This is a genomic window from Spirosoma validum, assembly GCF_014699035.1.
Classification (GTDB): domain Bacteria; phylum Bacteroidota; class Bacteroidia; order Cytophagales; family Spirosomataceae; genus Spirosoma; species Spirosoma validum.
In genome coordinates, this window is record NZ_JACXAA010000023.1 from 1 (window position 1) to 57,671 (window position 57,671).

Sequence of the window (57,671 nt, forward strand, 5' to 3'; positions counted from 1 at the left end):
GCTGTTGTGCGTCGGGGCGAGAAATATGATAAATTTTATACCCCTTCGTTTGTTTAATCCATAGAAATCGGTGCGGTCCAGTCCGACACAATAGCGTAGCAATGGCATAAAAAAGGGGATAAAGAATGAATACGTTGGTTGACCTACGATCTTCTCCCGCTGTTGCACATGGATGCCAGATCGTAACCTCTGGTTACGTCTATGGGTACTGTTGGAGCTACAGGGAAAAGACAAGCTAGCCAGAGCAATCGCTCCGGCGCCCCGGCAGCGGTGCAGTATCGTTGGGACGTACTATCGGCGGAACTCAGGGTGCTGGCTAGCCTTGTCAGACCTTACTCAAAATTGTATTTTTTCTGATAAGATCAACCTAAAACAAAGATATGAACGGCGGACCGTGAGATTTGTAATCTATAATTAATGAATCCTCGTCTCATTTTGGAGCGTTTTCGTAAGACCATTGTAAACTACAGAGCTAGCGATTGGTGGCGAGGAAACCTAGAACTGACGACAGGGCAGCTAATGCAATACGTACAGTATGGAGCATCAGCCATAAATCACGTTTGGCAGTCACTTGGTCTAAGGGTAGGGATTTGGCCGCAAACTGAGCGTTCGTGGGACCAAACCACACCGACGTAAAAATAAGCAACACCGCTAGGCTGGCAGACGCTAGCAACCAAAGTGTGCGAGCCTCTTTCTCGCCCCAGCTTAGCCAGACGGAACCAGTCAAGCCCAAGATGGCAACCACGCCAACAACCCCAATCGCACGGGGGATTAAGGGCAGATAGACAATAAAAGAATCCAGAAAAGCCTCTGCCGAAAGGCTTTTCCAATGACCGCCCAGCAGCACACCAATGGCCAGCAGGACACCGGCAAACAGGGCCGAACCGGAGATAGCGAGTATGTTAAGGAAAAGTTTCATCTTGTTTGATGGATGAGTTCATCGCTTTTAAATGGAGGTCTGGGAACCTACGCCAAGTGGCTTCATTCGTTTGAATCGTCCCGATAATTGAACGCCACTTCTGGAGTTCAATCCAAGCAAAACCAGGTTGGTCAAACCCAAGCCAAACTCGGCGATCTGAGTGATAAAGAAAATACCGTCGATGGCTTGATAATGCGAACGGTAGTACAGGAAAAAGGCTAACCCGATTAAGCATAGACCATTGAGCGTGATGAACCTCATTCGCTTCTGCTTGGCTAGTACGATTGGATGATTGGACTTGCCCGCTAATTTGTTGCCCGAAAGTGCAACTGCTGGCATGGCGACCAACAGTAGGGGCAGCGCGAAGAGAATCGCTTCTTTTATGTTCTTGATTACGGTTTCACTACCGCTCAACTCGGCTACCAGGGAGGCTGTCAAGAAACTGCCAATCGTCAGGATGGCCACTAGGGTGGCGGCAATGTGAATCTTAATCAGTGTTTTTCGTTTCATGGCTTTTTGCTTTTTTCAAGCAAAGAAACGACAGGCAGATGGGCTAAAATTGTAAAAATCGGAGGGTGGGGATTTGCTTTCTTAACTGGCCGGGTGACATACCAGTGATGTCTTTCACTTCGTGGATAAAATGAGCCTGATCAAAATAGTCGTTCTTGTAAGCAATGTCGGTGAGTGAATCGGGCGAATGCCTCAGTTGATAGGCCACTTGTTGCAAGCGAACCAGCCGTATGTATTCTTTGGGTGAGCAACCAACATGATCCTGGAACTGACTTCGGATGGTTCGTTCCGACACGTCGAGCTGATGCGCCAGTTGGGTAATGGGAATGGTTCCGGCGCTTTTTTCGATCAGCTCGATTGCTTTGGTTATCAAGGATAAGTCCCGAATCATCATGTTGTCCAGAAACACGCGTTCCACTTCGTTGAACATTTGCTCAGGTTGTCGGCAACGTTCAATGCGTTGTTGAAAATCGGTGGCCGTTGTTTGAAATAACTCAGTGGTGTTGATCAACCAGGGCATACTACTTACCGGCTGTTTAGTGAGATAAGCTAAGCAATGGGGTTGAACATGGGCACCAATAATTTTGACCCGGTCAGTCTGGGGTTGTACCGTTATTTGTTGGGTAGAGATGCGGGAGATCGCCATGTTGACCGTCGCCGACTGGTTGAGAGTATGATTAGTGGCGGTAAAGGGATAATTGAAAAAATACCCAAAGGTGATTCTGGGACAGGGAATGATCAGTTCCTGATCGAGACCTTGCTGCGTACGATCCACATCGACGTAAAAGTAGTAGTCAACCAGTGTGGCCAGGAACTGATTGTTGGGTTTCTGAGTCAGAAAAAGGGGGTCGGCATCCATTCGGATAGCTTATTTTAGAAAAACTAGACTCGAAATGGCGATGAGAGTAGCCGTAATTAGGTCCTTACTGGTTGAATTTATAAGTAAACGACTGCTTATCAGCAGATACCTATTTTAAAAAGAACTAGCTCTATGTTTTTTAATAGTTGAAGAAACAACACTGGCTCGAAATAATCAAAAGTTGGTAGCCTAATACGGCTTTTAAAACGCTCCTTCTAAGGACAGTTAAATCTTCTTCGTCTCATGTGGGAGCGTTTAAGGATATGCACCGTTAACAAGTAACCCCGTTTTAAGTTACCTTTTTAACGAATCAATAGGAATGGATGAAGAACATGTCAATAACCTTTCTGCTGGCGGGGGCGGTACTGGGCCTGCTGTTAGTTGTCACGGTAAACCAAGCCCGTACCAACCTGAACCGATCGCTGAAGGCTAAGTAGTTGAGCGGAACGGGACGGGGATGGAGCGCCACTGCGATGCCGAGTAGGCAATTCCTCACTTGGCTGATGAGAATCGGAACCTACTGCAAATAGGAGCGTTTTTAAAAGACTTGATTACGCTTAAGCCGTTTCCCTCCATTCTCTTCAGCCACAATCATTGCTCACGTAAGCAAGCAACCTTTAAACAAAATTTGATAAAAGTTTCTACTCAGAACAAACCCCCACTATGGCTTTTCCAAACGGGGCTGAATTCGCACGCCAAAGCCTACTACGACGGGATGAATGGCCAGCTGACGCTGTTCGCTCAGGAGTCGGTTCAGGCCATACTCAATCACTACACTCGCTTGTAATTCCAGACGGTGACTCAGTGGCAACCGGCGATTGACTCCCCCCCGCAGGCCTAACAGGGTTTGCCGGCTGGTCGGCAGGTAGGAAAACTGGCCACCCAGCTCAATGGCATAGCGGCCCTGACCCAGGAGCCGATACTGACTTAGCCCGGCACCGACCATCGGCAGCGCTACGTTTTCGGCGACCGTATGCGCTTCTCGCACCAGATGATACGGGTTGGCCGGGTTAGGTTCGACCCGGTAGCGATTCTCGTTGACCGTATAGTAAGCCCAGCGCCGGAGCTGTCCCATCGACAGGTGAGCCTGCCAGCGCCCAAAGCGGACACCGCCGTTCACCTGGTAGCCCCAGGTAGCCGGTGAAAAGGCTGCCGGAGCGTGTACCTGCGAAAGATAGCTGGCTGAAGCGGGCAGGGCACTCATCCACTGAAAGCTACTCAGCGGTACGGCGTCGATAAACCAGCGTTGAGTCGGGCGAACACCGTTGTCTTCAACCCGGTACCGGGATACTGAATCCGTGACGGGGAGTTGGGCAGGCAGGGCGCCTAGCTGGCCAGGAAGGGATAGAAGGCCAGCAATTCGGAGAAATTGTGAGGTGCCGACCGATAAATAGTTGGTTGCCACCTGAGAGTCTGATAACGCGTCTTGACTAGCCGAAACTTCCCTAGGTGCCTGATCTGGCTCAACCCGTTCGCTGCGGACCAGGCCAGACGACGTAGCAGGAGAACGGTCAGCAGTTGTACGGGGCGATTTAGACCGTGATAGACTGGTCAGGGTTGGCGCGTTACGTCGTGTTTTTCTCGTCTCACTACGTAGCGCAACATTGCTGGTCGTCACGAACTCTATCTTATCCGTTCGTTTGGTCAGTTTCCTGGTTTGGGCCAGGAAACCAGCCTCAGTTTCGACTTGCGGGCTTGCGACCAGGGGAGCTGAAACGCCGGGTGTCTCGATCCGGGAAGCAGATGGCCGACGAGTGGTTGGGCGTTGGCTGGCCGTGACCTCATCAGATCGCGAATTAGTCCTGGCTAATGCCGGCGACAGCGGACGTTCAGCGGAGGTGGTTGGCTGAAGAACACGGCTTTTCGATGTCGACCGATGCGGGGACGCTGACTGGGCTATGTTGTTTTTGTCTTTCGTCCCGGAACGCTCGCTGAAACGGACCTGATACAACAGGCCAGCGGTCATCAGCAGCAGCAGCCCTGCCACCAGCCAACGTATCGGCCGTCGTCGACGTCCGGCTGGTAGCTGATTCAGGATACGACGGCTCAGCGACGAGCGGGGCTGAACCTCAAAATCGTCGAACGCCTGCTGCCAGTGTCGGCGCAGCAGTTCATCGGGGTCATCATCCCAGGAATTCATGTCGTTGGATGCCATGTTGGTTAACAAAAGTTAGTAGCAATTGGCGGGCCCGGCTAAAGCGGGAGCGCGCCGTGGCTTCGGGTATCTTCAGTAACGTAGCGATCTCGGCGTGGTTGTAGCCTTCAACCAGATACAGATTCACGACCAGTCGGTAATCGTCGGGTAGCCGGGCCAGTAACCCTAATAGAGCCTCCTGGTCATAGCCAGCCAGCAGCTGCAGGTGATCGTCACTCGCGGGCGGCTCGCTGATGGCCTCGTAGCTGGTCAGGTGTTCCTGGGGCCGGGTAGTTCGGTGGTAATAATTGATCGCTGTGCGAACAACCACTGCCTTGACCCAGCTGTCGGCCGACTCAGGTTTAATCAGTTCATCGATGTGGGTAAATACTTTTAGAAAAGCTTCCTGAAAGATGTCTTCTGCTTCGGCCACCGTCCGGGCGTAGCGCACGCAGACTCCCAGCATACGACCCTGGTAGCGTTCATAAAAGGCTCGCTGCGCCCGGGGCTGCCGTTGCTGACAGCCCAAAACCAGTTCCGTGAGGGTTTGGTATGACTTGCGGCCAAATAACGCCATGTACAACTACGAATCAGAGATAAGAGGCTTTTAAAAATTGGTCAAAAATTTCCGTAGATCAGAAACGACCGGCTGATTAATTGGCCTTCGTCGGAAAAGCTCATCAGCCAGGCCTGATTATCCTTTTGCAGGTTCACCCGGTAGGTACTCGTTGACCCATACGTATGGTGCGTCAGCGAAGCATCTGTTCCAGTCAGGCCAAATCCCGCCAGTTCGGGCCGTTGAATATATTGCTGGGCAACAGTTGGTAGCTGGTCTAAACGCTGTAAAGGCTGCGCTGTCTGCGGGTTACTGACGGCGATCGGCTGCCCCTTTTCGTCGTAGCTGACATACAGCGGCTGTCCCTGATTCTGAATCGATACCGTGCCGTGTCTTTGGCGAAGGGCATCCACCTGTATCCACGCGTAGGTGAACGGTAGATTCTGTCCGCGCAGTGCTGCCTGTAGCGATTCAGGAATTTCCGTCGGCGTATCGGTCTCGTAGTTAGTGAGCTGAAAAGGCAGCAGTTCCAGATAATAGGTGATCTTCCCTGAATACAGCCGGGTGATGGTCCAACTGGCCGTGTAAGGTTGCTGTTGCCAGCTATAGTCGGCATAAACGTGCGTCACCGCGCTGTTTCCCGGATTGCTGAACCAGGTATACTGCCGAAGGCGAACATTACTGAACCTGCCACCCGCTACCACCGTCGATTCCAGCAAGCGGGCGAGCGAATCGGGCACGCCACCACTAACCAGTTGATCGGCGGTCAGCAACCGGGTAGGGCTGAGCAGGGCCTGGTAGCGCTGGTTCTGCTGCATGAAGTCGGCTTGCCACAACTGGTTATTGGCGACGGTTGTAAAAACAATATCCTGGCCCTTGGGGTACTGCTGGGCCAGTGCCTGAACACTAACCGGCGGAGGACCATTGTCGGGCGTTGGCTGCTGATCGGTATAGCGGTTACAACGGCTCCAGAAAAGGAGCATACCGATCCAGACGAGTTGGTTAAGTTTATTCATAACAGATGGACGGATACGTAACCTGGTGCACATCCGGCTATCCTACAGACACAGAATGAGCAGCCGACTGTTGCAGCAAGTACCGCTTTTTTATAAGAAAAATGGATAAAATCAGTCCTTAAAAAAAATAGTTGTTCAGCTGCAACACTTCTTACCGCCAGGTGTGTCTGTGTTCTCGACAGGGAGCCGCCGGAGCTTGTTCGCCAGCGTTGATTCACAACCCGCTTGCTGCCTGTCTACTGATTCAACGTTTACTGATCGAACCGCTATGCGTATATGCTGCACCGTTGCCTGCCTGAGTGCACTGCTTTTGGGCTCGCTGCTATCCTGCCAACACCCTGATCAGGGCCAGGACCCGGCACCTACACCTACGCAGACGGAAAAGCGAACCGATCCTTACCTGTTCACAGGCAACCCTGGCATCCGTACCAGTGGCATTGACGATATATCCGGCACCCTGACCGGTACCATCGACGGGAAGCCCATCGCCTTTGGGCCAGATAAACCCTTTGCCGTAAAGGCATACGCTGGCTACAACTCGTATACGCCTAAAGCGTCTGTCCTGAACATTCAGGCCTACAGTGATCAGTATAGCATCAGTGTCATTTTTAACGGACCTTTTGAGTCCGGACGTAACTACCGGGTGTACAATGCGGATGACGACGATGGAGAGGGCAAGCTCGACCCGTACATTGCCACGCCGTTTATCCGGGTTCCGGAAGGGCAGACCGGCCGGAGTATCATCGATTTGAAAACACCGGACGAGCAGGTCCGTATTACGGCCATCACGGCTGACTACATCGACATCGAGCTGCTCTTCGCCCTCAGTAAGCCGGGAGCCGTTCAGGAACGTATCAGTATACGAATCAGGAACATAATCGATGAAAATCGCGCGCTGCGGACCCAGTCGGAGGGAGACCCTTTCTGGAGCTATACAGACGTAGACCGCAGGATCGAAGCCTGGGGGTATGGTCCCCGGCAGGGAGCCGCTCTAGGCTCCCCAACGACAACGCGGGTACGGATTAGCCAGAATCAGCTTACCACGCCCGTCAGCGACATTAGCTACGACGGTAAGACCGAGCCATTTACGAGTCAGTCCAGTTCGCTCTATCGGATCAAACAACCGACTGAGCAGACCTACGTCGAGTGCCTGTTCGGTATGCCCTGGTCAGCTGCGGGCTGGAAAAGCGTGGAAATCGTCTGGCCTGATTTCAGGGGTGCGGGTACTTATACCGGCGATCAGGTACAGCTTACGTTTATCAACAGCCTGGGCGGAACCAACTACTGGCGTGTCAAGCCCAGTACGCTGGCCAGTGCAAGCACGAAATGGCAGGTGGATGTGAAGCGTGTCACGGCGGATGTTATAGAAGGTACGTACACCATTGTGGAGGCCCCCCTCGTCGATAAAAACGGATCGGTGCCGATGCCCGTTCTGGTGAGCGTAAGTGGGCGCTTCAAGGTGATCTATCCCCGATAAAGATATCCAATAATAACGACCAGAAAATACTGAACCGAAGTCGCCAGGTGGCCGCTTCGGGTAGGGGGACTCATGGCTATTGTCGACGTATTACCAACTCAATTTCTTACATACATAACGCTAATTAACTCAAACGATGAAAAAGACGTATTACTATTGGTTTAGTTTACTCCTGTTGCTCGCCACGACCAGCGGCTGGGCGCAGACATTTACGCCCATTCTGGAAAGGGGTGTTTACCGGCCCGGTTCCGAAGTTTCGGGGGCTGCCAATCTGACTGTATCCGGCAACTATCTTTATTTCGTGGGGCGTAATGGAGATACCGGGCCCGAAGTGTGGCGCACTGATGGTACGCCAGGTGGTACAAAACTGGTGAAAGACATCACGCCGGGTCCAGTGTACGGTTACAATGCGCCAACCAGCTTGTTCGACATGAACGGAACTCTGTATTTTTTTTCCGGGCAGTCTTTGTACAAAACAGATGGCACTGAAGCCGGTACGGTGTTGATCCGCGAATTTAGCGACATTGGTGGGGCTAACCTGCTTAATTACAATGGGCTGGTTATTTTTATTGTGGAAAATGGCTTATGGCGCACCGACGGCACACCGGGCGGTACGTACCGGATCGATAAACGGCCATCCTTTACCCCCAGGGTTTACAATGGCATCATGTATTACACGTCGTCCTCAGGCCCCACGTTTCAGGAAACCGACATAATCCGTAGCGACGGTACCGTGGCTGGTACGAGTCTGGTTCGGCAGGTTCCGGGGACATTGCAATCGTTTGGAATCGGTATAGACGGTTTATATTTTAACACCCTGACTGGATCTGCGCGCCTGTGGACAACCTGGAAAAGCGACGGGACAACTGCCGGTACCGTGCCGACCGGCCCCTCTACGACGACCTCACAGCCCGGTTATTTCAACGCGTTCGGTGACCTCTACCAGCGGCAGAATGAAGTGGGGCTGGTGCCGACGTCGCGCCAAAACAAAGCCACGGGCGCGTTCGAACTCGTTACGCCAACGCCCGACCTGGAGGTGCTGCAGCGTGGGGTGCAATACAACGGACAAATCTATGGCAATGCCTATCAGCCGGCAACGGGACAAGAGCTAAGCCGACTCGACGGAAGCCCTGTTCGGGATCTGAATCCGGGTTCGGAGCGAGGAATCTTGCTGCTGCCCGTTGTGGCCAATGGGTTGCTGTACTTCACCGGGAACGACGGAACGACGGGCTTCGAGCTGTGGCAGAGTGATGGATCGGCTGCTGGAACTCGTTTGACGGGTGATCTGCTTCCGGGGCGCAGTTCGTATCCGCTGGACCTGACGGTGTATAAAGGGGATCTGTACTTCGATACCTGGGATGGTACGCTGTATAAATTGAATCCGCAACAAACGCCCACTCCAGATCCCACACCCACGCCACCAACTACGGGTGGTGCGCTGAGCATAACCGCACCGGCTTATGATTGCAACACGGGCCAGCTGACGGTTCAGACCACGGGAGGAAATGGTTCACCCATCGAATACCGCGTCATAGGTTTGCGCGACTGGTCGACCAGTGCCAGCTTCAGCGTTCCGACCTGGCAGCGCTCCGAGACTACGTTTACACTGGACATACGCCAGAGTGGACAAGTTCTCAGCCAGTCATTCACAACGAGCTGTACGCCAACGACCACCCCCCCGCCGTCAGACCCGACGCCCACACCAACCCCCACACCCACGCCCACTCCGCCAACTACGGGTGGTGCGCTGAGCATAACCGCACCGGCTTATGATTGCAGCAACGGCCAGTTGACAGTCCAAACCAGTGGGGGAAGCGGTTCTCCGATCGAATACCGTGTCATTGGTCTACGCGACTGGTCGGCCAGCAACCGGTTCGACGTGCCCACCTGGCAGCGTTCAGGCACTGAGTTCACGCTTGATGTGCGTCAGGACGGGAATGTTATCTCGCGTTCGTTCACCAGCGGATGCGACCGCGCCAGGGTGTCGGCTCGTGAAAAAGGACAGACGCTCGGGGTGATCCTGTATCCCAATCCGGTTGCGGAGCAATTCACGGTGGAAGTGAATGGAGCCGCTGGCCAGAGGGTGCACTTTGACGTTATCAATCTGAACGGACGTAGCATGGTCAAACAGAGCCGTCAGGTTGAGGCCGACGGGCACATCGAACGACTGACGATGCCTGCCGATGCCGCTTCTGGTCTTTATTTGCTTAAAGTAAGTGCCGATCAGCAAACGAAAGTCCTTAAAGTCGTGAAGCAGTGATGGAGGCAGTTAGCTCGATCCGGCTACTTAATTGACCATCAAAAAGGAGAACGAAATGTAAACCGGTAGTCCGACTCGGCTCATGATGAAAATACCACGGTCAGGGGGTCTTTTCATCATGAGCCGAGTCGTATGGCATGACTTTCAGCAGCGTGCGCGTTATTTTTAACATTGTTGATTTCGCGTCTCGCAGGATGCCCCCAATTAAGGAACAGGTAGATGATAACTTCTTCGTCTCATGCGGGAGCGTATTCTGAGAATATAAAATCTGTTGGTGAAAGTTGTCAAGTGAAGTAGTGATCTATAGAGTTGACTAGCAGCATGTAGCCCCATACCGCTTCATGGACGGATTCTCTGTTGATAAAGCCTGAACGTGTCTAGGCCCGACTTTTAGTAGTTTGTAAATGGGCGCTGCTGAGTTACTTTGACCAATACGTCAGTTGCAAGGAGCCTTCCTCACGGACTGCGTTTTTTTCTACGATACGTCCTATGGCGCGAAACGTCGTTCCTTCCAGCCCGATGGTCCATTGAATCCCACTCTGCGAACTATCCAAAATACTAGTTCTATACGTGGTCACGCCCAGGACCGTATTGGCTGTAAACGAGACCGACTGGTTGACGGCCTGCTCGAAAGCGGCAATCGTGGTTTCCGTTAATAAGCCGTTGGGGTCTGACTTTTCAGCAGGTAATTGATACACTTGGGATTGAGAAGTTCCCCCGATAATTTTTAAGCCTGCACGTAATACGCGTGCTTCTTGGCTAAGCATAGGCGGTATGGTGATTACAGTGGCGGCGGAGTCATCTTTACAACTAAAAATGGGTAGACTCACAAAAAGCAATAGCCAAAGCTGTAGATGCGTTTTCATCCTCATAGACCTAGGTAGTCATTAGAAAGGGTTACTGCTTAGGCTTCTGGGCAGAATCTGCGACGTTGACGATACTGCCCAAACCGGTGTTTACCGAGCTTACCTCTTTGGCATTGACTCGAACATTACCGTTAACGTGAGAAACTACGTCTGCTTTCTGGGTAATTAGCTTCTCGGCGTGAACCGTTCCATTGGCGGAGTTGGTTAGCTTCATGGTCTTGACGCTCCCTTGTAACGTTATCGTAGCATTGCCTTGATTGGCCACCTCAAGTGAATCGCCGTGCAGATTGTTGACCACCAGTTTGCTATTGGACTGATAAAGTAAACCCGTTAATTCCGGCGTCTTGATCGTCATTTTGATCAGCTTACTGCTAACCCAGAAGGGCTTCCCTTGCGGGTGCTCAAAGGATACCATCAGCTTACCTGCCTGCTCATCAATCCGCAGAAAGGGTCGTAGGTTTTCGTCAACCGCGACGGCGATTACGGATTCATCCGCGCCCGCATCAATCATGATGTCAGCCGGGAATGGCCGAATCTCAACCGCCGTGAATGGCTTAGTTGGCTTAGTGAATTGAACGGGCTTCCCATTGCCTCTCAGCTCATTCTGGGGATCATATTGATTGCCCTGGGCATAACTGCGAGGGAAAGAAAGAGCATCCATAGGATCGGTGTATTTCTCATTGATACGGGGAATTGAAACAAGGTTATTTTTCGCAAACGGCTGACTTTTTGCAACAACAAATACAAATTTCCTTAACGTAGCGACGCCCGGTGTAATTCGTTGCGACAGCTGCGCTGTTCACTTGCAAATAATAGCCCAGTTTAAGACCAATTTTCTATTGCCGCTGCTGGACATTCCTCGGACCTATCCGAAAAAGATGCCTTGAGCGGGATGGTCACATTAATTGAGCTGGGCCAGCATGGCTCGTCCTCGCTTGGCCGTTGGACTATCGGGGGGGGCTATTGCCAACGACTTCTCGTAATATTGTCGGGCCAATGCTACTTTGTTCTGGACTAGGTTGGTATAGGCAAACATCTCGTAGGTAACCGCTTCGAGACCTTTTGGACAACCTTGCTCAACGACCGAGCCAAACAAGCGGGAAGCGGCCTGGATATTGGCGTCCGTTGCATGCCATATCGCGTAGCTTTGGGGAAATTGGTACAGGTATAGCCACCGGTTTCCCGTCGAATATTGGCCGTAGGAGCGTCGGAGAAAGACCATACCCGCGTCCAGCAGCAATGTGTTTACGCTGTCTTTGATGGCTGGTTTAGCTGTCAATCCTTGGTAGCGAGTGAGCGTCTGATCCAGCCCCTGTTTCGCGACTTCGCTCAGAAACACTTCCCGTCCGTATTCAGCATGCCGTTTAGCCCATGATTGATAAGCAAACGAAGGAGCGAAATGGTCCGCTAGGTTCTCTACCCGGTAGCCTTTTTGTAATTCCTGCTTGATGTCAATCTGGTAAGCCTGTTCGTAGTTATGATACAGGTAGACAGAAATAATGCCCCGTTTTAAATCACAGATCATTGAATATTGGGTCGGATCGCCCCCTTCCTGATGAGTCAGACTCAATATTTGGCGAAAAAATGGCACGGAAATCGTCTGCGCTTGGCTGAGCAGTTGATCGGCAATGTCATAGCGACCGCAGCTGTACTGTTTGGTGGCCAACTGACACACATTAAAGTTGGTGCTGATTTGATAGTGACCCGTCTTTTTTACTTTTGAGCCCGCGTTAATAATCACCGAATTACCTTCCGCATCAGCCAGTAGGGCTTGAGACGAAAATGGGTAATCATGAGTCTGGAGGAACTCAAGCGCTTCGGAAACGTTACGGCACTGACCCAGAATATCGAGAAACAGACTGCCGTAATACGGGTTTTTCAAGGGGTACTGAGCGGGGTCGAGGCCGATGGCGGTAAAGTCAAAAAATAAACCATACTCATTGATGGCTGCCTGCGACTGTAAATCGGGGAAGCCAAAGCAAATCGTGCCATATCGCCCTTTTGCCGATGGGTTGAACCACACTTTAGAAAAGGGATTATCATAATCTTCATTGGCCCCGGCCAGTACCTCGCCTTTCATAGACGCGGTAAAGATGGTGCAAGCCCACGAAGGGCTAATGAGCAGAAGCCCGAGCAACCCGGCTACTAATACCCGGTTGGCTATTCTACGATGGATAAACGAACGATGCATAATTGCCATTACTTTAGACTTTAGGGTATAAATAAGTGTGCCAAAGTTTTTAGATGCCATCCCTGATTCGATTAAGCGATTTTCTACACAGTATGGAAACCTATTTGTCCAAAAGTGGACAGACCATCGTACAGAATCGGATAGTATTTCATGACTGATGTGAACGCCCCGATCAAGAAGCTAAAGTATGATAGTTATATCATATCAAGTAGGCGAATCAATCCCTGGTTAGGCAATATTTGGGGCGCAATATATTCGTTTATAGCGCCTTCGTATTGTATAAATGCGAACGAACTAAAAGCCCGTTCCGCTAAGGGGTAACAAGTAGTCAATCGGGCGAAACTCGCCAGGGGTCTGACGGATCATATCCCTAAACACGCGGATGAAATGGGCTTGGTCATAAAAGCCAAACTCAATCGCTAGTTGGGCCAGCGGCTGCATAGATCGCTGGTTTTGAAGAGCATCCACAACGCCCCGCACCCGCAGGATACGCGTGAACTCTTTTGGCGTCAACCCCACCGATTGCTTAAAGTGCTTTTCCACCTGGCGGGTCGAACAGTGGAACTCGTGGGCCAACTCCGCAATGCGTAAGCACCCTTTGGTTTGTTGTAAGCGTAAACAGGCCTGCTGTAAAGGAAAGGTAGCGTTAGCCAAGCTGGGTAGTTGGAAAAAGTGATCTTGAATAAACTCAATCAATGACGTTTCGGCGTGAGCAGCCTGGATCGTGGTCGAATCGTAGTGACTGAACAGGTCATTTACTGCTGGTAGTACGTTGGCTAGAGGTAGAATTCGATCTGCGGTGTCGGCAAGCGAGTCGGTGGTCCAGTGGGTCGGGGTCCAGGGATGAAGCTGTATCATGGTCACCTGGGTAAAGGGCTTGATGATTACCTCGACCCGGTAGCGAGCTTGCCCACAAAAGTAGCGTTCTTGGTGCATCTCAAAGCAGCCTCGTTGGTTATGAATCATTAAGCCGTTTCCCTGGATAAAAGCCAAATTAAAACAGCTGTTCGGTAACACATTCTTGTTATTGACTGGATGCGGATTGGCGGCATTATCCATCACCCAGATCTTACGGATAAGTTGGTTGAGGGGAGGGGTCGTGTATTGTTCCCGATAGGCGAAAGGCGAGGTCATAGCCTATTAAGGCTTATATAAACTTAATTTATCACTGAATGTATTCACTGTCCTATGTAACAGCTCAGTAAATAAATAGCATAAGTGATACTTTTTGTGCTGTGAAACGCCCCATTTGCGAAGCAGACACATGAACGATTCTACGTCTCATTTCGAGGAGCATTAAGCAGATATTGGGCGAGAAGTAGATGTTGTATACTGATCGAGAGAAGGAGCAGAGCGGTTAGTTGGAAATACTTCACAGCGAGTTTTGGTTAATTATGTGCTAATACTAAAATAAGCTCTAGAAATACACGGATTCCCGGCCAAAGTTGCATGGCGATAGATTGTCTTCTTCAACAAGTTAACAACCGCTTGGAGATTGTGGTAAGGCGATTGATTTGGCATGGAAACCGCCCTTTCGTGGAAAGGTTACAGCTTAATCAACAAACTTTTTATTACTGTAAGGTAGGTGCGTTTAAAAGGACAATACAGGGCAATGCGCATACGACGAGCGAGCTGCTTAGGGCAAATGAGATCCTAAAATTCGACACGAATTCACTGAAAACGCCCAAATTATAGACACTCCCTCGTATCATATGGGAGCGTTTAACGAGAATGTCAAAAACAAGGATAGCTGATCCGGAATAATCATTGTTGATCAGCTACCCTCATCGCTCATAACCAGCCATTACCCTCGTCGATAGATCGTGACCCGATGACCATCCAGATCCCGACCGTCTACCGACTCCCCCCACGACATTTGATTACTCGCGTCAATCTGTCCGCCCCGTGCTTGCAGGCGGGCTGCGGTGGCCTGCACATCCGCCACCTCAACCCCTAACTCGATGCCGCCAACCGGCTCCTGATTCATCCCGACGGCCGCTTTAGCTTGAAAGCTCAGCGTGGCGCTGCCCGCATTTAACACCCAGAAGTCCGGCGGGTGAGCCATACCCGGCTCCAGCTCGAAGCCAAAAACGTGTTGGTAAAATTGATAAGCTTGGTCCGCATCGCGGACAAATAGATTGATGTTGGCTAAACGGGCGGTTTGCATACGTATGGTCGTTAATGTACCCCGCAAAGGTGCTTCTTCTAGGGTTGCCAAACTTGCACAAAAACGACATCCTTACTGTTGCCACTGGCGCACCTGTTTCACAAAGGCCCGGGGACTTCGGCCACTGAAGGCTCTGAAGTCCCGCGAGAAATGAGCTTGATCAGCATATCCCAGTTCGTAGGCCAAGCGGGTTAAGTTCGAGTCGGGCTGGTGCCAAAGTTGATTACGGGCCGACTCAAAGCGAGTCAATCGAGTCAACACTTTAGCCGTCGTCCCACTGGCGGTTTTCACCAGCCGTTCGACTTGACGGATGGAGAGGGCAAACTGATCGGCCAAAGTAGCTGGGGAGGGCAGTTGGGCCTGATTGAGCAGGTGCTTCAACAGCTGAGCCCGGCGTTGCTGGAGGGGTAAGCGCTGCTGGACCTGCTGAAGTAAAGCCGCTTCTAAGCAAAGGACGGCTTGTTGAGGTTGATTCTGTTTTAGGCAAGCCGCCAACTGAGGCAATAGTTGAGGAAAGTTGGCTTCCAGGGAGGTAATGGGTAAAGCAGAATCAGTCATCTGAGCCGGTAGTAGCAGTTCCAAGGACCAGGCGAAGAGTCGAGCAGCCACAATCGTCATCGGCCCCTCAAAGCGTAGGGTAAAGGGCTATTTCAGCAAAGGGACCAGATACAGGGCTGGTAGGGGTAAGCTGGTGTCTGGTGTCAGTAAAAAGCCGGGTGCTCCGTAGGAAACTATAATCTCGATGAAGCGGTCAGGGAGTACCTGGAAGGTATCCTTGGGTGGGTAGAAGTTTCGTTGGGTCATCCAGTAGGACTGAACGAGGTTGGCGAGCTGGGGGTCAGGTATAAATTCTTGGGGAGCCATAGCTGAAAGATAGGCTATTCTCTCAATCTAAAAAAAGCCGTAGCGTTGGTACAACACCCAAAAATAGCTTGGTCTCAAGCAGGAGCGTTTAGGTGAAACAAAGTAAATTGATCGATGAGCCATATTACAGAATCGTATAACATGGGGCCCTCTGACTAAGCCGCTCATGATTATTGACCAGCAGTTTAGTACTGTTATTCACGTTCGTTCAATGAGGACAAATGCCCCTCGTCCGTAATTGAACATTGAGTGTACGAATACGGACGCTACTAAGAGAATTCAGTCTGTATCTTATGCGAAATCAGTACCATTGTTCTATGGTATCATTTTTGAAGCCGCCTTTGTAGTCCACTTCCTTTCAGCCCACCCTTCGCATGAAAACGATCTACTACCTCGTCTTCCTACTCGCCATAGGCAGCACAGCTACCTACGGCCAAAAAGAGCAAGTTGAGATCCTGATGAACCGATACCGTACCCAAGACAACTTTAACGGTAGCGTGCTCATCGCCAAAAAAGGTAAAATAGACTACCAAACGTACATTGGACTGGCCAACCGAGAAGATAGCATAAAATATTCAGATAAAGTCAGGTTCCATATCTTTTCAGCGACCAAAACCTTCACGGCGGCCCTGATTATGCAGCTCTACGAGCAAGGAAAGATCCAGTTAGACTCCTCTATTGCCACCTATTACCCCGAATACAAAGGGGAAGCTGCTCACAAGGTCACCATCCGAAACTTGTTGACCTATAGTAGTGGACGGGATGATAAGGAGATGCGCGAGATTGCCGAAGCCTATAACTCCACCATCTGGCCCGTAGACAGCTTCATTACCCGCTATTGCTCCGAGCGACTAGTGACGCAACCGGGCACTCGCTTTGCCTTCAATAACGGCGACTTTATTTTGTTGGGCAAAATTATTGAGCGACTCTACGGTCAGACCTTTCAGGCCGTCTTGCAGCAGAAGGTTTTGACTCCTCTGGGCATGCGCAATACGGATTATCTGCATCATGAGGATGTAATTGCCCATTTGGACCGGGGCTATTTCAATAGTGGATCAAGCCCGGTTACGTTTTCACGTCCGACCAACTATTACATTGACAATTATTTTTCGGCGGGAGCCATGTACTCCACGCCGACAGACCTGCTACTATTTGACCGCGCACTCTTTCATTACAAACTACTGAAAAAAGAGACCGTTCAAGTAATGCTTACTCCTGATAAACAATTAGACTATGTAGGCTTGGGCTTCTTGGTGTTCCCAAAAAAGATTGATCAAAAGGAATACCTAGTAGCTGAACGCCAGGGCTACGGCTATGGCCACCATACGAATTGGGTTCATCTGATTGATGAAGATGTAACGCTCATCATCATGAGCAATTCGAATACAGTTGATCCCAATAAAATGCGGTGGGAGGTGCTATCCGCTTATTTAAAGGGTTCGATCGGCAAAAAATGAGTTGTTAAAATAATTGGATTAGCAAGGACAGCTAGACTATTTTATACTAGTCACTGTTACGTGCAAATAATATAGCAGTTAGACAAACGCATATCAGATCGGCATGACATAAAACGCCCGAATTGCAGATACCTCTCGTCTCTGACAGGAACGATTTACAAGACAGCTTGTAGCGGTCTAGGTACGTAGTATATACAATTTATATAACTGGCAAAGGCTCCTTACTTAGTATTGTTCGAACCTCTTTCGGATGTTGAGTGCCAATTAATAGAATCCGTTTCTTTCCTTTTCGTTTAATTTCAATTCCATGATGGCCAGCTACTGTATGAGCCATTCCTGTCCATGAAAAACGAATACCCCATCCCCCAAACTCACTGATTGCAGCGTAATCCCGGACGACTGCTTTTTCAGTAGTAGACCATTTGATTAGCCGGTAAGAAGACTGGAAGGGGAACCAGCGATACGAAATACCCTCTTGGTCAATTCGGGTTTGTAAAGTCAAGAACCAAAACAACGCCATTACAAGAAGCATAATGGCTACTCCTACTAATTGGCCAGAGTATATGACAACTCCCATGCTGTAGACCAGGAGGGCCCATAACCAAGGCTGACGGAATTTTTGAGTCTCTTTGTACATGGCTAATTTGTTGTTGTATAAGTGATGTGGCTGTTACAAAGGTTTGGACCGGGTTAAATAGATACGAACTGTGACCAATTACAACCCGATAAAGGGCTAAATTACCGCTTTAACAAGCCAATCCGAAGCTGTATCGACTTTTGCGACAGCCACTATTGTTGTGCTAATTGATTCTTAAATATACAAATGAGTAGCAAAATAATTTAAATAGAATTGATACCAATGACTGGCTAAAAACACGGCTACTAACCCGACGGCCATACCTACCGGCGGCCCGCCAAAACGGGACTGAAAGCAGTGTTATGAACCATAAGAGGCATCTCAATAATCGCCCGATTTTTGAAGCAGATATACACAACTGTTTTTCGTTTCAAAGAGAACCCTTCTCTCGAACGACTATTTATGCAGTAATACTGCTTTTTTGCAGTTGATTTGCTGTAAAAAAGCAGTTATATTTGTCAATAAATAATTATTCTTATGGCTACTCTCCCTCAGCCGCCTGCTCAGAGTTCCTCACCCGCTTCATCAAGGCGACGCGTTACTCAACCAGCCGGGCCAGCAAAGACCCCTTACCAACCCCAACGAGCCACTAGCTTCGCCATCATCGAACAGGCCCAAAAGGGTGTGCCAACTCAGCAAGTGGATCAGCTCGCTGAGCTGCTAGGAATATCACTTAAAGAGATGGCTATCGTTCTGCAAGTTGCCGAACGAACACTACACCGTTTTCGCAGTGAAGGCCAACTGGACCAACAAACTTCTGAGCGATTGTTGTTGCTGGAAAACCTAACGGCTCATGGCCTGCTGGTTTTTGACGGTCGAGCGGAGGCCTTGGCCGATTGGCTACGCTATCCCTTACGGGAGTTGAAAGGACAAGGGCCCCTTCAGTGGCTGAATACCATCAGTGGGTTTAGTTTGGTGGATGATGTGTTGACCCGCATTGAGTACGGCGTCTATTCGTAGCCGATTAGTTTGTTGATTGATGTTGGTATATCGACTTTATAAGAGCAATTACATTGCTCAGCCGTTATCGGCAGAAGGTGCGCGTCGGGCGGGCGGACGCTGGAACCCTAAAGGCTACCCTATTCTTTACACGTCGGCTACCCCCGAGCTAGCTTTACTGGAAATAGTCGCCCATCTCAATCCGCTTTATTTGCCCAACTTCCATTTGCTGGTGCTGGACATACCCGAAACGTATCATGTCGTGTCAGTAGCGGATCTACCCGCTAACTGGCAGGATGAGCAGCAGACTGAGGTTTTACAGTCTTATTTACAGGACTGGCTTGACGCGCCTGACAAGCTGAGTATATCGGTACCTTCTGCAATCGTTAACCGGTCTCGAAACTACTTAGTGCACACGCTTCATCCCCGCTTTGAGGAAGCGGTTAAGATTGTGGAGAACGCACCCTTCCGAATTGATGGCCGTTTACTGAAGGCCAACGGATAGGAGTAGTTCATTCATTTGAGCATTTTTCGAGATACTAACTCAGCAATGGACGATTACGTCAATACAACGCCTTTGTTTATCCTATCTTCTACCAGAATAGATAGGCGTCAGCAAGCAACGGCAAGCGGGGCAATAACCAATTGAGCTTGAATGAGTTTTACCTGAACGCAACGTTATCTTATGAATCATGGACTTTCAGGAACTCATGCTCACCTATGGCTATCCAATGCTGTTCCTCGGCGTGCTGCTGGAGAGTGAAGCCTTTTTATTAATCGGGGTTTATCTAGCCCAAAAAGGGTATTTCTCCCTACCCGCCGTGATTGGCCTGGCTGCGTTTTCTTCGTTTTGTATCACCCAGCTTTGTTTTGGGCTTGGCCATCGTTTTGGCTCAACCTTTATCCGAACTCGACCTCGTTGGCAGCTCCGTTACCAGCGAATTAAGGGATTGATCGATCGCTATGGCACGGGACTGGTGATGGCTTTTCGGGCGTTGTATGGCTTACGGGGAGCTGTTCCGGCCGCTTTAGGGTTGGCGGGCTTTCCCTTGACTCGGTTTACGCTCTATAATGCACTAGGGGCTTGCACCTGGGCGGTGAGTGTGGCTTTTTTGGGCGGTAACGTGGTTAGCGGACTCAACCAGCTCTATGCTAATTATCACCCCTCCAAAACGACAGTCTTGTTTATACTAGTAGGCCTAGGCATCTTATGGCTTGTATACCGACTAGTTAGACAAGCCCGCCTGCGAAAAAAGCCGATTGATAAACCTGTGATTGGGTATCATTCTATTCCACTTAAGTAAGGTTTTGGGAGAATATTCATCTTTATCCGTCCCCTGAAATGTAGGGGCTGTCAGTGGTCGCAATATCCCCGGTAAGCCCATCCCTACCGGCTACCGCGGCCCAAGTCATCGCCTACATTCCCTTACATTTTCTGGATCTGACACCATCTTACTAAACAGCTTGGGTAATTCTGCGTTCGTAAGGAGAAAGCAATTCTGATCCGTTTATTTTTTTCAACAAAACCATGCAGCAAAACAATCCTAAGCCTGGACCAACTACTCCCTCAGAAGGCCAAAATGGCCAACGCTTGGCCAACAAAATTCCAGCCGAGCACCCCATGATGACCGATAATCGCAGTCCGCTGACAACCAATGTCGGTCAGCCCGTTGCCGACGACCAGAATTCGCTGCGGGCGGGTGAACGGGGCCCCACCCTGCTGGAAGATTACATCCTGCGCGAAAAATTGCAGCACTTCGACCATGAACGTATTCCGGAGCGTATCGTACACGCCAGGGGCGCAGCCGCCCACGGTTATTTCCAGCTCTATGAGTCACTGGAAGACCTGACGATAGCCAAGGTACTAACCGACACGACGGTCCAGACGCCCGTTTTTGTTCGATTCTCCACCGTAGCCGGCTCGCGCGGATCGGTCGATACGGCCCGCGATGTACACGGTTTTGCCGTCAAGATGTACACTTCGGAAGGCAACTGGGATATTGTGGGCAACAACATTCCGGTCTTCTTTATCCAGGATGCCATCAAGTTTCCCGATCTAATTCATGCGGCCAAGCCCGAACCCGACCGGGAGATTCCCCAGGCGGCCACGGCCCACGACACCTTCTATGATTTTATCTCGCTTACCCCTGAATCGATGCACATGCTGATGTGGATCATGAGCGACCGGACCCTACCCCGTAGTTTCGGGATGATGGAAGGCTTCGGGGTTCACACCTTTCGCTTGGTCAACGCCCAGGGCAAGTCGACATTTGTCAAGTTCCACTGGAAGCCCCTACTGGGTGTACACTCGCTGGTGTGGGACGAAGCCCAGCAGATTGCGGGCCACGATGCGGATTTTCACCGGCGCGATATGTGGGATTCGATCAAGGAAGGAAATCCCTTCGAGTGGGAACTGGGTATTCAAACGCTGGCCCAAGAAGACGAGCAGACGTACGACTTCGATATTCTGGATGCCACTAAACTGTGGCCCGAAGAGTTGCTACCGGTTCGGCGGGTGGGTAAGATGACGCTCGACCGGAACCCTGACAACTACTTTGCCGAGACCGAACAGGTCGCCTTCAACACGACCAATATCGTGCCGGGTATCGATTTTAGTAACGATCCGCTCCTACAGGGCCGCAATTTTTCCTATCTGGATACGCAGCTCAGCCGACTGGGTAGTCCAAATTTCACCGAGCTACCCATCAATCGCCCCCGTTGTCCGGTTTCCAATAATCAGCGTGATGCCCACATGCGGCATACGATCGATAAAGGCCGGGTTTCCTACGCTCCGGCTTCGCTCGATGGCCACTCACCCGACGAAGTTACCCCGTCCCGGCCCGGTTTTGTGAGCTATCCGGAGCCGGTAAACGGCCCAAAAGTGCGGGTACGCAGTGAAAGTTTTGGGGATCACTACGGCCAGGCCAAGCTCTTTTGGAACAGCATGAGCAGCCCAGAAAAGGAACACATTGTGAAGGCTCTTCAGTTTGAATTAAGCATGGTGGAAACCCAGGCGGTGCGGCAGCGGATGCTGAACCACCTTCAGCAGATCAACGACGTGCTGGCTGAGCAAGTCGCTGCGGCCTTGGGCGAACTACCCGCCGACAAGCTATCAGCGGCCAAACCGCGCGGCACGGCTGATTGGGTCGAAGGGGCCGAGATTCTGGCCGACGCCCAGTCGGAAACCAGTGCCTCGGGTGGGGTGCAGCAGTCGAAGGCGTTGAGTATGGAAGGCCAGCCCACCAGTCCCAAAGGCCGTAAGGTAGCCATTCTGGTCAATTCCGACGTCGACGCCGGGCAGGTCAGTATGCTCAAGGATGCCCTAAAAAAAGCGGGTGCGATCAGTGAACTGGTTGGTCCGCACCTGGGCCGTCTCGCCGGTCCGGAAGGCGATATGAAGATTGCCAAAACCTTTGCTACGGCCAACCCGGCCTTGTACGATGCCGTGTGTGTACCGGGCGGCCCGGGGGTGACCACGCTGATGAAAAAAGGCGACTCGCACGTGTTTCTGGCGCAGACCTACAAACACGGGAAGGCCATTGGCGTACTGGGCGAGGCGGTAGAGCTGCTGAGCGCTGCCCTGCCGGAAGGCCTAGTTGCCGACCAACTGGAAGGCATGGGCGTTACCACAGGACGGAACGATGCTCAGAGCGCCATTGCTCAATTCGTCGGCACCGTCGGCAGGCGTTACTGGAAACGGCCCGCCCTGGAAACGGTAGCCGCTTAAGAGAAGCTCTGCCGCTGCTTGCAGGAAGCTTAAAGACGTTGATTGGGGCCTTTAAGAACGGTCAGGAAAGTGAGCGGCAGATTAGAGGGGTACCTACTGAATTCATATTCGTAGGTACCCCTATTGAGACTAGTAGCCAGTTACATCAAGAAAACGTCTCATTCAAGGAACAGAAAGATGAACATCTTTTTGTCGCAAGCAGGAGCCATTTGTGAGAATCTGTAAACCCGTCGCCGATCGGCTTTCCGATACACACGCGAACGGTCGTTTATCTGGGGATAAAGCCCCCTGTCTTACTTCAGTACAGAATAACATCCTGCCTACCCAACGGTCTATTTTCTGGCACACTTTGCAGAGTAGGCTGACCTGCTCGTATCGCCAGAATTGTCGCGTCGATGACATCATCTTGTTTCACATCGTTCCGTTTCGTCTGCTTAACTGTATGTGCGATCACCTCGGGGTATCGCTCGGCATGCCTGGCAATGATTTCCAGCCTGTCTGTTGCCCCTTCAAGAGTAGACTTTTTCGACTGTAAGGCTTGCCGCCCATTGAGATAATAAAAGCAAAGCTCGGGATGGGCTTCCAGCAAGGGATAATCCGGATGATCACTTAAAAACCGGTCGGCTTCCTTTATTTTTCCGCATATATTCCAGGTTTGTTTTGACACACCTTTGCCGGTGTGAAGCCTATTGAGTCTGTTTGCCTCTGGGTATGTGGCCGCATATACGGCTGCCCGGTGGGGTGTAAAAAAGATGGAGGCTTTCTTTTTAATGCCCAGCAACGCCTGTGCTGCCACTTCGCAGTTACGATAGGTGGTATCGGCAAAGTGGAGCGGTATATCGATTAAGGCTAGCCTAAGGGGAATAGATTGTAATTCATCTAAGCGGCGTATAAAGCAATGCTGCAGACTAGCTTCTTGGTCAATAATAGCAACCAGCCAGCCACCCCTGCATCCATCAATTCCTACATACATAGCTACCTACATTCTATTCTTGCTTGATTAACCAAGATAAGGCGCTAGTTATTTTAGATCGGTTATTAAACCAGCGTTTAGATGAGAATAAGTGAATGGTTGATAAATAATAGTCAATCCACTACTCACTCATTGATTTTCCGTTCATCTGAACGGTGTTGAATCAGTCGCGACTTTGTTGAGGACTTATTGAACGGCCCAACAGGTAATCTAAATTGGAAAGAAAGTAGATTACGTTACCAACGGGAGGAATATGAAGCGAGATAAAGCAATTGCTAGTTAAAGTCGATGGTCTTCAATCGCCAACTTAAATGTTGGCGATTGAAGACCAGAAAGCAATTTCAGTTACAGCGCCCATAAGGTTGGACTCAACCAGCCGTTAATCGCCAGTAAGCTGATCAGATATCCCCCCGTCAGCAAGAGCAAAATAAGATACCCTTTACGCCATTTACCGGCTAGTTTGGACCAGTGCTGAATCAGCAGATAAGTAGTCAACCCGAAACAGAGCGTAAACACCCAAAAACCGCTAAAAATATACCAGGAGTCCGCCGTAGCTGATGTGCCTACAATGGTGTGTCGATCATACTGGGTAAATAATCGGAATAAGGCCCAGAAGAATACCCCACTGCCAACAAGCGGTAGCAGCCGATACCCCCAGGCAGGGTAGTCCCAGGATGACCCCTGAAAGCGGCCTCGTATTCCCTGAACCAGCCAGATGGGTCCGGCCAGGAGCCCGCTCAGCAAAATAACTAAGCTAGTCAACAGCAGAATAATGGGCACCCAGGCCCCCGCCCACGAAACCTGCTGGTAGTAAAGTCCCCCTTCCATTAAGGCCCGGTTACCATCCGAATCCGTGACTAACGCTACGGTTGGGTGATGATTCCAGGCTCCGCGGAAAGTCACAGGCCCCGTAGCCACTAAGGGGAAACGCCCGCCCAGCAATTCCCGCTCGATGAGCGTGTCGCCCTGCTGCTGCAAGCGGAAGCTGTGCTGGAGGCTTTCTAAAAAACCGGTCACCAGGTTTTTGGGACTGGCGAATCGGTAATACCCTAAATAGGGCGTTACGAATGGCTGATCAATGGGCTTGGTTATGGGGGATAAATCCGAAGCGGCCTGGGTTAGAAACGCCTGAATCAGCCGCTCGATGGGATAGAGGTTCTGATGAACGTTGATGGCGCAGGCGTAGCCAATCCCTAGCTGTCGGTTGTAACCGACAGAAGACATAAAGGCCCCAATACTGCCGGTGTGCCCCTGGAACAGGATGCCATTCGCACCCTCCCAGGACGTGTTGCCGAGTCCATACCCCTGATCCAGGCCCGCCCGGGCGGCCAGGGTCGTATGAACCCTTTCCGTCTGGTGTAGCAGGTCCGCCGACAGAAAGGATTTTCCGTTCGCCAGCTTCCACTCTCTCAGATAGGCTTGCAGGCAATGGGCCAGATCAGCGGCTGAAGCCTGGAGCGACCCATTGCCACCCTGGTAAAGTGGCACAAAAGCGGCCTTCTGGTACGTATTCCCGTGCCAATAGTAGCCCTTCGCGTAGCGCTTGCCGGGTTGTTCGCGCAGGGCTACACTACTAATGGCCATGCCTAACGGACGTAGCACGCGTTGATCGACGTAGCTGTCCCAGGGCATACCCGCGGCCTTTTCAATCAGGTAGGCCGCTACATTATAGCCCGGATTAGCGTACGAGTGACGCTCACCCGGCTTCCAACGGACGCGCAGGGAAGGCGCGAAGCGTCGAATCGAGGCCAGCCCCCGCTCATCCACCGGGTCCAGATTCGCCGACTGACCCGGTAGCTTGTCGCCAAACCCGGCCGTGTGTTCCAGCAGGTGGATAACACGGACTGGATTCGTCGCTTCCCAGGGATTGTCAATGGGTAGCTCGGGGGCCAGTTTGCGTACGGGATCATCCAGGCTCAGCTTCCCCGCCTGAACAAGCTGTAAAATACCCAGGGTGGTAAACAGCTTGGTCACCGAACCCATTCGGAACAAATGCGCCGAACTGACGACTTCCTGTTTGTCTACATCGGCCAGACCCAGGCCCCCGGCAAACAGCACCGAGTCACGGGTGGTCAGCACCAGCATCAGGCCGGGGATACGCTGCTGGGCCATCACCCGGCGGAGCGTATCGGTTAATTGCGCCAAGGTGCGGGGCGAAGTGGGGGCTTGGCCGTGGGCTGTGGAGGCCATTAACAGGCCATAAAACATACAGGTCACTATGAAGCGGGTCAACATGGGGTAGGATTTGTTAGGGGTAAAACGAATTAGTCATAGTGCGACAGGATCAGCGTCCGACGATTGCGAGCGCGCCGGGTTGGCATGGCATCCAGCGTGAGGGGCTGCTCATCCCCGTGCCATCGCCCGCGCAGCTGCGTGGGAGCTATGCCCTGCCGGGTTAAATACGCCATCACCACACGCGCCCGGTATTCGGAGAGGGTTTTGTTGAGCCCCCGATCGCCCAGCCGGTCGGCATGGCCCACGACCTCAATCCGGCCCGGTGGGTTCTTCTTCCAGTACACCAGCACACTGTCCAGCTGCTGACGGCTGGCCGGGGTGAGCTCGTAACTACCGGGCGCAAACAGCAGGGAAAGCGGGGCCACAACGGGCGGTGGGCCAGTAACTGGTCGGATTATCAATGGCGGAGCATCATCAACCGGTCGTGGCTGGCTACGCGTGATCCATGTCTGAGCGGTTGGCTCCCGTTTTGGCTTTACCGGCAAGGCCTTTTTGGCCAGTAGCACCAGTGGTATGTCGGGCGTAACGGCCGGTTGGCGCGGGCGATTGGGTCGGGATGGCGGGTGAAGATAGACCGTCGGAATCGTCTCCCCGGGGTCGCTCAGCCACCCAAACCAGCGGTCCGGTTGGTCGGGGCGTTCCCAGCGCAAATCGATGCGCCCGCCATGAATGTCATTAAAATAGTCAATCCGGATCGGGTAGGTCCGGCCCGCCACCAGGTGGATCTGCCCCTCATAATGCCGGTAGGGCGTCAGGTGCCATTCATCGATGACCAGGTGCTTGCCCACCCACAGCCGAATCCCATCATCAACCCCGCAGTAAAACGTGTACTGACCACTCACTGGTGCCCGCAGCCCGCCCGTCCACCGAATGGAGTAATACGACCAGTCTAAGTCCGGTAGCGGGGGGCGGGTTGACCAATCGAAGTCCAGGGTTGGGTCAATACGAACATGGACCTTTTGGGCAAAATCGGTACCCCGGTAGTACTCGCCCGTCAGCCCCTGCTGCGCCCAAAGCGGGAAACTGAGCAGCACCCCACTGAGGCTAGCGGTCAGAAGGCACAATCGGTTAAACGGCATGGCTCTTTTGGCATTTAGGGGACGGAAATCGATTGGACATTAGGGTTGCAGGGCTTCACCAACGGGTTGCCCCGTCGTGCCACTGGGGGGCAGCATCCGTAGCAGCGCCGAGAGCGTGGGGGCAATATCGGAGGGACTGGTAGGCCGCCGGGTTTCGCCCCGGCGAATGCCCCAGCCGTAAAAAATACAGGGCACCTGTCGGTCATAGGTATACGCCGAGCCGTGGGTCGTGCCAATGGGCAGGCCGACAAACCAGCCGGGCTGGTAGATCAACTGCAAATCCCCACTGCGCCGGGCATGGTAGCTATTCTTGTACAGGCGCAGTTGCTCATCCGGTAGGTTAGCCTGGGCCAGCGCCCGCAGGTTGACCAGATCGGCCACGCCGGGGATCGTCGTCAGGCGCGGTTGGAGGGCTTGCTGAACAGCGGATACCGACAGGTTTTTCTCGCGTAGCAGGGCCTGGTTGAGATACAGTTGATCATTCATGCTGCCCATCTGAACATAGTTACCTGGACCAAAGGCATCCAGTAGGGATTGGTTCAGGGTCTGGCTTAACTGGCGGGGATCAATTAGTCCTGCCGGCAGGTGGTGGGCCTGCCAGTAGGCGGGCACGTCCATCACCCCATGATCACCGGTTAAAAAGACGGTGTAGCCGTCGGGCCCCACCCAGCTATCCAGGGCCTTTAACAAGTCCGCTAGCTCCGCATCGAGCCGCAGGAAAATATCTTCCTGTTCGACCGAGGTGGGCCCAAAGGAATGACCCACCAGGTCCGGGGTAGAAAAACTGATGGCCAGAAAATCCGTGGCGGCCCCTTTGCCTAAATTCTCGCCTTTCAAGGCGGCCAGCGCCATCTCCTTGGTTAAGGTGTTGCCCCAGGGCGTGTACGTGAGAAGCTCAAATACCGCACCCGCGGGACCGGCCATTTCGTAGGGAAAGCTGGAGGTCGACTTCCCCGGCAGCTTGTACTCGTAGGGTTGATCATCAGGGGTGCTTTCGGTATACTCGGCCACAGGCCGCAGCGTCTTCCAGCCCCGCTGGCTATACTCCGCCGGCAGCTTGCGGGCATTGAAGGCTTCCACCCAGGCGGGTAGTTGGGACTGATAAAATGAGCTGGTCACCCAGGTGCCGGTTCGACTGTCAAACCAATAGGCACCCCGGGCCGAGTGGCCCGCCGAAAGAATGGCGCTACGATCCTTTAGCGCAATGCCAACCGCTTTGGAGCGAAAATTGGTGGCCAGGGCCAACTGGTCGGCGATTGTGGTCACCAGTAAGTTACGGGGGGAAAACCGGGCGGGCAGGGCGTTGGGATGGCCTACCCCTCGCACGCTGGTGTCTTCCACACAGTAAATGCCTTTAGCCTGGCTGGGATCATACCAGTCATTGCCCACGATGCCATGAATGGCGGGCAGGGAGCCCGAATAGATCGAAGCGTGCCCCGCTGCGGTGGCTGTTAGGGCATAGTCATACTGCGTATTCTGGCAGGTAAATCCCCCCTTCAGGAGTCGTTTGAAGCCCCCGGCTCCGTATTTTTTTTCGTAGCGATAAAGAAAGTCGGCTCGCATCTGGTCGACCACAATACCCACGACCAGTTTGGGGGCTGATACGGGTGAAGGAGACGGCTGACGAGCGGGTTGAGCCCAGGAGTTGGCCATAACGAACAGGCCAAGCAAATAAACGGGTCGAAAAAGCATGTACGTAAACAGGGTTTATAGGTAAGGAAAAGATATATATAGTTTTTCTGTATATTATAGACACAATGAACCAATCACTGAAGCGCCAGTGCTGCCAGAAGCAGGCCAACCGGATAAACTGTTTACCGGTAGCTATCCCTTAATAGGATGATTATCGAGTAACGAGTGCCCGTTTACGCGGGGCGGGCCGACGAACGTATTCCTCGCGAAGGGCGGGATGGCGGACCAGGCTTGTTCGCTGATGGCTACGGGTGTGGCGAAGCCCCTGCAAAAACAGCAGGAGCAGCAACGGGCAAAGCAGGCTGGCCACCAGGCCAACGGGTATAGCGAGTCCCCGGCTCGCCAGTAGCCAGCCGGTGAGCATGACACTTAAAAACGCACCGATCAACAGGGTACTCCGCACGGGTTGAATGAGGCCAAAAGCAGCCTTTTCCCGTTTGGTGAACCGGGCCGGATGCCGCCAGAAACTGGTTCGGGGTAAGGCCCCCTGTCGAATCAAGGTATGTTGGAGGTGACGAACCGACAGCGCCGTAGCCTCCCGCCGGATCATGGCCAGCGCTTGCTCAAAGGAGAGCCCATGACTCATTCGCTCTTCCGCCTGGCAGGCCAGGTAGTCAATTAATTCGTCCATTAATAGCTCAGGGGTACCCACCTGACGCAGATGCTGACGCAGGCAGTAGGTTTGTTGCGGGGTCAAGTAGGTCATAAACCGGTGGCGTCAGGCGAGGGGGGAGTAGACAGGGTAAGCGGCAGCTGCATCAATCGGTTCATCAACTGGGTGAAATGGGTAAAATCCAGTAGTTTTTGGCGAGCGGTTTGGCGACCGGTGAGCGTTAAGACGTAGTACTTACGCAGCCGACCCTCCACTTCTTCGGATTCGGTTCGCACCAGGCTTTCCTGTTCGAGTTTATAGAGGAGGGGGTAGAGCGAGCCAAAGGTGAGCACGATTTCGCCCCGGGTCCGTTCTTTAACAGCCTGGGTAATTTCGTAGCCATACATGCGGTCTTTTTCGGCGAGTAAGCCTAGTACAATGGTTTTGAGCGTTCCCCGAAGGTATTCCGTGGTTGAAGAGTCCATTTCGTTAGTTGGTTCGTCACAGAAATCGCTCAAATATATATAGTTTTTCGATATATACAGAAAAGGTAAATAATTTTTTCGGTATAGTGGTACTTATCTGCCTGGATGGGGCGACAAGGGACAGTGATCAGTCCTTCTTATGGGCAACTAGGCTTTTATTAAACGAGAGCCGGTGAGTCTAATCGGATCGTATATACTAAAATCAGGCAAGTATCATATAGGCTATTCAGTCCCCTTTGCGTTTTAATAGCTTACTTCACTCGAGTACAGCCATTGGTATTGACTGCCTCACAAAACACCCTATTTATTGATACGTAATTCGTACTCGTCTCAAGTGGGAACTATTGATGAGACGATTATTTGTTAATAACAATCAACACTAATCCATAGCATATGGAATTGGAATAAGTACAGGTGACGAAAGTCATGGTAGAAATTTGGTTATTAGTTTATTTTTAGGCAACGACTCGAACGCTTATAGATACTAAAAGGTTGATTCGTTGACAACTTGTACAATGAACGATTTCAAGAAGAAGTGGGTCATTCTCGTCGACGATGATGAAGATGACCGATTTTTGTTTCAACAGGCTTTCCGCCCCTACTCCTCAAATTATCTCTTGCAGACATTAGCAACTGGACCTGAACTTTTCCAACTCTTGGAGGACTCGTTGGGTCTGCCAGCGTTAATCATCCTGGATCTGAACATGCCCCTGGTCGATGGATTCGAGGTGCTCACTTGGCTTCGTAGCCATGCTGATTACGCGTTGATTCCGACTGTGATTTTAACCACTTCTGCTGACCAAACGGATCGTCAACGGGCTCAAGAGTTAGGTGCTAACCGGTTCTTGACCAAACCGCCCACCCTTCCAGATTTAACTAAGTTGGTTGCTGGTCTGGAGCAGGACTGGTTAGTACGTTTATAGATATAGACTCGTCAATAGTAAAAACAATCAACCTTTGGGCATAACCAACTAAAGAGCTGTATCGCCGGGTGGGCAAATTTCCAGCCGCAGACAGTCGTCACGGCCGGTCCGGCAACGGCGGACCGTGCCGGAGCAGGACCGTTTGCCATAGTGAAGGCTTCTCATTTGGGGGAGGGTTAATTGATACTGGCTGAGTTGTTATTAGTTGATCTTAGTGAATTGTCAGCCAGTCAAGTATAAGCAGCTAATGAAGGTAAACGGGCTTTGACTGCTTTCGGCTATCGACTTACCGAAACAACCATGTTGTCCACTGGCAACAAGACCCGGTCCTTCATCTGGGTAAAAGCCAGTCCAAGCGCACGCTTATTTTTTGCTATTGGCCTTGGCTTGGTTGCTTTCCCGTTGACAATGAAGACAATAGGCTTGCTTATGTCAACTAGTTCTGGGTAGACATAAAAGGTGAATTCCCGAACACCAGATGTCCGTACGGTAATGGTATTGTGTTGAATACGCGCCTCAATGACCCCTGTTTTGTGAGTGTTGAAATTCACTTTCCCCCGGTTTTCTCTGGTCGTAACCTCCGGGTTATAGGAATGCACCCACGCCGCGGGCGCTGTTACTGTGTCGAGTTGGGTAATAGCGAGCCAGTCACAGCGACCGTTATGGATATTGTCGGTTTCCCATCTAATCGTAGGCGAGAAAGGATTCCGCACCCTAGCAAATAGGCTATCATAGGCAAAGCGTACCCGGTTGGCCTGATTAAGTGGTAATCCGTGATCGCCATCCAGGGCGTAGTTCTGCCAATTCGCCCCTATCCCTTGCGCGTACCGATAAATGCTATCGACTTTACTCAGCTTAAACAGGTGGTCACTTTTAGCATTTACCCCATAAAAGGGGCGATTGTTCGACAAGTTTCGCAGGGGGGTATTGGTGATATACGACTGAGGAAAGTAGGTAAAAGCCAGGAACGAGGCAAACGTTGTCGGTTGGTTAATGGCAAAGTAGAAGGCCCCTTCTCCACCATTAGAATGACCCGCTAACCACACCCGATTATCATCAATATTATAGAGCGACTTTAGAAAGGCTACCTCCGTCAAGATAGCCTGAAAGGCTAATGGATGATACAACCAATGAAGATCTTTTCGAGCAAATGGATATAGGATGAAGGCCCCCTCCGCTAACGCTTTCTCAAACACAGGAGCTTCATAACTAGGCGCGTTTCCCCGGACCATAAACTGGGGGCGCCCCCGAACAGCACCTTGCAAGAAGACATACAAAGGGGTTTTCTGCCCAGGGTGGTACTGTTTGGGAATATGAATCAGAAAAGGTACCGTCAGGGTATCATTGATCCTGATTTGATATAACGTCCACTGGTCCAAGACAGGCGGTGTCTGGTAAGAATTATAGTTTTTCAAGCGCTGATATACCCGATCGAAATCGCCTTCTCCAATCAGCTTCGCTAACCGCTGGTGATCCAACAGAGCCGACGTATTGAGTCGTTTTGTCGTATCGGTTATTCCCTGGTAGTAACGCCGATTAGCGGTCTGTACCGAGTCGTATTTGGGTTTGGTCAAAGCGATGGCTTTTTGCCAGGTCTGGGTGCTTGACACACAGGTCAGCAACGTGCTGTCCTGCTGAAAGTCATAATACATCGAGTAGTGTAAATGCTTGTTGACTAACTCCTCAAAATAGGTTTTTGCTTTGTCATCCTCCTTAGTTTGACAGGCGCTAATCACTGCCCGGTAATAGTTATAGTTGTTCTGGTAGTCTTTGATCCCTGTGGCCAGGAGCTTTTCTGTCCAGTACAAGCTTTTCGCATAATTCTTCTGATTGTAACTGGCAAAAGCCCGGTCATTGTAGACAGCCGCAGAATCCGCTTGTCCACTAACGTTGTGCGTGATGACGAGTATGAATAAGCTAAGTAGGTAACGTTTCATAAAATGCCAAGTGAATGAGTTGGCACAAATATGCGAAGTAGATATTAAGGTAAATTGTATTTTTTGGACAGCGGGGTTAGGAATCGATCACGTTCATTACTAACTGATTGTCGGCTAGCTTACTGATAGTTTTAAGGAGTCTCTTCGGGTTATGCCCCGTAAATTGACGGTAGGTTTTAATAAAATAAGCCTGATCATAGAAGTTGCTCTCATAGCCCGTCTGGGTAAGGCTTTTGAAGTGTTCATGCAACACCTGATCGCGCAAAGAGTGTCGAAACCGAGCTATTTTGCGATAACTAGCTGGCGATAAGCTCATATTTTTTACGAACAATCGATGAAACGTTCTGACATTCATGTTTACTTCATCCATGATCGTCCGAACCGTAGGTTCATGGTCGAAGTCGGCCAATCTGAGTAGTGCGTGAGTAAGGATTTGTTCATAGGGTATAGGTTGATAGATCGCCACCAAATAGGTTTCCAATAGCCGGATTCGTTGCTCCAGACTATCCGTATCAAAAAAGGCACGAATAAAGCCTTGATGATTCGAATGCTGATCCCAATCGGTAAATACTTGGGAGGCATTAGGCGTAATCTCAACCAAGGGTTTAGTAATGAAGTGATTCAATCCCAATGGGTTGAAAACAATCGTGATCTTGTCAACCATGCCTCTCAACTCCACATAATGTGGCTGTTCGTAGCGGCCTTGAGCAATTAACAAGGGGTCTGCCTGCGGATAACTGGAGACGGTAATAGCGGTGTCTTCAATTCGGCAATAAGCGTGCTTATGAATATTGAGGGATTGTAGGATATTAGGAAACACATAATACTGACTGACAAAGTCAGGCGAATCGGTACGCAGGAAGTAGTAATACTGGATGTATTGCTTGAGCAGTGGATGAGATGGATAGAAATGTTCAACATCGGTGATGTGCTGCATAGACCCGTAATGTGTCATCTCAAAGATGCCTCCACAAGTAAAACGTTGCAGGGTAAATGACTCTGATATCAAATAACGCCCGATTATCTGATACAACAAAAGAAGCCTATTCGTCTCAGCCACGAGCCTTATTTGAGACAGCAGTGCTTACCCCTCACCCCATGATTACACGGCGATGGGATGATCCCCATTTCGCTAGATCATGAATGATGCCTTGTAATGTCCAGCCATAATCGGTCAAACTATACTGGACTGTCACAGGCTGAGTAGCCAGGACGGTTCGCTTGATCAGTTTGTTTTGCTCCAATTCTTTAAGCTCTTTGCTTAATTGCTTATTCGAAATACCCACCATGTCGTTCGATAGATCGGAAAACCGTCTCCGCTCATAATAACACATTGAGGACAGAATGGAAATCTTCCATTTCCCATTCAACACATCCATAGCGTCATGGATCGCCAGGATGTCTGCTTTGTGACATACTTGTTCAGCCATAAGTTACTTAGTTACCCCAACTATACCGTTACTTCTGGTAACCAAGTTACCAAAGTAAATGTTCCTGCACTAATTTATGGTGTAGTTAAAAAACATAATAATGGATTTCAAGAACAAAAAGGTAGTCATAACTGGCGGAAGCCAGGGTATAGGTTTTGCGACCGCAAAGGCATTTAGTCAAAAGGGGGCAAATGTTTTGATTACGGGCAGAAATGCAGACAGCCTGCGAAAAGCAGCTGATGAAATCAACAGTTCAACCCTGCAAACGCTGTTGGCTGACACCTCGACCATAGAAGGAATTAGGGCGCTGGAAAAAGTGGTAGCCGAAAGTGGCCAGTCCGTCGATGTATTATACCTCAATGCGGCTATTGGCGTATTTGCGCCCATTCAACAGGTCACAGAAGCGGATTTCGATGCGCAATTCAACACCAATGTCAAGGGCCACTTCTTTACGCTTCAAAAGCTCATACCGCATTTAGCGGATGGGGCTTCAGTGATCTTTACATCCTCTGGTGTGGTGAGGGCCGCGGGGACAGCCAGCAGCGTGTACTCGGCAACCAAAGCGGCTTTGAACAAGATCGCCGATATTGCCGTCAATGAGCTGGCTGACCGAAAGATCCGGGTGAATATTGTCAGCCCTGGCCCGATTCAAACCCCGGGTCTGCTTTCCCTGACCACCGCTGAAACCCAAGCTTACCTGGCTTCGAGAAGTGCTCTTCAACGACTGGGCCGTGCGGACGAAGTGGCCAATACCGTTTTGTTCCTAGCTTCAGAGGATGCCGGCTACGTGAATGGGGCTGATATTGCTGTTGACGGAGGATCAATTCAGTATATGCTTAAATAATGAGCTTTTAAGTCTATCCATGGCCGGCCAGTTAAAGCTTCCAGTCATGGATAGGCTATTGACCACCAAAATACTGTTTCTCAAAACATCCGATTTTGTCGTCAAGAAATTCGTTGCCTTCGTCGTTGGGAGCAATCTATAAGCTCTTGATTAAACTCACTTCTTGACCAACCCAATTAGGCATTCACGGGTTTATGGTCAAGACGAACCTTCCGAAAGCCTAGGTGATAACCTTATTTCTATAACTTCTTCGTTTCTGCTCATGCCGACTATTTTTATAACGGGTGCCTCATCGGGATTAGGGAAAGCCACTGCCAACCTGTTTGCCGCCCGCGGCTGGCAGGTCATAGCTACTATGCGCCACCCCGAACAGGAAACCGAGTTGACAAAATTGCCCAATGTCCGCCTGTTGACCCTCGACGTAACTGATCCGGTATCCATTGAATCGACCGTGCAACGCGCTATTACCGTGTCTGCTGTCGATGTCGTGTTTAACAACGCAGGCTATGGCCTCATCGGTGCCTTGGAAGCGGTCTCTGATGAACAGATAACGCAATTGGTGAATACGAACCTACTGGGTGTTATCCGGGTTACCAAAGCCTTTCTTCCGCACTTGCGGGCCAAGAAATCCGGCTGTATCATTAATACCACATCGATTGGTGGGCTTATTGCGTTCCCGCTCTACTCGATTTACCACGCGACAAAGTGGGCTGTTGAGGGCTGGAGCGAGAGTATGTCCTTTGAACTGGCGCTACATAACATCCAGATTAAAACCGTTTCGCCAGGCGGCATAGCCACCGATTTCACCGGCCGCTCGCTGGTTGTGGTCGAGCATGGGGCCTATGGTGATCTCTTGCAAAAGCTGATGAGTGGACAGGAAAATGTCCAGTTCTCAGCCTCCGAAGCCATTGCCGAAGTGGTGTACCAGGCTGCCACCGATCAGCAGGATCAACTCAGCTACCCGGCAGGGGCAGACGCCATCGCCACCTGCGCACACCGGCTGGGGGTTAGACCCGAAGCCTTCCGCCAGGAGGTGGCCAGCCGGTTTGCCTCGGATCAGGAAGCTAGTTTAAGTAGGCTACGTTCCGGTAAAAACGACGGTAATTAACGATGTTTACTGATTATATCCGGATGATTTTGGATCCAAAGACCACTAAGGGTTGGTAAGCGAACAAGTGATGAAAACCTCTGGCTTATAAGACTAAAGGTTGGCTGTCGCCAGATGTTATTGTCGAGGCCTACAAGCAGATCAATGAACACGCTCTCAGCTCATTTTATAGAGCATTTTTTGAGAATTTATTAAACATTGGTAACAGACCCGCAGCAACCATCACAGATTCATTACCCTGTCCAAATACGAACGACCTTATGGAATGTAACGCATCAGCAAACCAATCATAGCAGCACCACCAATGATGCTTAATTCAGGTAATTTCTTGAACCTATAAAGCAGTCCAACAGTGGCTAGGGCAATCAAAATAGCAGGTATATCAACCAATTGCCGACGCGCTAGCACCACTACAGCCCCGGCTATCGCTCCGACAGCCGCAATAGTGATTCCATCCACAAATGCTTTGACGCCTGGATGCTTACCCCAGCGTTTAAAGTATGGTGCAGGGAGAACTGTCAATAAGTAACAGGGTAGGAACGTGGCCAGCGCAGCTACACAAGCACCCGGAAAACCTGCTACCAGATAGCCAATAAAAGCAACCGTAATGACGACCGGGCCGGGAGTAATCATGGCCACTGCCACCGCGTCCAAAAACTGTTGCTCGTTCAACCAGCCATATTCTTTGACTACACCACCATACAAAAAGGGGACGATGGCCAATCCGCTCCCGAATACGAACGTTCCCGCTTTAGCGAAGAAGATAGCCAGCTTCCAAAGGACCGAGTCAGTGGGGAAATTTTGAAGTGGTGGCAGCAAAAAGGCGATACTATTTCCCACACCGGGGCGGATCAATTGGGGGGGTGTTTTCACCAGCCAATAAATGGCTCCTGACAATAAGACCAGCCACAACAATTCCGATTCCGTAACAGCGGTAGCAATGGCAGACACGGCAAATAAGGCCCAGCCCAGTTGATCTTTCCCTACGGTTTTGGTCGTCAGCTTGTAACTGCCAATGGCGATGATGCCGATCACGGCGGCTCCAATGCCGTAGAAGATGGCCTGCATCCAGGGTAGACCACCGAATTGCAGATAAGCCCAGCCCAGCGCCACCACCAGGACAAACGAAGGCAGGATGAAGGCCACACCCACGAGCGTAGCCCCCCAAATGCCATAATGAACATAGCCTAGGTAGATGGCCAATTGAGCAGCTAAAGGGCCAGGAGCCAATTGCGCCAACGCCATACCCTCCCGGTAATCGTCTTCACTGATCCACTGCCGTTCCATCACCAAATCACGGTGCATGGCACTGACCAGGGCGGGCGGGCCGCCAAAGCCCAACGTGCCCAAACGGGCAAAATAAAGCACCAGATCATTCAATGAATAAGAAGCGTTTTGTTTCATGGGTGGAGATGTCGTTAAAAACTAGTGTTTCATGTGGCCCGCTTTTCCCAATTGGTCGAGTGCCGCCCGGAATCCTTTGGCCAATTCAGGGGCCGGTCCGCGACCATAATAATGCAGGAAAACGGTTCGCGGCTGTTCACCCAGCATGTGATGGTGAATGGCGACCACTTCGAGTTTATGGTTGCGTAGGGCACTCACCACATTGTTCACTTCACCTTCCAGCATGGCGATATCGCCCGCGATGTGCGCACTATCCTGCTTACCGGCAAAGGAGGCCCAGGAGTTCAGCCCGATGGCGGCTGTCATCTCGGCCCCCATTGCGACGGTGTGCAGATCGTCGCGTCCGACGGTGTATTTATAGGTGGGGCCATTGACGACGCCTTTGTAATTGACCAGGGCATCGAGCGCGGGTAGATCGAACAGCTCCTTGCCCGTTTGGGGCGTGCCGGTAGCGGCTGGGGTCGCGTTGTTGCCTGATTGTGCCGTTGCGGGTGCAGTCGTTTGGGGCTGATTGGCTGGAAATAGCTTGGTATTTCCTATGGCCGTGGCATATTTTTTGGCCAGCTCCGCCGTAGTGCCCATGCCGTGCAGGTGCATGTAGAAAATGCGCGGCTGTTCGTAGAAAAAATGGTTATGGATAGCCCCCACTTCCAGGCCAGCGGCATGGGTCGCGTCGATCAGCGGATTCACTTCGTCTTCGAGTAATACCGTATCGCTCATCATGACGGTTTGTTTACCATCCAATGTTTTCTTGAAGGATACCCAGCCGCCAAAACCGAACGGAATCGGCACCGGCTCTCCTTTGATGGTTACTTTCAGATCATTGCGGGGCAGTGGTACGGTGTAGGTGGCTTGAGCTTCGTTATAGGTGCCCTTTTTGCCCAAGGCATTGGCAATCGCGTCCTGTTCTTCTACCGGCAGGGCGAGAGTTTTGAAGCTGAGTTCACCCTTGTCCAGTGACCCACCACAAAGGGGAATGGCACCAATTGCGGTTGCGGTTTGTAGGAAATTTCGTCTTCTCATCGAGTAACTGAAATCGTTTATAGGTTGACTAAATGATTAGAAAACAATGCCAAACTGAAAGCCAATTGTTGCCGATGTGGGGCGGTCGCTGCCGAAACGAATCGGAATGGGCACCGCCACAAAATAGTTGAGCGTTTGACCATGCCGGACAATTTTATTAAACACGGGTGTCACGCCATACCGACCCGAAGTTTCAAACGCCAGGCGTCCAGCAAACGTAAAATCATGGCCAAGATTGACCAGCACGCCAGGATGAAACAGCACATTGGCCACACGGCTCGTCCCGTCCTGGGCCCGGATCAAGGGCACGATTTCGACCGAAAAACCGATTTGTTTGGTCTTCCATAGATTGAGGCCAATGGGGAAACCGACCACATAATAATTGCTAAAGTTCGTCTCAGAACCATGCTCATCAACGGTCATCAACGGATGAAGAACACCGAGATAGCCAACCATGCGCGGATAGGTTGGTGTCGGTGGTGAGGGTGGTGTTTGGGCAAAAACACAATTTCTATTTAGGCACGAAAGCAGTGCCATGAAGAGAAATGCAGTGGGATAATTGAGTAGCCCGCCCCTACCTGGTTTGGCCGATTTTGGGTTGAAATGAATTCGGTCCATCAATGACGTATCAGTTTTTAACGCAAGGATACGCCGATGGTCAGGCCCGAAATAGAATGAATTTAACCTTTTGTATCTGCTTTACCTTTTGCCCTATTTTTTCGGTAATCAGACGGATTTTTTCCAACCTGTTTTTTGAAAATACGGGTGAAATGGCTCTGGTCTGAGAATCCAGTTAGGTAAGCGATTTCGGTCAGGGTGTAGGTGGTGTTTTCCAGTAACTGGAGGGCTTTCTCGATCCGCAGTTTGCGAATGTATTCGCCAAAGGAAAGATCATCGAAATAGCGAGCAAAGGTGCGAGAAACATAAGCTGGATTCACGTCCAAGCTTTCCGATAATTCGGTCAAACTGAGCCGGTACGCCGGTGCGATCAGATTTGTATCAATCTGGTCTTGAATCAGCTCTTTCAACCCATCGACCCAAGCGGGCGGTTTCCGGTTGCCTGCTGGTTTGAGATACGCATGCAACACCTGCAATAAGAGCCGTTCGGTAGGGCTTTGGGTATGTTTGACGGTTTGAAGGTGTTTGGCCCAACTATAGAGCGCATCGTAAACGATAATGCCTTGCAACAGTAATTCTTGGTCATCGGTAATATTAAACGATAACCCCGCCGAGATTGCCCATAGGCCCGCCGATTGGGCCGCTAAGCTGTGATCGTCGGTATCAGCTCCCCGAACTATGGGGGCGATGGCCAGTAAAGCCGGATCGGTGAGTTTGTGTTTTTGCAGAAAGTAATCGAAGGTGCAGCGGTCTTCGTAATGTGTGTACTCAACACCCGGCACATCAAAAGGAATCGCATCTAGTTCCTGTGCCTGCTGAATGACTCGATCTTCAGGTACATAAATGATGGTGGTTTCCAAGTCGATAAATCGTTTTATAAGCCACGGGCAGGCAAGTCGGTCAATTTTTGGGCGTTCTCGTGTAATCCAATTCATACTTAAAAAATGACGTAGCGAGATAAGTAACAAAGCAGATTATATTACTATCTCACGAAACGCCCGAATTATAGACACTCCCTCGTCTCAGGCAGGAGCCTTTTGTGAGAAGGTATAGTGTATCGGAATAAGGTTAGCAACCGGTTGAGATTTTGTCCTAACTCTGATGCTAACCCGTATTAACTAACCTGCATCCTTTACTGCTGGAAATACTCCACCTTGTCGGCGTCGATGTTGTTGGTAGCCTTCGCTTCCACCACCGTGTCCGGTAGCACCGTCGAACTAACCGTCAGCACACCCGAGGAGGACCCCGGGCTCAAGCTGCCCATTAAACCGAAGGAGTGCACATCCCCAGCCGCTACCAACTGGCGGGTGGTTAAGATGTAGTAGTTGGCATTTGTATCGGTAAAGCTCCAGGCGCCGTTCTGTACGTCTCGCCCGTTGACCCTGGTCAAGCCTGAATCAAAGCTCAACTGGAGCTTGGGATCTTTACTCACCCGCACACTAAAGCTGCCAGTGGTGGCCACCGAGTTTAGTTCGAACACATCCACCACCACGGTGAAGGGTGTTGAGCCGTAGACCGACGTAGGCCGGGCGTAGAGGATGGGCGAGAGGTCCGATAACGCTGTGGCCGTTACCACGTACAGGTTCTGACTGGCGAGTGTATTGCTGACGGTGTGGGTGGTTAGGCTCACGGTGCTGCCGCTGGTAACGCTCAGATCGGTGCTGAGAGCGGGCGAGTAGGCTAGTTGCAGGGTATGCTGGGGTTACCCGTCACCGGAGTGCTAGTGCGTTGGAGGCTGTTGTTGGTCACGCTCAAACTGAGGGAAGGTGTGAGCGTCAGGCCGTCCACCGATACCGTGGTGTTTGGAAGCACCGTCATACCGTTAGTGCCCACCGAGAGCTGAGCGGATGTGGGCAGGGCTACCAGCAGTAGGCAAAGAAGGAGATAGATTCCCATGGTGGGCTTAGGGTTGGCGGGTGAGGGTGTGGCTGGTCATTTGTCCTTGCAGGGCCGCTTCAATCTTATCCAGACGGGCCTGGGTTTGGGTTTTCAGAGCTGCATTTTCCTCTCGTAAACTCTTGTTCTGGGCTTTCAGCTGCTCCACCTCCTGGATCAGGGCCTGAATGGCGATCAGGTTCACCCCGTCAAAATCGGCCTGATTGATGGACTTGTCTTCGCCGATGACCCCTAGCTCATCGTGGCCAAAGGCGGCAAAGAACTCCTGGGCCATGGGGCCGTAGTGGCGGTAGTGTTTGGCGTCCTGTCCTTTGTAGTTCCAGGAGCCTAGTTTTAACTGGGCAATCTTCTGCAGAAAGCCAGCACCGTCCACGGAGCGGAAGTTTTCCTTGCGAGTCGAGTCGGAGAGCGTCTGCCAGGCGTTGCCCCCAGGGCTGAGGTAAACGCCAAAGGAAGCCGCTGCGTTGGAGAAGAGTTTATAGCCCCCCGCAAAGCGCATCATCATCTGGTCCCTAGCATCGTTGTTCGTGGTAGTATTGGCACTAGAATGATCGCCCAGGATAAAGCTACCGGCCTGTTGATTGGTGCTCACTAGATTACCCATGGCCGTCGAAAAATCACCACTGGCAGTGGTGACAAAGCCCATGGCTGTTGAATAACCACCCATGGCGGTGGTAATGTATCCCATGGCCGTTGAATTATCACCACTGGCGGTAGTGCCTTGGCCCATAGCCGTCGAATTATCACCACTGGCGGTGGATTGGCCCATAGCCGTTGAATAGGCACCTCTGGCGGTGGATTGGCCCATGGCCGTCGATAATGTATCACTGGCGGTGGAATTGTAGCCCATGGCCGTCGATAATGTACCACTGGCGGTGGAATTGTAGCCTGAGGCAAACGAATATCGGCCGACCCTTGTGTTGTCGCTAGCTGAGGAGCGGCTCCAAGCATCGCTGTCAACATAGCCTACTCGGAAGGCCCCCTGGCTGGCGTACCAGATAAGCTTGTTAGTACTAACCACCTGGTTGGTATCCGACCCAAACAAAACGGTACGGCCTGCCGACACGTTGAAGAAGGCTTTGGGATTAGTTGTGCCAATGCCCACCTGAGCCAGGCTAGCCGTAGCTGTCATAAATAGCAAACCGTTCAGGAGAAGATATTTTTTCATAAATTAGTTATTGTTAAGCCGCTGAAAAAGGCTACGGCTGGTAAGATACAGAGTTGGGCCAATGTACTAGCAGAAATGTATGCCAACGTGTTAATTTGGTAGGTGAACAACTTAGTTCTGTCAGTAAGCGGTACGACTAGTTGCCGAGAATAATTGCTTGAGGAGTGGATGGGCTCACCAATCAAGGACCCAACTGGAACCCAGCCCACTAACTATACTAATTAATCAGGTTAGGTATGACCATTTACTTAGGGGAAGGACAAGGACTAGTCTTCTTGCTTGCCATGCGCTTGCAAACGAGCTAAAAGCCACTGATTCGCGGTATGTAAAAATCAGGTGGCCGCTCTATAAACGCGGTCAGCTTTATAGTTTTGTAGCCTACAGCTCGAAAAGGCATCTCAACAAATGCCCGAATTACAGACACTCGAACCTTTTTTCGTCTCAGTTGGGAGCATTAAAGGAGACGACAACTGTATATCACTAGATTACTCATTGTGGTATGTCCTGATGCAATAGATAAACCAACTTTAAAATCTACGATTTGGTGGCAAAATGTTTTTAAGCTGGAGCATCACTAAAAAAAAAGTCAACCCTATTGACTATATTTATAGCCTGTAATTCGCAATGATGGACACCCAAAAGCATACCGTCACCGTTGATTTTAATCACTCTTGTCTTGGTCGTAACACCTCAATGATGCATTTAATGGGGCGGCTCAAACGGTTCACCAGTACGTTTATTGAACCCCGTCTACAGGCTCTGGGCTACACCGACTTTAAACTGAGTTATCTCGTTTTTTTATCGTCTATAGACGAACAGGGCATAACTAATAGTGAGTTAGCTAAACAGGCCGGGGTGACCAAGCAGATGACGAGTAAGATCGTGAGCCTATTGGAGGAAGCAGGCTATATCTACACCCAAAAGAAATCGGTTGATTGCCGATCTAGCCTCATTTTTTTAAGTGATCGCGGCAAGGCGTTGTTTGTCCAGCTTAAGGGCTGCATGCAGGAAGTTCGGAGTAGATTTGACGCACTTGTTGGCCACGGACGTATAGAACAGATGATAGAAACGATTACCCAACTGGTCGATGAACTGGACAAAGTGGAATAAGCTAGTGACGAGTGCCGTTTTAGGCCAAACTCGATGTAGCAGACTGCTTCAACCAATCAACAGGAGTCGAATCCTCTTTACGTATGCGATGTAAGATCTCGCTTTACATCTTCTTCCAAATCACAGTATCGTAAAATACCCCATTTCTTGGAGCAGAGTTATGACATTCTATCGTCTCACCTATGAGCGGAGATATGAACGCTCTATCGTCTCAGTTGGGAGCATATATATAAGCGTTACGTTCGTCTCACGAATGAGCGTTTGAAGAGACAGAGTACAAACAAACCTAAAAGCATACGATCCATATTTTATACTTTCCTTTGAGTCCATTTCGCGGGTGTTATACCGTACTGCTTTTTAAATTCACGGCTAAAATACTGCGCATCCGAGTAGCCCACCTGCGTAGACACTTCCATATGATTATGTCCATCACTCAACAGTTCAGCCGCTTTCTTAAGTTTTAACTTTTTAATAAAATCGTTCACCGTCATGCCGCTCTGGGCTCTTGTTCGTCGATAGAGCACCGGTTCGCTAACCCCGACGTGGCGCGCCACCATTTTAATGGTCAGATCCGGATTGGAGATATTGGCCTCTATAAACTCAGTGATTGATTGGAGAAAGGGTTCTTCGGGTATGTGATCTTTGTCCGTTGGTTCCTCTGTCAGCGTACGACTAACCCGTTGTTGAATTCTCGCGCGCGCCAGTAGCAGATTCTGGATGTGGAGTTCCAGAATCTCCACTTGAAAAGGTTTAACCAGATAATGATCGGCGCCTTGTTCAAGGCTTAATAGGCGATACCGCTCCTGATCAGAGGGCAACAGGAGAATGGCTGATATGTGAGCAGTTTCTGGTTGTTTCTTTAACGTAGATAACAGACCGTACCCATTGAGATCCGGGATCGATACGTCAACGATAAGGATATCCGGTACGATCTGCTGCGCCTGCCGCAAAGCCTCTAGCCCACTCGAGCAAACACGGACCTGGTAATGGGCTGTTAGACGAGTTAAGAGATAATCTCTAAAGGCCTGACGTGGGCCCACCAGCAGGAGGGTAGGTGTGTTACCAGTAGTACTAAATGCGGTTTCCCCCTGGTTGGGGGCCACTCCGGAAAGCCGGGCCTGATCGGTCGGTATGAAGTGGGCAAGGTGGCTATTGCCTTTTCGAAGCGTAATCATTACGCCCTTGACCGGAACGTCCGCTCCGCGGGAATAGGTGCCGACAGAGCTGAGGCTGCCCCCGTGCTGTTCGATGATGCGTCGGCTTAGGGAAAGGTCAGCATCTAATGTCCGGCTGGATGAATGAACAATTGGGCCGGGCGTACTAGTGAAATAGTCAGTAAAAACTACTTCCTGAGATAAAGGCTGGCTGGTGGCCATGACCAGGATACGTATCGTGTCAGCGAAGTCGTGGGCCATTACGTACGTGTATCCTTGCTGAGGGGTGAGCTGACATACCGTTGATATAATCGCGTAGAATGCCTTTTCCAACAGGATAAAATCAAACCACAGTTCCTGTTGGGGATCGATGTTGCCCGTGCTGACAATAAGCTGAACCTGGTATGATTCGAGTACCGCTTTGTACATGTTCGCGGTCAACCCCAGAATGGGATGCAACCTATAGCGGTCGGGCCGCAATGTCCAGGTGTACTCATTTACCTTGCTCAGGCTTAGTAGTTCCGTCATCAGGGTGGCTAAGTGATCGACATGTTCTTTGATCGTGTGGGCCGGTGTGTTTACGCCTGCGTGTTCAGGGTGGCTCGTATTGATCAGCTGTTCAGTGGGTAGCGAAATCTGCATGAGCTGGGTCCGGATCTCGTGGCTCATGTGATAAAGGAACGCCAATTTGCCTGCATATAGATCCTTTTCTGACTTTGTCGTTTTCCAGATATAAAAGAACCTGACCGTTGCTGCGATGAATCCACCGACGAAACTAACATAGAGCAGTGAGGCCCACCAGCTCCGCCACCAGGGACTCTCGACGTTCAGCTCAACCAGTAGCGGGGCTGACCACACGCCGTCGCTATTGGCCGCTTTCAACCGTAACTGGTGCCGTCCTGGTTCCAGGTTATTAAACGGAACCTGAGGGGTCGACCAGTACTGCCAACGGGTGTTGTCCAACTGATAAGCGTAGCGGTTCTTAGACGGCTGGATAAAATTGAGCGCGGCATAATTAAGGGTGAAGACCCGATTCTGATACGGTATCTCAAATGAGTAGCCTGACTGGCTGGAATTCGTAGCTAGTGGGGTGACGGCCTCGTCAACCAGTTGCCCGGGCCGGGACATCGACGTAACGATTATCTTGGGGGGAATGGTGTTACGATTGATTTTTGACGGGTCGATGCTAATCAACCCTTTGTTGGTGCCCCAATAAAGTAGGTTATTGGCTTTTCTAACTGATTTAGATATGAGGTCATAGCCCGGAATACCATCAAAATAATTGTAGTTAACAATAGTACTATCATTTAAATTGAGCCGGTAAATATTATGCGCCGATGAAACCCACAATACGTTATCTTTTTCTTCGACAATATTGATCGCCTGGTCGGGTAAACCATCCAGTTTTAACGGATGGAATTGTTGATCTTGTGGACTAAAGTAAGAAAGGCATTGCTCATAGTTGTACCCAATCCAGACTCGCCCTCGGCTATCTTCGGTAATACAAATTGGCCTACCCCGTCTTGATACAATACGTTCCCGAGGTATAGGAAACGAAATGATCTTGGGCCGAAGTTCGTTTTTAATCAAATAAATACCTTCCCGCGCATTGACCCAGAGGTTGCCTCGGGAGTCCTGGAATAAACGGACAATAAAGCTAGTCTTAAGCACTGGGAATGGGGCATGAAATGTTTGCGTAGACCGATCAAATACTAAAAGTCCCCTTTCCGTTCCGACCCAGAAATTTAGCTGCCGATCTTCGAGTAGCGCATTAATCCGTCCCGAGCGGAATAATGCTGATCCGTTGTCAATAGACGAACCACTACCCAGTGATGGAAGCTTTTTTAGGCCTTGTGAGGTGCCAGCCCAGAGCGATTGGTCTTTGGTCTGAATAAGATCCAGAACGATGAGGTTTTGTGCTACTTGTTTTGTAGGAATTAATGGATCATGTTCCAGTTCACATACGCCAACATCAGTACCTAGTAACAGGCGATTGGTGGGTAGCGCATACACACAATTCACCTGGGGCCGATCCGGATTACAGGCGGGATAGGTGGTCAGCAAGGGCGCATTCATACTGATAACGCCCGCTCCGTCCGTATCGGACCCAAACCAGATGGCTCCATCTTTGTCTCTAAAAAGGCACAATATGAGTTGACCTGAAAGACCTTTTGACGATGGGTCTGACAAGATTACTTTCTGCTTTACCCCGTCTTTATAGGCAAAAATATCTTTCCCGGCTGCCACCCCGACCACGCCCTGTAAATCTGAATCCATGTCCCTGATTTTTTGAGCGTGTCGGTCAACTAATTTCCACTGCTTATCAATCAGGCTATATAGATACCCTTTTTCGGTGCCTACCCATAGCTGTTTCTGGTCGTCGAAGAGCAACGCGGTTACGTTATCATCAACGAAAACGGGGGTGGTTTTTTGGTTGACGATACCGGTCTTTAGCTTACCTTGATGCCATTCCAGCGAGAATAGCCCTTTGTCGGTGGCGACCCATATCCTGCCTCGATTATCCTCACAGACTGCTTGTACAGCATAGGGACCCTTAGCGGGTAGGATATATTTTGTTTTTTTATAGTGATTGCCAGACCCCGTCAGTCTCGTTAGGCCGTAGAGCCCGGCACATGAGGCAATCCAGATCTGCCCTTTTGAGTCCTCGTAAAATCGCTCGATCCAATTCGTCCGGTTAATTTCCTTTATCCGGGAGGATGGAGGAGTTAAATAGTAGCGGGTAAAGGTTTCGGTCCTGGGATCATACAGATTGAATCCTTCATTTGTTCCCACCCACATATTCCCCCGTGAATCGTTGAGTACGCTTGTTACATAAGACGAAGACAGGCTCGTCGATGCTGAATCTTGTCTAAATAGCTTTGTCCGATAGCCGTCATAGCGTACCAGTCCACTGGATGTGGCCAACCAGATGAAACCCCATTTGTCCTGGCCAATGTTCATGACGACATTTTCTGGTAAGCCCTGCTGAGAAGTTAAGTGCGTAAATAAAAGCCGCTTGGGTGGTCCTGTTTTTAGTTGAGCTAATGAGACGATATTCAATCCTAGAATACAAGCAATTAAAAATAGCGTTTTCACGTATGGCAAAGAGGAAGTTAACAATTAGTAGAAGTACAGATATTGAGCTTTCGTATAATTATAAAATGATATACTTGCCTTTCTAAAGGATACCCGTGGTTTTATAGAGAAATTCGGTTTACCATAGGGAGATCGTAGTTAGACAAAACTGCCTGGGGCTGGAGTACCAGGTAGCCCTGCCTAAAGAACTGGTCTTTACGCATTCAGTTCAGTAATAAAGAGGGTTTACAGCACGGAGCGAACTTATACCGTGTGTTTTACGAAGGCTTCAACAAACCCACCAATTGCAAAACCGGATTGAACTCCACCAAGCCACCAGGCCTGTTCAAACGTTCTGGAATTGACCTATACATAACGCGTTTAAGATGATCTGACAAGTCTACCGATTTACGATGCACAACGAAGAATGGCTAGTCTCTATCGTTTTTCCTTCCCGCATGAGTGAACAGGTCAGTATGATGGAATTTACCCTCCCACAAGGCTCGACTACATTGATTGTATAAACAGGAAGATGTAATATACTTGTTTGACAAGCACAAGGGCAACACTAGTTTAATCTAAAAAACCAGGCTGTAAACAGTAATAACAGATTGATTTAGAAGATCAAAATTAACTTTTGAATAGTAGAAAATCACAACGGTCAGGTAATTAAAATTGAGTGTTTTTACTCATATAGTTAAAAATAATCTATACTATTTTAAAAAGTACGAATAACAATAAGCTAGGTTATTCTGAAAACTATTCAGAACTAAATTATTTAGTAAATGGCACATTTTATATATCAATTTTCTGATTATCAGTATATTAACTAGTACACTATGCGCTACAACTTTACTACGAATACATGAATAAAGTCAATACGTATATATATTTATTAAAATGCTGATATAGAATTAGTTGCATATATAAATTAATAAGCAAAAGCAACTAGCCATACTATTAAGCCAGTATCGGCATTAGTAGATTTTTATTAACCTTTTGAGTAACGTAAAGTACAAGATAGTCTATAAAAATTGACAGAATTGTCATGTGGTCAACAAATGATGAGAGCATACATTTGTACTACTCCCTATACTACTAGTTAATCAAATTTTTAAAAGTCTATTAAAAAAGTATAATAAATTCAAATCGGTTACTTGCCTGGTATGCCCGGAAATACTTCCGATTTAAGTTTGCTGGTTTCGACTTTATGCCAAATATCTGAAACTAGACCAGGCGATCTATATCACCCTTAATAGATTAATAACCAATCCATATCCACACCCGTATGACGTGCCTCTCTACCTTTACATGGACTGTTCTAGTTACCCGCTCGAAAAAGTGGGGTATACTGTTCGTGCTGTCCATGCTGGGAAGTGAGATCGCTATTGGTCAGGATAAACCCGATTCGACTAGTGGCCTAGGGGTTTTCGGCAACACACTGGGTATTCATGAACACGACACACTGACGATAGCCGGTAACGTGGTGGTGCTAGACTGTACCACTATTAAAGGAACCGGAACGCTCTCATTACGTAGCGAAAAACCCCAGCGGGTGCTGGCCCGCCATAGTCAGGTAAGAAATCTCCATATCAACAATCCGACTACTGTTCGGCTGGAAGGTGAGCTGCTGGTGGCTGAGGAGCTAACCATCGAACGGGCGGTGTTCGATACGCGGACGGGACACCTGTCCCTTTCCGACAGTAGCCAGTTACGGCTGCGGGCAGCTGGACGACTGGTGCTGGCCGACAACGAGCTAAGCGGCCATATTCCTACAAAACCCTGGCCCGATGGCAGAACCCTGTGGGCACTGCTGTCTTCGGAAATGTATGGCCCCCTTGCTCTGGTTACCCAACGACAGTACGTAGCGCCGGGAGCCGTTGCCCAACTGGTGAGTCAACCGCAAACGACTGTCTCACCACCTCCCGAATCTGAATAAGCCAGTTGTCCTGAACGGGTCTGCCGGTACGGCTAACGGGCCAGGACCCCCAGGAAAGACCACTCAACTACGTAATAATCCATTATCATTCCTTGTCACTTTTTAGAAAAATTTTACCCAAATACGTATTATGAAACTTCAACATTTATTTTTTGCCGCTGCGGTATTAGCCGTGGCACACACCGCTCAGGCGCAGGTAAAAGTGGGCGACAACCCCGGCGTTATCAACGGCGGCTCAGCCCTGGAAGTAGAAAGCACCAACAAGGGCTTACTCATGCCCCGCATTTCCCTGACTACCACCACCACCTGGGGCCTGGCGGGTACGGCTGTAGCGGGTATGAGTGTTTACAACAGTAACTCGGGTATCACCTCCAGCAATACGTCCTACCCGGCCTCAGGGGTGGGCGAGTATTACTGGGATGGCACGGGCTGGGTCAGCAAGAAAAGCGGAGCGGCCAGTAGTGCAGTAGCTGCCGACAACGGCTTGACGGTGGGTTACAACAGTGCGGGGAACATAGGCCTGGGGGGCACTTTGGCCAAGAATACGGACGTAGCCACAGCGGGCTTCAATCAATCCTTTAGCGGTACGGGCAATTTCGGTATCGGTACGAATGCGCCCGGCTCCAAGCTTACCGTTGTCAATGATAACGGGTCTGATGCGAAGGATGACATCGTTGTCCAGACGTATTCCTCGGCAACGACACCGGTCGTAATTCTGCAGTCATCGGGTGGTACGGTTGCCGCACCCGCCAATATAGCTAATGGCAGAAGCCTGGGCGGTTTTAATTTCAATGGTCGGATAAACGGCAGCCAAGCCTTTTTAAGTAATGTGCAGTCCTTTTATCAGGGTGATGGTACCACTGCGCTGAGTGACCTGCGATTAACTACCAGTAGTACCGAGCGCATGCGGATCGACCAGACTGGTAACGTAGGCATTGGTATAACTGCACCTGCCTATCAACTGGATATTGATGGCGGCAGTGGTACTGCTATGCGGATTCAGAATGGTGGTGACCTGCGTTTTACGGTAGATAATGATAACACGAAAGGCGTGGATCTTTACACGCCCAGCGGCAGTAACGCTTCATTTCGGTTCGCTGGATTTGGTACTGGCGCTGCCAGTGCAACCATCAATCTGACCACCGGAGCCGTTACGGGTAGCTCGGATAGCCGCCTGAAAGAAAACATCCATACAATCAAGGATGTGACCAGCCGTCTGATGAAACTGCGTCCGGTCACCTACAACTACAAAACAGATAAAGCGACTGTAGCGCCTGGCCTGATTGCCCAGGAAGTAGATAAAGTATTCCCGGACGTAGTAATTCGCCCTAAAACGGAGAAGGAATACTATAGCCTGTATTATCAGTACTTCACCCCCTACCTGATCAAAGGATTCCAGGAGCAGCAGGTCCAGATTGAAACGCTAAAGGCTGAGAACGCGAAGCTAACTGCCCAGGTTGCTGAACTGGCCGAACTTAAGCTTGCCGTGGCCGACATTCGTCGGGAACTGGTAAAGGTAGCCGTTCGAAAAGTGAACGTAACACCCAAAGGCAGCAAGGTAGCGAAACGCTAACCCCGTAAGTCGGCCGTGAGCGAGAAATAACAGTCATCGCTCACGACTGGCTACGCCCCTGAGCCACCGCCTACGTACCGGTTGCGTTATCAGTAAAAACCGCCCATCGGGGCCGGTTTGCCAGAAAGGCAGGCGCATCCTGCAGGATGTGCTTTCCCCGCGCAGAACGTGTCGAACCGATCTTATTTTTAGTATCAATTCTAACCAACACCTCCATGAAGAGGAAACTTTATCTCTCTCTTGTTCTGCTGTGCATAACCCTGGCAGGCTACGGGCAGGGTAGCCAGATCAACAGCACCGTGCGCACCTACCCCGGAGGATACTACGGTGTTTATGGCCAGCTGACGTTCAATGCGGGCTATGTCGTTACGCCCAGGAACAGCCCCACCACCAGCTCGGTCTATTTCACCTCTGGCTCTAGTTGGACAGCGGCCTCGGATGGCTCTTACGTGGACGGCTACGCCGAAACCCAGGGCAAAACGGGCTTTACCTTCCCCGTGGGCCGGGAGGTGACCACCGATGCCAATGGCAATCCATCCCCCGCCGGGAACGGGTCGTTGCGGACCGCAGGCTTTTCGGCCCCCACCGCTACGGCCTCTGATCGCTTTCAGGGGGCCTACTGGCAGACCAACCCCACCAACGCTACGTTGCCATCGGGGGCCATGCCGTCGGCCAATGTCGGGACGGGAGTCCAGACCGTCAGCACAGTTGAGTACTGGGACATCAACGGAGCCGTTCCGGCTACGCTGACCCTAACCTGGGATGCCACCAGTGCGCTGGCTACGCTGACCAGCAACACGCTGAGCAACCTGACTGTTGTGGGCTACAACCCCTCGACCAGTAAATGGGAGAATCTGGGCGCAGCCGCCGTGTCGGGCAGCTTGTCGGGCACGGGCACCATCAGCACCTCGGTAGCCGCTTTTGCGCCCAATACCTATACCGCCTACACCTTTGGTAGCCTGACAACGAGCGCAACCGGAGTTGCGTATATCTACCTGCACAAGAATGCGACCGACGAAGACTCAAGCCCTGATTTTCCCTTCACCGTAACCGGGCCCAATAGCTTTACTGGTAGTTACTCGCTCAACGACCAGCACCCGACTAATTTCGTTCGGGACGTGGGCGCAACCGGTAACGGCGGCTTGTACGCCGTGGCCGGAAATTCGGGCGCTAGCTATCCAGTCTATTATAGAGCGGCTAACTCATCTATTTGGACACAACTAGCTGGTCTGAGTGCCACTCGGATCGACGGCGGGCCAGACAATGCGAATATTCACATGAATAGCGGGGGCAATGTCTATTACTATAATGGGACTACAACCACCAATCTAGGCTCTACCAATGCAGTCGATGTGGCCTTTGACAAATCCGGCACTAACCGGGTCTTTTATGTCAATAGTAGTGGGCAGCTCTTTTATCAGAACGCAACCGCTGCCTCTGGCAGTTGGACCCAGGCTACAGGAATAACCACGCAAAACATTGATGTTGCGCCAACCGGGCGGGTCGTCTCAACGGGTGGCACCAACTACGCAACGGTCTACATCTCTGACTTCAATGGGACCAATTTAGTCAACCTGGGCAATCCTACGGGAAGTGGAGTAGGTGACGTGGCCGTTGGTGATGATGGGATTATTTATGCAATACAGAATAATATTGTTTACCGATACTCCGGAGGCTATGCCGCTGGGGGCAGCTGGGTAGCCGAACCAACCAGTCGGCTGGCAGCCAGAATTACGGGGGGGAACAATGGGCAGATGTGGATCACAGCGGGGTCGGGTGGTAACAATACGCCCTCAAGTATCTGGAGCCGCACAGCGGCTAATGGGTTCTGGATCGACGATGAGTCGGTACGCACCGCCGGCAGCAATTCAGTGCTCATTCCGGTAACGCCGGGCACCTACTCGGTCACGGAGACCACTACGTCAGGCTGGGACCTGGGGGCCATCGACGTGTACGATCCCACCAACAACTCCACCGCCAACGTGGTGTCTGGCACGACTTCGGTCAACGTAGCGGCCGGCGAAGTGGTGCATCTGGTCTACCGCAACTTCCAGGTCACCAACTTTCAGGTAGTCAACACCTGCACAGGTACACCCTATCTAGAGACCTTTGGCACGGGCAGCACCACCACGCTGGGCGGGCCATTAACAGGCCAGACCAGTTACCATTACATCGGCACCAGTGGCGTATTCGTGCAAGATGGCTACTACATGGTGGCCAGCAACTCCTCGCAAGCAGCTGCCGGCGGTACTGCATTTGGCTCTTTTAATGATCACACCACGGGTGACGGCACGGGACGGATGATGCTGATCAATGCCAGCTACGACAAAGGGGAGTTTTTCCGGCGCCGATTCACGGGGCTGCTGCCGGGCACGGCCTATAGTTTCTCGGCCTGGATCATGAACCTGAATAATCTGTCAATCAAACCCAATGTACAGTTCCAAATCATCGATCCGGCGACCAAGACCGTCCTGGCCACCCTGGCTACGGGTGACATCACCACTGTCGGCCAGTGGGCTCAGTATCAGCTCCAGTTCACCGCCAGTCAGGGCGATGTCGACCTGGTATTAAGGAACAACAACATTGGAGGAGGGGGAAATGACTTGGCTCTGGATGACATCAGCTTCGGGCTGGCTCGTCCCAACCAGCCCCAGGTCAGTGTGACGAACGGTACCTGCAATGCACCCGCTTCGCTGACGATCACCGCGCCAACGGGTGTCTCGCTGGAGTATAGCCTCGACGGAACGAACTTTCAGAGTAGTACGGTGTTCAGCCCCGTTACACCCGGCAGCTATTCGGTAACAGCCCGCTACACCAATTCCGTAGGTTGCGTGTCGACGCCAGCTGCGGTGACGGTAACGGCTACGGCCTGCGTTCCCGACTTATCTCCGGTGATTTACGCTCGACCTTCGACCATCTATGGAACGACGCCCATTACAGTTGTGGTCGACGTGATAGAATTGTTGGGAACACCTACCAGTGGCACCGTTGTCGTCTATCTATCCAAGGACGCAAAGGTCAGCTTGAATTATGATATGAGTGCTACGCTGATCAACAGTCGGTCGGTACAGAATAGCGCCTGGACCGTGGATGCCAGCTCGAATTCGAATTACTATATTCTAACGACCAGTAATGTGGTGCCAGCGGGCGACAAGCTCTCGTTCGGTTTCACAGGTACATTGACGCCGGGAGCTACGACGGGTACGGTGACGATGAGTACGGTGATTAAAGGCGGTGGTGGTGGCGAAGTGCGGGTCAATAATAACGTGGACGCGGACAAGATCGATTATTTTCAGCAGTAACTACGTAATGTCTCTACCCGTCTGCGGCTCTGAACCGCAGACGGGTAGAGACATTTTACGACAAAAAGCGATTGGGTAAAGCAAACGGACTGGACAGTCCATTCATTCGAGCCGTTTTATTGACAAAACGATTCAAACTGGATACAACAGAGATCTCATTTTAGCAATGCACAAACAAGCTGAAATTCGCCAACGAATCATGAACGCTCTGGAGGAGGTTATGAGCGAGCAGGGAATGATGGGTGTTTCCGTTGGGGTGATTGCCCAAAAAGCCAACGTGAATAAGGGACTCATTTACCGACACTTCGGCGGGGTGAAGGGACTGCTGAATTATTACATCCGGGATAGCAACGCGTTTCCGCATTTCACCCTTGACTATCTGGAGCAACTTTCTCTGGTGCAGTCTGACGATGCCGCCCGACTCTGGTCGGGGCTGATAATTCAATTTTTTCGCCAGCTGCGCTCCTCAAAAGCCAGTCGGGAAGTGCTCATCAATAGCTTGGTCCGCGATAAGGGACTGGCAGAAACCATTCACCAGACCCAGCATCAGCAGCTGACGGGTCTGTTACAACGGGGTTCACCAGCCCAGGAGGCTGACAGTCCGGCTATACTGGCGATTCTGCTGGGAGGGTTATATTACCTGACCATTCTGGCCCACAACAACCAGCCGATGCTGGGCATTGACCTGCGAAGCGAAGCGGGTTGGCAAGGAGTGGAAGAGTCTATTCGCTTGATTTATAGTAAGCTTACTAAATCCGACAGGCACGCCCATTCGCTGCGGGACCAACCGCTTTCGACCCACTCGCAGGCGGCCTAAGCACTATGTCCTTGACTGATCAACATGAAATCTACGGATAAACCGTAGTAGATCTCCGGCGTTTTCAATCTATTCTTCCTTTTGTTGGATCAGCCCACTGTTACACCAAGTCTTACGGACGAAGAACTGATTCGTCGATCTTATCCACTCAATCAACTCTTTGTCAGAAGAACATCTTGACTAGCGGCATATGGTCTAAAGTCTCCCAATCACTGTCTATGGATCACGCCGGATAGGGTACCAGCAGACAGGCCCAGCTAATGAGTAAGCCTGTTCCCCATGGTGACCGCTGATGAAGAGTAAGCTAAGAGGGTTTTGGATCACGTGGAGGATACGGTAAAGAATTCGTATTATTTTTTTCTGCATTTTATTGTTCAATCTACTTAAAACCAATTTATTAATGAAAAAAGCACTACGTATGTTATTGGGTTTATGGCTGGTGGCGGGAAGCCTGAATCGAAGCTGGGCACAGTGCCCGGCGGCCAGCTCTTACGCCACCTCCACGACGGCGGCTACCTGCCCTTCCAATGGCGTGATCCAGTTGACTAACCCGGCTGATGTGGCCGTATCGGGGGGGAGGGGTGTTCCAGAAGCGGTTTATACCATTACGGCCGGACCCGCTGGCGGTGGCTATCAGACCACGGGGCAAAGTGCCAATCAATTTCAGGGCCTCCCCCCCGGTACGTACACCGTGACGGTGTCCAAACCCGGTTGCCCCGATGTGGTTGTCAGCGGGATCACCGTCAACACTACTTACACGCCTATTAGCCTGATCGCAACCGTAAGTAACATCTGCGCCAACGGCCAGCCCGGCGGGACCATCAATGCTTCAGCATCGGGTGGTCTGGCCCCCATCCAGTACGCCTTTGTGCAATCGCCTAATGCCAACATTGCGGACAATCTGCTAACCTATGGCCCGGCCTCCTCAACGGCTACGGGTGGCTACGGCCTGTTTCAAGTGCGGGCCAAGGATGGTTGCGGGGTATTTACCACCAACACGGTCGATGTGGAACCCATTGCTAAACCGGCGTATTTTACTTTCGATGGCACGGCCAAAGACTGTCAGACATACGGCATCAAGGGCAATCTCTCTTCCACATCCGACAATCAATCCGTCAGTAGTCCGTATGTTGGTACGTATACCCTGGAGTTCTTTGACATAACCGCCACTAACCCCTGCGCTATTCCGGGTGGTGCAACTCCCTTTAAGACGATTCAGGCTACTTCTCAAAGTGATCTCAACTTTGATCTGGCCAAAACCCACGGCAAGTTTGTGGTGCGTACGACTGGTCCGTGTGGCGATGTCACTACGTTCTGTTACGATCTGGCCAGTACCCTGGCGCCCATTGTTGCTTTCCGGACTGCACCCTCCTGTCAGCAATTCAATGGAACCAACGGCACCGACATCCAACTCAAGACCGGTTACTTTGCGGGTCCCGGCAGCATCACCATCAGCAGCGCGGGACCAGGGAACCCCGTCCTGGCGACCGGTACGTTTTCGCAGACCGCCACCGAGACGACAAGGGGGGTTGTGTTTCCGGTGGCTTATGACCCTCAGGGGTACCTGGCGCAGGTCACCGATGCCTGCGGGGTGGTTTACTCTTATACGATAACTACGCCCCCGGGCGCTGGTGATGCCGTCACTGCCGACGTCTTTTATACCAATCTGGAGTGCGCTAATCAGATTGGAGCCAAACAAACTTGGTTCAAGCTGACGGGTGGCGTAAAGGGCTTATTTGACAGTGGATCATCGGTCCAGGTCGTAGCCGGGCCCTCCGGACCGATTTCACCAGCGATTCAAGCCTTTCCGATCGGCGACCTGGATATATATAAAGTCCGTAACCTACCCCCCGGCACCTACACCGCGCAAATTAACACGAGCACTACTGGCTGCGGCCCCACCAGCTTTACGTTTGCCGTACCTCCCAATTCACCCTCCTCGCCCGGTTTAACCTACAACCTGACAGGCTCCGTGCAGGCTTTCTGCGGGGGTACGGGTAGTCTGGCGATCTCCTTCAACTGGAACGGAGGTACCGACGTGACCTATACGGTAACCAATTCGAGCGGTCAAGCGATTGCCAGTAATACCTCAGGTGTCTTTACGAATCTGCCCGCGGATACCTATACCGTAACAGCTTCGGCCACCACCTATTGTGACAATAATTTTACCCAAACCAAAACCTTTACCATTCCCGGACCCAACTCGGTTCCCGTTATTGAGAAGAAAGTAGGTATCATCTGTGAAAATGGGAACACGGCAACGGCCACAGGTCAGGCACTTTTTCGCTTCACTGGCTTTGCGCCCTATCAGTTCGAAATCAGTCCATCCGGCACCAACTCCTGGTCAACTATTGCCACCGGGATTACTGCTTCCGATTACGTGGTGAGCAACCTGGCTGCCAACGCGACCTACGATTTTCGCCTGACGGACAACTGCGGCAAATCGACGGTGACTACGGTTTCGATTAAACCATTAGACGCCCAAACCGTTGAAAATACGCTCAATCCCTGTAACGGGCAAAACTACACGCTCAGTGCCGCTGACTTCCCCGGGGCTACATATAGCTGGACCAAGGATGGCAACCCCATCTCGACCAATCGGGAAATTACCTTCTCACCCTACCAGTCCATCAATAATGGTCAGTATGTGGTAACCATTACCCTGCCTCAGGGTTGCGTGGTACGAACGTCCACGGCTAACCTTAACAGTGGCAA

At 50.9% G+C, this 57,671-nt stretch carries 47 protein-coding genes (1 of these 47 running past the window's edge); 16 read left to right on the plus strand and 31 right to left on the minus strand.

Annotation, left to right across the window (positions count from 1 at the left end):
* Positions 1-472: 472 nt before the first annotated feature.
* The 6 genes from IC230_RS31590 to IC230_RS31615 all read right to left on the minus strand — a co-directional run bounded on the left by IC230_RS31590 (position 473) and on the right by IC230_RS31615 (position 5,994).
* Positions 473-919 carry an anthrone oxygenase family protein gene (locus IC230_RS31590; RefSeq protein WP_191043079.1) on the minus strand — a complete coding sequence of 149 codons (447 nt, stop codon included), beginning with the start codon at positions 917-919 and terminating at the stop codon, positions 473-475.
* Positions 920-946: 27 nt separating this feature from the next.
* Positions 947-1,429: a hypothetical protein gene (locus IC230_RS31595; RefSeq protein WP_191043080.1), complete on the minus strand. Its 483-nt coding sequence runs from the start codon at positions 1,427-1,429 to the stop codon at positions 947-949.
* Between the two features lie 43 nt (positions 1,430-1,472).
* Positions 1,473-2,288, minus strand: a complete 816-nt coding sequence (locus IC230_RS31600) for a helix-turn-helix transcriptional regulator (RefSeq protein ID WP_191043081.1) — start codon at positions 2,286-2,288, stop codon at positions 1,473-1,475.
* 661 nt (positions 2,289-2,949) lie between these two features.
* The gene (locus IC230_RS31605) at positions 2,950-4,443 is read right to left on the minus strand and encodes a hypothetical protein (RefSeq protein WP_191043082.1); all 1,494 of its coding nucleotides are present in this window, start codon (positions 4,441-4,443) and stop codon (positions 2,950-2,952) included.
* The gene (locus tag IC230_RS31610) at positions 4,412-4,999 is read right to left on the minus strand and encodes an RNA polymerase sigma factor (RefSeq protein WP_191043083.1); all 588 of its coding nucleotides are present in this window, start codon (positions 4,997-4,999) and stop codon (positions 4,412-4,414) included. Before IC230_RS31610 ends, IC230_RS31605 begins: the two co-directional genes overlap by 32 nt.
* Positions 5,000-5,040: 41 nt before the next feature.
* Entirely contained in the window at positions 5,041-5,994 is a 954-nt protein-coding gene (locus tag IC230_RS31615; protein WP_191043084.1) for a hypothetical protein, read from the minus strand.
* A gap of 268 nt (positions 5,995-6,262) precedes the next feature.
* Between IC230_RS31615 and IC230_RS31620 the strand changes: the two genes are divergently transcribed.
* A complete protein-coding gene (locus IC230_RS31620) occupies positions 6,263-7,471 on the plus strand; it encodes a hypothetical protein (protein WP_191043085.1) in 1,209 nt (402 codons plus the stop codon).
* A gap of 136 nt (positions 7,472-7,607) precedes the next feature.
* Positions 7,608-9,731 (plus strand): T9SS type A sorting domain-containing protein, encoded by a 2,124-nt coding sequence (locus IC230_RS31625; protein WP_191043086.1) that lies wholly within the window; start codon positions 7,608-7,610, stop codon positions 9,729-9,731.
* Positions 9,732-10,150: 419 nt separating this feature from the next.
* Here the strand turns inward: IC230_RS31625 and IC230_RS31630 are convergent, their stop codons facing one another.
* From IC230_RS31630 to IC230_RS31660, 7 genes are all read right to left on the minus strand, one after another.
* Positions 10,151-10,498, minus strand: coding sequence for a hypothetical protein (locus tag IC230_RS31630; RefSeq protein ID WP_191043087.1), 348 nt, complete (start codon positions 10,496-10,498; stop codon positions 10,151-10,153).
* 130 nt (positions 10,499-10,628) lie between these two features.
* Positions 10,629-11,258: a GIN domain-containing protein gene (locus IC230_RS31635; protein WP_191043088.1), complete on the minus strand. Its 630-nt coding sequence runs from the start codon at positions 11,256-11,258 to the stop codon at positions 10,629-10,631.
* Between the two features lie 240 nt (positions 11,259-11,498).
* The gene (locus IC230_RS31640) at positions 11,499-12,677 is read right to left on the minus strand and encodes a carcinine hydrolase/isopenicillin-N N-acyltransferase family protein (protein WP_191043089.1); all 1,179 of its coding nucleotides are present in this window, start codon (positions 12,675-12,677) and stop codon (positions 11,499-11,501) included.
* 405 nt (positions 12,678-13,082) lie between these two features.
* On the minus strand, positions 13,083-13,922 hold the full coding sequence (locus tag IC230_RS31645; RefSeq protein ID WP_191043090.1) for a helix-turn-helix domain-containing protein: 840 nt from the start codon (positions 13,920-13,922) through the stop codon (positions 13,083-13,085).
* Between the two features lie 670 nt (positions 13,923-14,592).
* Positions 14,593-14,955, minus strand: coding sequence for a VOC family protein (locus IC230_RS31650; RefSeq protein ID WP_191043091.1), 363 nt, complete (start codon positions 14,953-14,955; stop codon positions 14,593-14,595).
* 72 nt (positions 14,956-15,027) lie between these two features.
* Positions 15,028-15,537: an AraC family transcriptional regulator gene (locus IC230_RS31655; RefSeq protein ID WP_191043092.1), complete on the minus strand. Its 510-nt coding sequence runs from the start codon at positions 15,535-15,537 to the stop codon at positions 15,028-15,030.
* A 63-nt stretch (positions 15,538-15,600) separates the two neighbouring features.
* Entirely contained in the window at positions 15,601-15,819 is a 219-nt protein-coding gene (locus IC230_RS31660) for a DUF6597 domain-containing transcriptional factor (protein WP_191043093.1), read from the minus strand.
* A gap of 374 nt (positions 15,820-16,193) precedes the next feature.
* On the opposite strand from IC230_RS31660, the gene IC230_RS31665 reads away from it, so the two are divergent.
* Positions 16,194-17,276 carry a serine hydrolase domain-containing protein gene (locus IC230_RS31665; protein ID WP_191043094.1) on the plus strand — a complete coding sequence of 361 codons (1,083 nt, stop codon included), beginning with the start codon at positions 16,194-16,196 and terminating at the stop codon, positions 17,274-17,276.
* A gap of 199 nt (positions 17,277-17,475) precedes the next feature.
* Here IC230_RS31665 and IC230_RS31670 read toward each other — a convergent pair whose 3' ends face one another.
* Positions 17,476-17,913, minus strand: coding sequence for a hypothetical protein (locus IC230_RS31670; protein WP_191043095.1), 438 nt, complete (start codon positions 17,911-17,913; stop codon positions 17,476-17,478).
* A gap of 477 nt (positions 17,914-18,390) precedes the next feature.
* Here IC230_RS31670 and parS point away from each other — a divergent pair, with 477 nt between their 5' ends.
* From parS to IC230_RS31690, 4 genes are all read left to right on the plus strand, one after another.
* Positions 18,391-18,873 carry a type II RES/Xre toxin-antitoxin system antitoxin gene (gene parS / locus IC230_RS31675; protein WP_191043096.1) on the plus strand — a complete coding sequence of 161 codons (483 nt, stop codon included), beginning with the start codon at positions 18,391-18,393 and terminating at the stop codon, positions 18,871-18,873.
* 19 nt (positions 18,874-18,892) lie between these two features.
* Positions 18,893-19,357 carry an RES family NAD+ phosphorylase gene (locus IC230_RS31680; RefSeq protein WP_191043097.1) on the plus strand — a complete coding sequence of 155 codons (465 nt, stop codon included), beginning with the start codon at positions 18,893-18,895 and terminating at the stop codon, positions 19,355-19,357.
* A 187-nt stretch (positions 19,358-19,544) separates the two neighbouring features.
* Complete coding sequence (locus tag IC230_RS31685; RefSeq protein WP_191043098.1) at positions 19,545-20,156, plus strand: DedA family protein; 612 nt, start codon at positions 19,545-19,547, stop codon at positions 20,154-20,156.
* Between the two features lie 224 nt (positions 20,157-20,380).
* A complete protein-coding gene (locus tag IC230_RS31690) occupies positions 20,381-22,579 on the plus strand; it encodes a catalase (RefSeq protein ID WP_191043099.1) in 2,199 nt (732 codons plus the stop codon).
* Between the two features lie 298 nt (positions 22,580-22,877).
* Here IC230_RS31690 and IC230_RS31695 read toward each other — a convergent pair whose 3' ends face one another.
* The 6 genes from IC230_RS31695 to IC230_RS31720 all read right to left on the minus strand — a co-directional run bounded on the left by IC230_RS31695 (position 22,878) and on the right by IC230_RS31720 (position 29,635).
* Complete coding sequence (locus IC230_RS31695; protein ID WP_191043100.1) at positions 22,878-23,552, minus strand: DUF429 domain-containing protein; 675 nt, start codon at positions 23,550-23,552, stop codon at positions 22,878-22,880.
* A gap of 345 nt (positions 23,553-23,897) precedes the next feature.
* The gene (locus IC230_RS31700; protein ID WP_191043101.1) at positions 23,898-25,787 is read right to left on the minus strand and encodes a serine hydrolase domain-containing protein; all 1,890 of its coding nucleotides are present in this window, start codon (positions 25,785-25,787) and stop codon (positions 23,898-23,900) included.
* Between the two features lie 29 nt (positions 25,788-25,816).
* A complete protein-coding gene (locus IC230_RS31705) occupies positions 25,817-26,866 on the minus strand; it encodes a PA14 domain-containing protein (RefSeq protein ID WP_191043102.1) in 1,050 nt (349 codons plus the stop codon).
* Positions 26,867-26,905: 39 nt separating this feature from the next.
* Positions 26,906-28,558: an alkaline phosphatase PafA gene (gene pafA / locus IC230_RS31710; protein WP_191043103.1), complete on the minus strand. Its 1,653-nt coding sequence runs from the start codon at positions 28,556-28,558 to the stop codon at positions 26,906-26,908.
* Between the two features lie 151 nt (positions 28,559-28,709).
* Positions 28,710-29,264 (minus strand): hypothetical protein, encoded by a 555-nt coding sequence (locus IC230_RS31715; protein WP_191043104.1) that lies wholly within the window; start codon positions 29,262-29,264, stop codon positions 28,710-28,712.
* Positions 29,261-29,635, minus strand: a complete 375-nt coding sequence (locus IC230_RS31720) for a PadR family transcriptional regulator (RefSeq protein WP_191043105.1) — start codon at positions 29,633-29,635, stop codon at positions 29,261-29,263. Before IC230_RS31720 ends, IC230_RS31715 begins: the two co-directional genes overlap by 4 nt.
* A gap of 515 nt (positions 29,636-30,150) precedes the next feature.
* Here IC230_RS31720 and IC230_RS31725 point away from each other — a divergent pair.
* Positions 30,151-30,558: a response regulator gene (locus tag IC230_RS31725; RefSeq protein WP_191043106.1), complete on the plus strand. Its 408-nt coding sequence runs from the start codon at positions 30,151-30,153 to the stop codon at positions 30,556-30,558.
* Between the two features lie 278 nt (positions 30,559-30,836).
* Here the strand turns inward: IC230_RS31725 and IC230_RS31730 are convergent, their stop codons facing one another.
* The 3 genes from IC230_RS31730 to IC230_RS31740 all read right to left on the minus strand — a co-directional run bounded on the left by IC230_RS31730 (position 30,837) and on the right by IC230_RS31740 (position 33,925).
* Positions 30,837-32,495 (minus strand): hypothetical protein, encoded by a 1,659-nt coding sequence (locus tag IC230_RS31730; RefSeq protein ID WP_191043107.1) that lies wholly within the window; start codon positions 32,493-32,495, stop codon positions 30,837-30,839.
* 76 nt (positions 32,496-32,571) lie between these two features.
* The gene (locus IC230_RS31735) at positions 32,572-33,432 is read right to left on the minus strand and encodes a helix-turn-helix domain-containing protein (protein ID WP_191043108.1); all 861 of its coding nucleotides are present in this window, start codon (positions 33,430-33,432) and stop codon (positions 32,572-32,574) included.
* A 154-nt stretch (positions 33,433-33,586) separates the two neighbouring features.
* The gene (locus tag IC230_RS31740) at positions 33,587-33,925 is read right to left on the minus strand and encodes a winged helix-turn-helix transcriptional regulator (RefSeq protein ID WP_191043109.1); all 339 of its coding nucleotides are present in this window, start codon (positions 33,923-33,925) and stop codon (positions 33,587-33,589) included.
* 100 nt (positions 33,926-34,025) lie between these two features.
* Here IC230_RS31740 and IC230_RS31745 point away from each other — a divergent pair, with 100 nt between their 5' ends.
* Positions 34,026-34,769: an SDR family oxidoreductase gene (locus tag IC230_RS31745; protein WP_191043110.1), complete on the plus strand. Its 744-nt coding sequence runs from the start codon at positions 34,026-34,028 to the stop codon at positions 34,767-34,769.
* A gap of 262 nt (positions 34,770-35,031) precedes the next feature.
* Complete coding sequence (locus tag IC230_RS31750) at positions 35,032-35,877, plus strand: SDR family oxidoreductase (RefSeq protein WP_191043111.1); 846 nt, start codon at positions 35,032-35,034, stop codon at positions 35,875-35,877.
* 258 nt (positions 35,878-36,135) lie between these two features.
* Here IC230_RS31750 and IC230_RS31755 read toward each other — a convergent pair whose 3' ends face one another.
* The 7 genes from IC230_RS31755 to IC230_RS31785 all read right to left on the minus strand — a co-directional run bounded on the left by IC230_RS31755 (position 36,136) and on the right by IC230_RS31785 (position 41,986).
* Positions 36,136-37,281, minus strand: coding sequence for a chromate transporter (locus tag IC230_RS31755; protein ID WP_191043112.1), 1,146 nt, complete (start codon positions 37,279-37,281; stop codon positions 36,136-36,138).
* Positions 37,282-37,302: 21 nt separating this feature from the next.
* Positions 37,303-38,304, minus strand: coding sequence for a DUF1259 domain-containing protein (locus tag IC230_RS31760; protein ID WP_191043113.1), 1,002 nt, complete (start codon positions 38,302-38,304; stop codon positions 37,303-37,305).
* Positions 38,305-38,340: 36 nt separating this feature from the next.
* Entirely contained in the window at positions 38,341-38,841 is a 501-nt protein-coding gene (locus IC230_RS31765) for a hypothetical protein (RefSeq protein ID WP_191043114.1), read from the minus strand.
* 143 nt (positions 38,842-38,984) lie between these two features.
* Positions 38,985-39,857 carry a chromate resistance protein ChrB domain-containing protein gene (locus IC230_RS31770; RefSeq protein ID WP_191043115.1) on the minus strand — a complete coding sequence of 291 codons (873 nt, stop codon included), beginning with the start codon at positions 39,855-39,857 and terminating at the stop codon, positions 38,985-38,987.
* Between the two features lie 197 nt (positions 39,858-40,054).
* Positions 40,055-40,552 carry a hypothetical protein gene (locus tag IC230_RS31775; protein ID WP_191043116.1) on the minus strand — a complete coding sequence of 166 codons (498 nt, stop codon included), beginning with the start codon at positions 40,550-40,552 and terminating at the stop codon, positions 40,055-40,057.
* Between the two features lie 50 nt (positions 40,553-40,602).
* Positions 40,603-40,818 (minus strand): hypothetical protein, encoded by a 216-nt coding sequence (locus IC230_RS31780; RefSeq protein WP_191043117.1) that lies wholly within the window; start codon positions 40,816-40,818, stop codon positions 40,603-40,605.
* A gap of 7 nt (positions 40,819-40,825) precedes the next feature.
* On the minus strand, positions 40,826-41,986 hold the full coding sequence (locus IC230_RS31785; RefSeq protein WP_191043118.1) for a tail fiber domain-containing protein: 1,161 nt from the start codon (positions 41,984-41,986) through the stop codon (positions 40,826-40,828).
* 693 nt (positions 41,987-42,679) lie between these two features.
* Here IC230_RS31785 and IC230_RS31790 point away from each other — a divergent pair.
* Positions 42,680-43,096 carry a MarR family winged helix-turn-helix transcriptional regulator gene (locus IC230_RS31790; RefSeq protein ID WP_223860992.1) on the plus strand — a complete coding sequence of 139 codons (417 nt, stop codon included), beginning with the start codon at positions 42,680-42,682 and terminating at the stop codon, positions 43,094-43,096.
* A gap of 308 nt (positions 43,097-43,404) precedes the next feature.
* Here IC230_RS31790 and IC230_RS31795 read toward each other — a convergent pair whose 3' ends face one another.
* The gene (locus IC230_RS31795; RefSeq protein ID WP_191043119.1) at positions 43,405-47,346 is read right to left on the minus strand and encodes a hybrid sensor histidine kinase/response regulator transcription factor; all 3,942 of its coding nucleotides are present in this window, start codon (positions 47,344-47,346) and stop codon (positions 43,405-43,407) included.
* A gap of 1,267 nt (positions 47,347-48,613) precedes the next feature.
* Between IC230_RS31795 and IC230_RS31800 the strand changes: the two genes are divergently transcribed.
* The 5 genes from IC230_RS31800 to IC230_RS31820 form a co-directional block, all read left to right on the plus strand.
* Positions 48,614-49,264, plus strand: coding sequence for a hypothetical protein (locus IC230_RS31800; RefSeq protein WP_191043120.1), 651 nt, complete (start codon positions 48,614-48,616; stop codon positions 49,262-49,264).
* Positions 49,265-49,394: 130 nt separating this feature from the next.
* Entirely contained in the window at positions 49,395-50,837 is a 1,443-nt protein-coding gene (locus IC230_RS31805; protein ID WP_191043121.1) for a tail fiber domain-containing protein, read from the plus strand.
* A gap of 215 nt (positions 50,838-51,052) precedes the next feature.
* Positions 51,053-54,139 (plus strand): hypothetical protein, encoded by a 3,087-nt coding sequence (locus tag IC230_RS31810; RefSeq protein ID WP_191043122.1) that lies wholly within the window; start codon positions 51,053-51,055, stop codon positions 54,137-54,139.
* Between the two features lie 166 nt (positions 54,140-54,305).
* On the plus strand, positions 54,306-54,956 hold the full coding sequence (locus IC230_RS31815; protein ID WP_191043123.1) for a TetR/AcrR family transcriptional regulator: 651 nt from the start codon (positions 54,306-54,308) through the stop codon (positions 54,954-54,956).
* Between the two features lie 400 nt (positions 54,957-55,356).
* Positions 55,357-57,671 carry the 5' portion of a T9SS type A sorting domain-containing protein gene (locus tag IC230_RS31820; RefSeq protein ID WP_191043124.1) on the plus strand. The gene runs 559 nt beyond the window's last position, so 2,315 of the gene's 2,874 nt are visible here — the first part of the coding sequence; it begins with the start codon at positions 55,357-55,359; its stop codon lies off the right edge, out of view.

Bases quoted from the DNA above. Each gene is read 5' to 3' on its own strand.
- IC230_RS31730 (WP_191043107.1), bottom strand. From the start codon at position 32,495: ATGAAACGTTACCTACTTAGCTTATTCATACTCGTCATCACGCACAAC.
- IC230_RS31700 (WP_191043101.1), bottom strand. From the start codon at position 25,787: ATGTTGACCCGCTTCATAGTGACCTGTATGTTTTATGGCCTGTTAATG.
- IC230_RS31595 (WP_191043080.1), bottom strand. From the start codon at position 1,429: ATGAAACGAAAAACACTGATTAAGATTCACATTGCCGCCACCCTAGTG.
- IC230_RS31600 (WP_191043081.1), bottom strand. From the start codon at position 2,288: ATGGATGCCGACCCCCTTTTTCTGACTCAGAAACCCAACAATCAGTTC.
- IC230_RS31725 (WP_191043106.1), top strand. From the start codon at position 30,151: ATGAACGATTTCAAGAAGAAGTGGGTCATTCTCGTCGACGATGATGAA.
- IC230_RS31780 (WP_191043117.1), bottom strand. From the start codon at position 40,818: ATGGGAATCTATCTCCTTCTTTGCCTACTGCTGGTAGCCCTGCCCACA.
- IC230_RS31765 (WP_191043114.1), bottom strand. From the start codon at position 38,841: ATGGCACTGCTTTCGTGCCTAAATAGAAATTGTGTTTTTGCCCAAACA.
- parS (WP_191043096.1), top strand. From the start codon at position 18,391: ATGGCTACTCTCCCTCAGCCGCCTGCTCAGAGTTCCTCACCCGCTTCA.
- IC230_RS31640 (WP_191043089.1), bottom strand. From the start codon at position 12,677: ATGAAAGGCGAGGTACTGGCCGGGGCCAATGAAGATTATGATAATCCC.
- IC230_RS31685 (WP_191043098.1), top strand. From the start codon at position 19,545: ATGGACTTTCAGGAACTCATGCTCACCTATGGCTATCCAATGCTGTTC.
- IC230_RS31705 (WP_191043102.1), bottom strand. From the start codon at position 26,866: ATGCCGTTTAACCGATTGTGCCTTCTGACCGCTAGCCTCAGTGGGGTG.
- IC230_RS31750 (WP_191043111.1), top strand. From the start codon at position 35,032: ATGCCGACTATTTTTATAACGGGTGCCTCATCGGGATTAGGGAAAGCC.
- IC230_RS31620 (WP_191043085.1), top strand. From the start codon at position 6,263: ATGCGTATATGCTGCACCGTTGCCTGCCTGAGTGCACTGCTTTTGGGC.
- IC230_RS31715 (WP_191043104.1), bottom strand. From the start codon at position 29,264: ATGACCTACTTGACCCCGCAACAAACCTACTGCCTGCGTCAGCATCTG.
- IC230_RS31605 (WP_191043082.1), bottom strand. From the start codon at position 4,443: ATGGCATCCAACGACATGAATTCCTGGGATGATGACCCCGATGAACTG.
- IC230_RS31690 (WP_191043099.1), top strand. From the start codon at position 20,381: ATGCAGCAAAACAATCCTAAGCCTGGACCAACTACTCCCTCAGAAGGC.
- IC230_RS31760 (WP_191043113.1), bottom strand. From the start codon at position 38,304: ATGAGAAGACGAAATTTCCTACAAACCGCAACCGCAATTGGTGCCATT.
- IC230_RS31680 (WP_191043097.1), top strand. From the start codon at position 18,893: ATGTTGGTATATCGACTTTATAAGAGCAATTACATTGCTCAGCCGTTA.
- IC230_RS31650 (WP_191043091.1), bottom strand. From the start codon at position 14,955: ATGCAAACCGCCCGTTTAGCCAACATCAATCTATTTGTCCGCGATGCG.
- IC230_RS31660 (WP_191043093.1), bottom strand. From the start codon at position 15,819: ATGGCTCCCCAAGAATTTATACCTGACCCCCAGCTCGCCAACCTCGTT.
- IC230_RS31625 (WP_191043086.1), top strand. From the start codon at position 7,608: ATGAAAAAGACGTATTACTATTGGTTTAGTTTACTCCTGTTGCTCGCC.
- IC230_RS31635 (WP_191043088.1), bottom strand. From the start codon at position 11,258: ATGGATGCTCTTTCTTTCCCTCGCAGTTATGCCCAGGGCAATCAATAT.
- IC230_RS31645 (WP_191043090.1), bottom strand. From the start codon at position 13,922: ATGACCTCGCCTTTCGCCTATCGGGAACAATACACGACCCCTCCCCTC.
- IC230_RS31590 (WP_191043079.1), bottom strand. From the start codon at position 919: ATGAAACTTTTCCTTAACATACTCGCTATCTCCGGTTCGGCCCTGTTT.
- IC230_RS31810 (WP_191043122.1), top strand. From the start codon at position 51,053: ATGAAGAGGAAACTTTATCTCTCTCTTGTTCTGCTGTGCATAACCCTG.
- IC230_RS31720 (WP_191043105.1), bottom strand. From the start codon at position 29,635: ATGGACTCTTCAACCACGGAATACCTTCGGGGAACGCTCAAAACCATT.
- IC230_RS31740 (WP_191043109.1), bottom strand. From the start codon at position 33,925: ATGGCTGAACAAGTATGTCACAAAGCAGACATCCTGGCGATCCATGAC.
- IC230_RS31770 (WP_191043115.1), bottom strand. From the start codon at position 39,857: ATGAATTGGATTACACGAGAACGCCCAAAAATTGACCGACTTGCCTGC.
- IC230_RS31785 (WP_191043118.1), bottom strand. From the start codon at position 41,986: ATGAAAAAATATCTTCTCCTGAACGGTTTGCTATTTATGACAGCTACG.
- IC230_RS31610 (WP_191043083.1), bottom strand. From the start codon at position 4,999: ATGGCGTTATTTGGCCGCAAGTCATACCAAACCCTCACGGAACTGGTT.
- IC230_RS31755 (WP_191043112.1), bottom strand. From the start codon at position 37,281: ATGAAACAAAACGCTTCTTATTCATTGAATGATCTGGTGCTTTATTTT.
- IC230_RS31790 (WP_223860992.1), top strand. From the start codon at position 42,680: ATGATGCATTTAATGGGGCGGCTCAAACGGTTCACCAGTACGTTTATT.
- IC230_RS31815 (WP_191043123.1), top strand. From the start codon at position 54,306: ATGCACAAACAAGCTGAAATTCGCCAACGAATCATGAACGCTCTGGAG.
- IC230_RS31615 (WP_191043084.1), bottom strand. From the start codon at position 5,994: ATGAATAAACTTAACCAACTCGTCTGGATCGGTATGCTCCTTTTCTGG.
- IC230_RS31670 (WP_191043095.1), bottom strand. From the start codon at position 17,913: ATGTACAAAGAGACTCAAAAATTCCGTCAGCCTTGGTTATGGGCCCTC.
- IC230_RS31805 (WP_191043121.1), top strand. From the start codon at position 49,395: ATGAAACTTCAACATTTATTTTTTGCCGCTGCGGTATTAGCCGTGGCA.
- IC230_RS31745 (WP_191043110.1), top strand. From the start codon at position 34,026: ATGGATTTCAAGAACAAAAAGGTAGTCATAACTGGCGGAAGCCAGGGT.
- pafA (WP_191043103.1), bottom strand. From the start codon at position 28,558: ATGCTTTTTCGACCCGTTTATTTGCTTGGCCTGTTCGTTATGGCCAAC.
- IC230_RS31800 (WP_191043120.1), top strand. From the start codon at position 48,614: ATGACGTGCCTCTCTACCTTTACATGGACTGTTCTAGTTACCCGCTCG.
- IC230_RS31665 (WP_191043094.1), top strand. From the start codon at position 16,194: ATGAAAACGATCTACTACCTCGTCTTCCTACTCGCCATAGGCAGCACA.
- IC230_RS31695 (WP_191043100.1), bottom strand. From the start codon at position 23,552: ATGTATGTAGGAATTGATGGATGCAGGGGTGGCTGGCTGGTTGCTATT.
- IC230_RS31630 (WP_191043087.1), bottom strand. From the start codon at position 10,498: ATGCTTAGCCAAGAAGCACGCGTATTACGTGCAGGCTTAAAAATTATC.
- IC230_RS31735 (WP_191043108.1), bottom strand. From the start codon at position 33,432: ATGCAGCACATCACCGATGTTGAACATTTCTATCCATCTCATCCACTG.